This window comes from Dokdonella sp. GW821-FHT11D02 (assembly GCF_058808595.1).
The window spans coordinates 4,235,320-4,292,990 of sequence record NZ_CM179520.1; the positions used below are offsets into that span (position 1 = coordinate 4,235,320).

The window sequence follows — 57,671 nt, forward strand, 5'->3', positions numbered from 1 at the left end:
TGGCCGACGACCGTGCCGCCGTGGCTTGGATGGAAGAACATCTGCGCCCGGGCGGCCTCTTGATCCTGACCGTACCGGCGTACGCATGGTTGTTCAGCGATCACGACCGCATCCTCGGACACTACCGCCGTTATACGCGTCAGCAACTCGTGGCCGCGTTGCCGACCGGCATGACGGTGCTGACGGCGGCCTACTTCACGCACTTCGCGTTTCCGCTGGCAGTGGCCGCGCGCGCCGCGTGGTCGTTCGGCCGGCGCCTGCGCAACTCCCCCGCGGCCAAGCAGCCCTCACCCAAAGGCGGCCTCGCCACGCGCGTGCTCGGCGGACTGCTCGATCTCGAGCTGGCCTTGATCCGCCGCGGCTACCGCCCGCCGTTCGGCTTGTCGGTTTTCGCGGCGGCGAAAAAAGCGGGAGTGGATCGGTCATGAGCGATCGGCAACGTAGATGGCTGACCGCGGCGAGCCTGATCGTCGTCACGACGCTACTGCTGATCTTCGCGTTGAAGTTGCCGCTGTCGCGGCTGGACGTTCCCTATACGTTCTTCGGCGATGCGATCGACAAGCTGGTGCAGATTCAAAACGTGGCCGAGACCGGCTGGCTGTTCCACAACCCGCGCCTGGGCTATCCGTTCGGTTACGACCGTCTGGATTTTCCGCGCTTCGATTCGCTCAACTACGCGATCATGGGGCCGATTGCGGCGCTGACCGGCAGCGCCGGCCTGGCGATGAATCTGTATTTCCTCGCCAGTTTCTACCTGATCGGCGCGGCGGCGCTGTTCGCGTTTCGGCGACTGGGACTGAATACGGGCCCTGCGCTCTTGTGCGCCTTGCTGTTCGCGTTCCTGCCCTATCACCTCTTGCGCGGCGAAGGCCATCTCACCAACGGGACGTATTTCTTCGTTCCGTTCGGCATTCTCGTGCTGATTTGGCTGGCTCGCGGCGAGCTCGATCCAGCTGCACCCGGCGCGCGCCGCCGCTGGTGGCTGGCCTTGGCGACCGCGCTGCTGATGCCGCTGCAGATGCCCTACAACGGCGTCTTCTTCGCGCTGCTTTGCGGCTGCGCCGGCGTGCTGGCGCTGGCGCGACAGCCGCGCTGGCGCAGTCTGTGGCCGGCCTTGGTCTTGGGCGTTGCCGTATCGTGCTCGTTCGTGGCGGAGCAGATTCCGTCTTTGCTGCACAAGGCCGAGGTCGGCGCCAATCTCAACGTCGCCGAGCGTTCGTCATCCGAGGCGGAGCTGTACTCGATGCGACTGAATCAGGTCCTGTTGCCCTTCAGTCTTCATCGCGTAGACGCCATCGCTCAGGCCAAGCAAGGCTTCGATCAGGCGCTGGACATGCCGCAGGCGGAGTATCGCGACCAATACATCGGGGCATTGGGCGTGCTCGGCCTGCTCGCTTTGCTGTGGTCGCTGGCGCGTGTTGCCGTGAACGGCGGCTCGAACGGCACGCCGACCGATCTGGAACGCCACGTCCGTATCGCCGCCTTGCTGGCGATTGCGATTCTGATCCTGGCGCTGTCGAGCGGGCTGTTCACTCTGCTTTCGCACTGGGTCAGTTCGAAGATTCGTGCCGGCAATCGCATCCTTCCTTTTTTCGCGTTCGCTTGTCTGCTCGGCAGCGGCTGGCTGCTGCAGGGATTGCTCGCACGCTTGCGTCATCGCGCAGCGCGCGGAATCGCGCTGGCCGCAATCGGCACGCTCGCGCTGCTCGACGTGACCACGCCGGATTTGTACGTGGCGCGCGCCACGGCGGTTTCCAACTACGATTCCGCCAGTACTTACTTCAAGCAAGTCGAGCAAAGGCTCGGCAGCGATGCCGCCGTATTCCAACTGCCGGCGGTTTGGTATCCGGAGCATCCCTCCGTCGGCGCGATGGGTGACTACGAAGAGTTCAAACCGTATCTGTTCACGCGCAGCTTGAAGTCTTCCTACGGCGTCGCGCACGGCCGCCCCGGTTACTCGTGGGCGAGCACGCTCGAAAGCATGCCGGTGTCCGAGATGATCGCGCAGGCGCATGCCTTGGGTTTCGCCGCGATCCTGCTCGATTCGTCGGCCTACGCCGACGACAAGCTGGCGGCATTGACGGCGGCCTTGCGCAGCGCCCTGCCGCAACCGCCGCTGATCAGCGCGAGTCGCCGCTGGCTGCTGTTTCCGCTGGCGGAATGCTGCGGCTCGGCAGCCGGCGCGCAGACGGTTTGGAATGGCTCCGCTTTCACCTACGTCGCCGACGGCACGCCGCTCAAGTTCGGCAAGGGCGGGCGCGGCGGTTTCTATCGCGCCGGCGGCTGGGACGCGCTCGAGGATTGGGGCGTGTGGTCGCTCGGCAGCGTGGCGCAGTTGCGTATGCGCTTGGCGCCGCAATCCGCTGCCGCTCCGCTGCGGCTGACGCTGGATGCACAAGTTCTGCTCGGGCCGAATACGCCGGCGCGCGATCTGGTGATCGAGGCCAACGGTCGCGCGCTCGGCAACCTGCACTTCGAGCTCGGCAAGGCGCCGCCGTCCTTGCAATTCGATCTGTCCGAAGGGCTGATCGGAGCGGATGGCCTGCTGAATCTGCGCTTCGTCGTTTCGCCGGTGACATCGCCGCGCGCGGCGGGCGTGAGCATCGACGGACGCCCGCTCGGTGTCGGCTTGGTATCGCTGGCGATCGGGCCGGCCGCGGTCGCGGCAACACCGCCGTGACGACAATTCGCGCAGGCGGCGCGCGCCGCACTCCGGTATGAACGTCAAGCGGTTCCTGCGCGGGCTCGGTCTGCTGCTGTGCCTGGCCGCGTTGGCCTGGATCGCCCTGCGCTTCCTGCGTAGCGACGCTCTCTCCATATTGCAGCGTGTGCCGACCGAACCCTGGCGGCTCGGCACGGTGTTGGTGGGCGCGGCCCTCGCCTACGCGTTGACACTCAGCCTGCTCGCGTTCGCATGGTGGCGACTGCTCGCGCGGCAATCGCCACAAGCTCCGCCGCTCGGCTCGACGATGGCAACCTGGAGCGTCAGCCAGTACGGCAAATATCTGCCGGGCAACATCGCCCAGTACGCCCTTCGCCACGCCTGGAGCCGCCGCCATGCGACGCCGCATTCGGTCTTGGGGCTCGCTTCCGTGATCGAAGCGGCTCTGTTGCTTCTGGCCGCTCTGGTATTGACGCTGGGCGCGAGCGCGCAGGGCAAGTCGCTCGCCGGTTTCGATGCGCGCTGGATGCTGGCGCTGCTGCTGGCCGTATTGGTGGCAGGCGCCCTGGCGTTGCGTTGGGCGCGCGGACGCGAGCGCTTCCGCGCGCTGTCGCTGCCGAGCTTGCCGGCGATGACCCTGGTCTCGGTATTCGTCTGCGACATCGTGTTTTTCGCAGCGACCGCCGCAATCCTGTGTCTGCTCGCCCATTTCCTGGGCACAGCAGTCGACTGGCGGCTGATGCTGGCGGCGGGCGCCGCCAGCTGGGCGGCCGGCTTCGTCGTGATCGGCGCACCGGCCGGCTTGGGCGTGCGCGAGGCCGCCTTCGTCGCGCTGGCAGGGCCTGCGCTCGGCGAGGACCGCGCGCTGCTCTTGATCGCCCTATTCCGCCTAATCACGTTTTTCGGTGACACCTTGTTGTTTGCCGCCGGCAGCGTGTGGATGCGCCGTGCAGCGGCAGGTATCCACCGACCGGGAGCGGGCTGAGCGGGTCCGCACGAGCCGCGCCGTGTGGCGATATGGCTGCAACTGAGTGAAGATGCGCATCTTCTTTTACCCGGGAATCTCGACGTGCGTTGGTTGCAGCAACACGCCTTCATCGTCCTTTGCATCGCGTTCACCGTGACCAGCCAGCTTTTGATGCGCTGGCGCGTCGGCGCCGCCGGGCCACTGCCTGACGCGGCGGCCGATCGCGTCGCCTTCATCGGCGGTTTGCTGCTGACGCCGTGGATCTGGGTGGCGATCGGCTGCACCTTCCTCGCCGGCGTCAGCTGGATGCTGGCTTTGACGCGCTTCGAGCTGAGCTACGCGTTCCCGTTCACCGGCATCAGTTTCCTGGTGATCCTGCTCGCCAGCGCGTTCCTGTTCAACGAACACGTCACGGTCGCGCGTGTCGCCGGAACCCTGCTCGTAATGGCCGGCTTGATCGTCGTCGTGCGGTCCTGATCGATGGCGCAGACCACCACCGGCATTCGCGCGATCCTGTCGTCGCCGCGCGCCTACGATTTCACCCAGAACCTGGTCGGTGCCGAGCGCGCGCGCAAGCTTTTGCTGCGCGACTATCTGCGCCCGCAGCCGGGGCAGCGCCTGCTCGACATCGGCTGCGGGACGGCGCGCATCCTGGCGCACCTGCCCGATTCGGTCGCCTACATGGGCGTGGATCTGAGCGAGCGCTACATCCTCGCCGCGCGGCAGGAGTACGGCGACCGCGGGCAATTCGAATGCGTCGATATCGGGCGCGCCGACGCCGAGCGGTTCCGCGGCTTCGATCTCGCCCTGGCGACCGGTCTGCTGCATCACCTCGACGACGACGAAGCGTGTCGGATGCTGGCGATCGCTTCCAATGCGCTACGACCCGGCGGGCGCCTAATCACGATCGATCCCTGTTTCGCCGAAGGCCAGTCCGCGCTCGCCCGCTACGTCATCGAACGCGACCGCGGCCGCAACGTGCGCACGGCTGCCGCCTATCGCGAACTCGCCGACGGTGTGTTCGCCGAGGTCGAGGTCGACGTGCGCTTCGACATGCTGCGTATTCCCTACACTCACGCCGTTCTCCAATGCCGCCGATGAACATCCCTTTCAATCGTCCCTACATGACCGGCAAGGAACTCGGCTACATCGCCGAGGCACATGCGAACGGGCATCTCTCCGGCGACGGCCCCTTCACCAAGCGCTGCCACGCCTGGCTCGAGAAGACCACCGGCGCGCGCAAAGCGCTGCTGACGCACTCGTGCACGGCCGCGTTGGAAATGAGCGCGCTGCTGGCGAACGTGGAAGCGGGCGACGAAGTCATCATGCCCTCGTTCACCTTCGTCTCCACCGCCAATGCGTTCGTCCTGCGCGGCGCGGTGCCGGTGTTCGTCGACATCCGCCCGGATACACTGAACCTCGACGAGACTCTGGTCGAAGCGGCGATCACGCCGCGCACGCGCGCGATCTGCGTGGTCCATTACGCCGGTGTCGGCTGCGAAATGGACGCGATCAACGCGATCGCCGAGCGGCACGGGCTGATCGTCATCGAAGACGCCGCACAAGGCATCCTGTCGGAGTACAAGGGGCGTCCGCTCGGCACGCTCGGCCATCTGGCCGCGCTCAGTTTTCACGAGACGAAGAATCTCATTTCCGGTGAAGGCGGTGCGCTGCTCGTCAACGACGAACGCTATGCCGAGCGCGCCGAAATCATCCGCGAGAAAGGCACCAACCGCTCGCAGTTCTTTCGGGGGCAGGTCGACAAATACACCTGGGTCGACGTCGGCTCGTCGTATCTGCCGGGCGAAATCGTCGCCGCGTTCCTCGCCGCACAGATGGAAGATGCCGAACGCATCACGCAGGAACGGCTCGCCTTGTGGGAAAGCTATCACGCTGCGTTCGCGCCGTTCGAACAGCGTGGCGTTTTGCGCCGGCCGATCATACCGGCGCATTGCCGCCACAATGCGCACATGTACTATTTGCTGCTGCCCGATCTCCAAACCAGAACGCGCTTCATCGCCGCAATGAAGGAGCGCGGCGTGTCGCCGGTATTCCACTACATTCCGCTGCACAGCGCACCAGCGGGTCGAAAATATGCCCGTGCGCACGGAACGCTCGAGGTGACCGACCACGTCAGCGACTGCCTGGTGCGGCTGCCGTTGTGGCTCGACGGCATGGATCAACAGCGCGTCATCGGCGCGGCCGAGGCGCTGTTCCAATGAGCGGGACGGCAGCGCCGCTGATTTCGGTCGTCAGCCCGGTCTATTGCTGCGACGGCTGTCTGCGCGAGTTGTGCGCGCGCTTGACGGCGACGCTGACGCCGATCACGGCGAACTTTGAAATCGTCTTGGTCAACGATGCGAGCCCGGACGGCGCCTGGAACACCATGCGCGAGCTCTGCGCCGGCGATGCACGCATCAAAGCCGTCGCGCTGTCGCGCAACTTCGGCCAGCACTACGCGATCGCCGCCGGCCTGGAGCACGTCAGCGGCGAATGGGTCGTGGTGATGGATTGCGATTTGCAGGACCGACCCGAGGAAATCGCAGCGCTCTACGCGAAGGCGTGCGAAGGTCACGACGTCGTATTTGGCGAACGCGAAGTGCGACAGGATGGCTGGTTCAAACGCAACAGTTCACGCGCCTTCATCGGACTTTTGAATTACCTCAGCGGTGCCGACTACGACTACCGTACCGCGAACTTCGGCATCTTCCATCGCCGCGTGATCGATGCGGTGCGCAGCATGGGCGATTCGTCGAGGTTCTTTCCGGTCATGGTGCGCTGGGCCGGATTCCGAAGAACCTCGATTCCAGTGCAGCACGACGCACGCGGAGAGGGAAGCAGTTCCTACACCTGGCGCCGCTTGATGCGGCTGGGTCTCGACATCGTCCTCTCCAACTCGGACAAGCCTTTGCGCCTGGTCGCGCTGACCGGCATCGTGATCTCGCTCGTCGCTCTCGCGATCACCGCCTACAGTCTGCTGCGCTATCTGCACGGCGACATCGACGTCGCCGGATACACCAGCCTGATCGCCTCGATGTGGCTCTTGGCCGGCATCATGCTGTTCTGCATGGGTGTGATCGGGCTCTACGTCGGCCGCGTGTTCGAAAGCGTGAAGGCGCGGCCCGTCTTCATCGTGCGCGAGCGTATCAATCTGTGAGCGATGCATCCTTGCTCGCCGCGCTGCAGCCCTCGCCGCTGGACAGCGTGCGATTCGGGCGGCGCATCTATCGCGCCGTACTGCAGACGATCGACGCGCCGGCGCTGGCCGAGGCGCTGCGCAGCTTGCGGGTCGACACGCTGATCCTGCGCGTGCCGGCGGCCGCCATCGGCGGCCTCGCAGGTTTGCACACGTTCGGACTGCAGCCGATCGTCGCCGATACGCACGTCGACTACGAGCGCTCGCTCGACGTGCCGATCGATGCGATCGATGTCGCGCCAATGGAAATCTGCGACGTCGCCAAGGCCGATGCCGAGCGCCTGCGTGCAATCGCCAGAGTCGTGTTCGACGGCTATTCCAGCCATTATCTCGCCAATCCGCTGTTGCCCGCGGACGCCGTTGCAGACGGCTACGCGGACTGGGCTGCGCGCTGCGTGCACACGCCGGCGACGCCGACTTGGTTCTTGCGTTCGCGCGGCGAGATCGTGGGATTTTCGTGCTGTCGCGTCGACGGCGGCGAAGCACGCGGCGTACTGAACGGCATTCTGCCGGCCGCTCGAAACGCCGGCCACTATCGCGCCATGTTCCACGGCATGCTCGCGTATTTCCGCATGAACGGCGCGCGCCGGTTCGTCATCGCGACGCAGGTGCACAACATCGCCGTCCAACGCGTCTGGGCCGACGCAGGGCTAAGGCTACGGCTTGCGGAGAATACCGTTCACATCAATTGCTCCTGGCAATGATGCGGCGGCATCGCGCGCAGATTCACCGCTCCATTCCGCTCTGAAGAATCTCATCCGCTGGTTTAGGTACGTGCAGGGGCAGATCGATGGTCGGCTGACCGCGGTCGCCGAACCAGGCGACGCCTTCTTGCACGAGATCGAATCTCAGTTGCCAGTCGCCAGGTTCGAGCCGTGGCAGTACCAGGTTCATGGTAAGCCGCTCGCCCGAGTCCACTCGACCGTAAAGTGGCGTGCGCAGCCAGTCTCGCCGAACCAGATGTCCCAGCGCGTCGAACAAGCTAACTCCGACCGAAAGCGGAAACTTTCCGCCTCCTCCGAGAACATGCGGACCTTCGTTTTGCAGCTCGACCCGGGCGCGACGCGGCGGCTTGAAAGGCCCACCGGCAGGCAGGATTTGGGCGGAAAGCAATCGTGCCGCTGTGGGTGAAATGGGCTCATCGACCTCGGTGCTTTTGGGACTCAGGATGTGCTCGGCGATGTTGTAGTCGTAGACCATGATGCGCAACGCCGCCGCGTCGATGGTGCGCTCGGGCGGGCCCAGGACGGAATCCAATAGACGTAGCTGCGCAGGAGTCGCTTCGAAGTACTCCAAGGCGAGAAACGTCTGCTTCGTCCAATTTCGCGGCTCATACCAATCCAGCGAACGCATTACCGGGAAGACCGCCGGCCGATCCGAGTAGAAGAATATGGGGCTGACGCGCAACGCGTAGTCGGAGACCACCGTGACTGCGCCGGCGTTCCAATAGGTTGCATAGCCCCACTGCAAACCTTCGCGCTTCAGCACCTCCGCGAGTTGCATGGGCTTGGATGGCGGAATATCCCAAAAGCGTGCGGTTCCGAGATCGGCCGCCGGAAGGAAACGCTGCAGCGAGATCGCCACCAGCAACAGGGCCATGACCGACAAGCTGGAAAGTGTCGGTAACTCGAACCGCTCCAGATAGTCCTTCATGCGCAATGCCGCGAGAATCAGCAGCACCGCGATGGCGCCCTGGAAGTACCGGATGGTCCCTCCGTTCACGGCCAGCGGCTCGAAAAAATTGTAGAGAAAGAAAATCGGCACGAATGCGCCGATCAGCGCAACTGCCAGCGCGCGCCGGATCGGATCGGGTTGGCGTCGTATCTTCCATATCTCGCTGACGCCGACCCACGACAGCCAAAACGCGAAGGCCTTGCGGTAGAAGTACAGCGCCTCACCGACGATGGGATTGACTTGGCCACCCTCACGCAGGCCGCCGAGATAGCTCAGCCAGTCCTGCGGGAACCTCAGTAGCGTTTTACCGACATAGGCCCAGCCACCCCAATGCAACGCGGCGGCGCCGTTCAAGGTTTGATATACGGCGAAGTACTTGAGGGATTCGTGCAGCAGCAGTGCAAGGAGGAAGGCTGCGCCGAGAGCAAAGCAGGTGAGTGGATCGTCGATGCCCAGCCAGCGGACGGCCTTCAGCAAGAAGGTTCCTTTCCGGCGCGTCGCACTGCGACCCAACGCTAAGGCGCGGTCGAACAAGTACAGGGGCAGCACCACCATCAAGGCGACCCTGATGGGATTGGAGAAGCTCAGTAGAAAAACGACCAGCCAGAGAGCGACGGCAGGACGCCAGCCGCCACGCTCGCCGAAGCGCGCGCGGCAGATCAACGCTACACCCAAGAAGATCCCCGCATGCCACCAGAAGTACGACGCCTGCGCATACAGCAAATAAAGGAAATCGCGACAGAACCCGGCAACCGACAGCAGGCAGAAAAACAGCACGATGACACGAGGAATCGACAGTACGCGTAACGCGTAGATCGTCGAAGCCAAGACCAGGACGAGCGCAAACGAACTCGCCACCGTGTGAACGTAGTACCCGTTCCGCATCCACAGCATCGCCAGCGCCGCGATCGAGGCGGCGGAAGGCATCATCAAATCGCCGTTGGCGTAGAGCCAATCTTTCGGAAGCAGCGAGCCGCTGCGAACGATCGACTCACCCAGTAGGGTCGCAATCGCGTCGTCGCTGTGGAGAGAGCCGCGGAAGAAATAGAACAGGAACAGGAGCAGAATCGCGAGGGCTGCGAAGAACGCCATCGCGATCGTCGCACGCGAAAAGAATTCGACCCTGGGCCAATCCGACTCGCGATGCATGTAAGAGGCCCAAGATCAGCCGAGAAACCGTCTCGGTCAGCCCAGCGCGTCCGAAAGCTCGGCGCGGAGATCTCGAACGTCTTCCACGCCCACCGAAAGCCGAATCAGCGAATCGCTGATGCCGAGGCGCTTGCGGTTGGCCGGCGGAATCGATGCGTGCGTCATGATTGCCGGATGCTCGATCAAGCTTTCGACGCCGCCGAGCGACTCGGCCAACGCGAACAGGTGGCAGCGCTCGAGCACCTTGCGCGCCTTGCGCAGACCGCCTTTGACCTCGACCGAGACGATGCCGCCGAAGCCGTCCATCTGCTTCTTGGCCAGCGCGTGCTGCGGATGCGACTTTAGCCCCGGGTAGATCACGCGCTCGACCGCCGGATGCTTCTCCAGCCATTGCGCGAGTTCGAGAGCGCCGGCGCAATGCGCGTGCATGCGCAGATGCAGGGTCTTCAATCCGCGCATCGCGAGGAACGAGTCGAACGGACCGGCGACCGAGCCGATCGAGTTGTGCAGGAACGCCATTTGCTCCGCCAGCTGCGCGTCGCCGCCCACGACGGCGACGCCGCCGACGATGTCGGAGTGGCCGTTGAGGTATTTCGTCGCCGAATGCACAACGATGTCGGCACCATGCTCGATCGGCCGCTGCAGCATCGGCGAGCAGAACGTGTTGTCGACCACGAAGATTAAGCCGTGCTTGCGCGCGAACGCACCGATCTTCGCCAGATCGACCAATTTCAGCATCGGATTGGTCGGCGTTTCGGCCCAGATCATGCGTGTATTCGGCTTCAGCGCGGCCTTCAATGCAGCCGCATCGTTGAGGTCGATGAAGGTGAAGTCGAGACCTGCGCTGCGCCGGCGTACGCGTTCGAACAAGCGGTAGCTGCCGCCGTACAGATCGTCCATCGCGATGACGTGGCTGCCCGAATCGAGCAGCTCGAGCACGGTGCCTGCGGCAGCGAGGCCGGAAGCGAACGCATAACCTTGGCGCCCGCCCTCGAGATCGGCGATACAACGCTCGTAAGCCATACGCGTCGGATTCTGCGTGCGCGAGTATTCATAACCCTGATGCACGCCGGGACTCGACTGCACGTACGTCGAAGTCGCGTAGATCGGCGTCATGATCGCACCGGTCGAGGGATCGGGGCTTTGGCCGGCGTGGATGGCGCGGGTGCCCAGAGCGTGAGGCGTCGAAGATTTTTTCACGGACAACGTTCCTTTTGAGACGACAATCGCATCAACGAGGCTCGGCCTCGAATGCGAACAAATAGCAAGCGTCCACGTCATCGGACAAGAGCGCTCCCTCGGCGAATTCGCGCGGCTCGTACTTACCCGATGCCGCTTGAACCGGCAGATGCACCATGCCGACCTTCTTGGTCACACGAAAACCCGCGGCGTCGATCACACGCTCCATCTCGTCGGGCGTGTATTCGTACTTGTGATCGGGATCGATCAGCGAACCCGGGCATTGAATCTTCGTCAGCAAGCGATTGGGTGTGTCGAACACCAGCTTTCCGCCGGGAGCGAGATGCCTACGTATCCAATCGAGCATCGCCGGCAGAGCGTCCGCGTAAATGTGCTCGATCGCCTGGCCCATGAATACGCCGTCGTACAGTCGATCCTGCAACGCGGCCATCTCGGCGACACGCTCGCCGCTGCCGTGGAAATAACTGACTTCGCCCCATTCGAACTGCGCCGAGACGCTTTGGTCGTATTTCGGCTTACCCCAGTACTGCAGATCGGGCGGTCGATCGAGAATGTCGAGTCGACTGGGCCGATAGGGATACCCGAGTTCGATCAGAGCGCCTTCGGGCAACCTCGGACTGCTGCCGCCGATATCCAGAACGCGATCGAAGCGAGGGACTGTTTTGATCCATTCCTGCCGCGATCGATGCTGAATCGCCAATAGGTCGATGCCAAAACGCGACAGATATTCTTCCGATCCGAGAATCGCATTGATGGCGTTTTGCTGGACGAAGCGGCCCGAAGCGATGACGTCTCGCCACGTACGCAATCCATGCGGATCGATTTCTCTTCTCAAAAGAACGAGATATGCCATGCGAACGTACGCTTCCTCTGCGGAAACGCTCGCATGCTGTGCGTGACGAAGAAAACGGCCAAGCCACTCCGCGCTTCGCTGCGCCAATGAACGGCTCATGATTCGCACTTATCAGTCATTGAGGCAACTTCCTTTTTTTGACCGCGAGTTTCCTTCCTATCGCGAACGTTACTGCGGTAGAGATTGCGAGTCGGAATCCGCAGGTACTTAACCCGCCCTCCGCCGCAAGTAGTTCAAAAGATCGATCCGCGTAATCAAGCCGACGAATTTCGCGCCGTCCATCACGATCGCGACGTGACCGGCGTCGAATACGGGCATCAGCGATTCGATCGGCGCTTTCACGTCGAGCACCTGCAGCTTTTCTACCATCGCGGTGGACACCTTGTCCTTGAACTTCGACTCATCGGTGTGCACGTGCAGCAGCAGATCCGATTCGTCGAGGATGCCGACGATCTCGTCGCCGTCCATTACCGGCAGCTGCGAGACGTCGTACAGCTTCATGCGGTTGTAGGCGGTGATCAGTAGCTCGTTCGGCCCGACCACGACGGTGTCGCGGTGCGCGTACGGGCGCAGGATCAGGTCGCGCAGATCGCCGGTCGGCTGGCGGTCGAGGAAGCCGTTGTCCAGCATCCAGTAGTCGTTGTACATCTTCGACAGATACTTGTTGCCGGTGTCGCAGACCAGGGTGACGACGCGCTTGGGCGCGCTCTGCTCGCGACAGTATTTCAATGCAGCGGCGAGCAAAGTGCCGGTCGAGGAGCCGGCGAGCACGCCTTCTTTGCCGAGCAGTTCGCGCGCGGTCAGGAAGCTCTCCTTGTCGCTGATCGCGTAGGCTTTCGTGACGCGCGAAAAATCACTGATGCTGGGCAGGAAATCCTCGCCGATGCCTTCGACCATCCAGCTCGCCGACTTCGTCGACAGCGTGCCTTCGTTGATGTATTGGGCCAGAATCGAGCCGACCGGATCGGCAAGAATGAATTGGGTCTGTGGCGAAACGCGCGCGAAATAACGCGACAGACCGGTCATGGTGCCGGAGGAGCCGCAGCCGAACACGATCGCATCGACCTTGCCTTCGAGTTGTTCGAAGATCTCGGGACCGGTGGTCGATTCGTGCGCAGCGGGATTGTCCGGATTGCCGAATTGATTGATGAAATACGCCCCGGGTGTCTCTTCGGCGATGCGCGCGGCGAGATCCTGGTAATACTCCGGATGGCCTTTGGCGACGTCCGAGCGCGTCAGCACGACTTCGGCGCCCATCGCTTTGAGATTGAAGATTTTCTCGCGGCTCATCTTGTCCGGCACGACCAGGATCAGCCGGTAGCCCTTGGCTTGCGCGACCAGCGCCAGTCCGAGGCCGGTGTTGCCGGCGGTGCCTTCGACCAGAGTTGCGCCGGGTTTGAGCTTGCCGGCCTTCTCCGCGCCTTCGATCATCGACAGCCCGATGCGATCCTTGATCGAGCCGCCGGGGTTCGCGCTTTCGAGCTTCAGAAACAGTTCGCAAACGCCGGCATCGAGGCGTTGCGTCTTGAGCATCGGGGTACGGCCGATCAGCTCGAGAACGCTTTGGTGGATCGTCATGTGGGCTCCGCGGTCGTGGCACCGCGCCGCTATGAGCTGAGCGGCACGCAGTACAAACGCCTCCGGTGGAGACGCCCGCGGATCATAACCGAGTGGAATGGCGCTGTTGACCGTGCCGAACCGGAGGGCTCAGCGATTCGTGAGGCGCCGCCGCGGCATGGGCGGCGCCGAGGCAGGCTTAACGGGTCAGTGCGCGGTGTGCGCGCTTTCCCAAATTTGGGTCAACTTGTCTTTGGCGTGCAGCTTTTCGTACTTCATGTTGCGCAGAGTCGCCTCATCGATCGGCAGCACACCGAGTTCGGCGTCGCGCACCTTGCTGTCGAGCTCTTTGTGGCGGTAATACAGACTGCGAAATTCCGCATCTTTCTGCATCAGCTCCGCCACTTCAGTTTGGTGTTCTTCTAGCATCGCTAACCTCCTCTAGTGCAAAGACCGCTGGCGCAGTGACGCGGCTTTGAACCGCGTCACTGCGCTGCGGGACGAGTACAACGCGATGGCTCCGGAAGAGCCGCCTTCGCCGCAATGGGAACTGCAGGAGTCGACGAGGATCGATCGAATCGATCGGCGGGCGCCACTGCCAGGAAACGTCCGCACGAACGACCCAATCCTCGGCCTGGCCGAGGCGATGAATCTTCTATCGCGGTCGCTGCAGTCATGGGGCTTTTGGCTTTGCCCAAGCGGATGCCGAAAGAATTCCGGGCCACTTGGAAGACAGAAGCTACTCCTTCGCCCAAGACTTGGCAACACGACTTTTGCGATCTATGGAAGTTCCCGCGCAAGCCGTCAGATCGTAAAATTATTGTTCAAAAACAGTAAATTAGCGCCGACATCCCAAGCTTCCGGCGAGCGCGCGGAATCCTTGTCGGGCCTGGCAGCGGGGCATGAGTCCACGCCCCGAAACGAAGATTTCGGGGTCTTCAGAGGCGGCCGAAGCGCGACCTATTGGCCGGACGGATCCGGCACCTTCTTGGGCTTGGGCAACGCCTTGGTCGCGGGTTTCGCTGCCGGCTTCGCCTTCGGTTTGGCCGCCGTATCCGCCTTCGGCGTCTTGCCGCTCAGCGTGGCCTCGAGCTCGGCTTCCTTCCTCGCCAGCGCCGTCGCCTTCGCCTGCGCATCGGCCATGCGTTTGGCTTGCGCCGCCTCGGCACGCGCTGCCTCGGCCGCCTGTGCGGCTTGCGCGCCCTCGGCGCGTGCGGCTTCGGCCTCGCGCATCATGCGCTCGGCCTCTTCGGCGCGAATCTGCGACTGCAGGCGCTGGCGCTCGAGCTCCATGCGCGCCTGTGCCGCGTCGCGGCGCGCGATCGCCAGTTGCAGGCGATCGTTCTCGCGCTGCAATTCCACGCGCTGGCTTTCCAAGTAGTCGGCCTCGGCAGCGGCCTGGGCGGTATCGATGCGACGCTCGACCCAATAGACGAGCTGCTCGCGGTCGCGCCGTCCGGCTTCCTTGAACTGCGCCACGGCGGCGCGCGCGCGATCGAGTTGCGCAGTCGCGCGCTGACCGAGCACGGGATCGGCGGCAAGGCGATCGATGCGATCGCTCAGGCGCTGATATTCGTCGTCGCGGCCGAAGGCGGTGCCGCTGAACGAGATGAGCGCGAAGGTGGCGATGAGCGCCGATGGGAGGAAGCGAAAGCGACGGATCATGGCTGCGCCTCCGGCGAAGCGTGTTCGCTCAGATCGCGGTCGAGATTGCTGTTTTCGCGCTTCAACCGATCGACTTCCTGACGCGCCTTGGCCAGACGCGTCTTGGCGATCGCGAGCTCGCTGTCAGCCTCCGATTCGCGCGCGTATTGCGTCGCTTCGTCGTATTCCTCACGCGCCATCGCGGCCTGAGCCTGATCGTAGCGGCGCCCCGCTGACCGGTACTCGCCGCCGGCGAATTCCGGCGCACCGGCCGAGCGCGCACTGCCGAGTCCGCGCGAAGCGGAATCGAGCAAGCCGACCGGCGGCTTGGTCGGGCTGCAGGCCTGCAAGGCCAAGATCGCCAGCACCCAGGCGAGGGTGTGAAGTTTCCGCATGCTGCATCTCATAAGTCGCGCGCCGGTCCGTGCAAAATTTCCAGTATCGTATTGTGAGAACACCGCGCCGCGCTGGCAATCGGCGCCGATGCGAGTACAGGGGCCGGGCGCTACAGGCAGCGACCGAATGCACGATCCAAACCCAGGCGAAACCACCGATGGATATCGGCTACTTCCTCAAACTGATGGTCGAGAAAGGTGCGTCGGACATGTTCCTGACCACCGGCGCGCCGGTCAACATCAAGGTCGAGGGCAAGCTCTACCCGCTCGGCAATACCGGCATGCCCAACGGCATGGTCAAGAAGATCGCCTACTCGCTGATGGACGAAGGCCAGGTGCCGCAGTTCGAGAAGAACCTCGAGCTCAACATGGCGATCGCGGTGAAAGACGTCGGCCGCTTCCGCATCAACGTGTTCAAGCAGCGCGGCGAAGTCGGCATGGTGATCCGCGCGATCAAGAGCGAGATCCCGACCATCGAGCAACTGCGCCTGCCGGCGCTGTTCAAGAACATCATCATGGAGCCGCGCGGCTTGGTGCTGCTGGTGGGCGCGACTGGTTCGGGCAAGTCGACCACGCTGGCTTCGATGATCGACCACCGCAACACGAACAGCTCGGGTCACATCCTGACCATCGAGGATCCGATCGAGTATCTGTATCGGCACCGCAAGTCGGTGGTGAACCAGCGCGAAGTCGGCCTGGACACGCACAGCTACCACGAGGCTCTCAAGAACGCGATGCGCGAGGCGCCGGACGTCATCATGATCGGCGAAATCCGCGACGCCGACACGATGGAAGCGGCGATCTCGTTCTCCGAAACGGGACATCTGTGTCTTGCAACGCTGCACTCCAACAACGCCGACCAGACGATCGAGCGCATTCTGAACTTCTTCCCGGAATCGGCGCACAAGAACATCCTGATGAACGTCGCGCTGAACCTGAAGGCGGTCATCAGCCAGCGCTTGGTCATGGGCAAGGATGGTCGCCGCCTACCGGCGGTCGAGGTGTTGATCAACACGCCGCACATTCGCGATCTGCTGCGTCGCGGCCAGGTACACGAGGTCAAGGAAGCGATGGATCGCAGCCTGCAGGAAGGCATGCAGACGTTCGATCAGTCGCTGTACACGCTGTACAAGGAAGGCAAGATCGATCTGGATGAGGCGCTCAATCACGCCGATTCGCGTGATGGGCTCGCCCTGAAAGTGCGTCTGGCCGAGGGTGCGGATGTACCGATGCACGAGGTGTTCGATACGTCGTCGTACTAGTGCGATCGTCCTTGATCGCTGCGACCTGATGGGTTTGTGCGCGACGTAACTTGCGTCTTCGGCTGGTCTAGCCGCGGCCATCCATGGCCGCACTTTTGAAGTGATGCAAAAAGCCTTCGTGGTCGTGGCTTGCTCGGCTCGTGCGCCGCGCGGCGCATCTCTTCGTCGCCCGATCTGCCAGCTGTTGCGCTTTCAAAACAGCAAGTAGGTCGAGAGGATGTACTTGTCGTTCGAGCGCGGCGGCAGGCCGGCGTGCTGGAACAGCCAGTACGGCGGGAACATCAGCAGGCGGCCGGCGCGTGCTGCGACCTTGAGGCCGAGATCGCAGAACTCGGTCTCGCCGCCGTCGGCGACGTCGTTGAGATACCAAAGGAAGACGAGATAACGATTCGAGACCGTGTCGATCGAGTCGAAATGCGGCTGGAATTGCTCGTCCGTGCCGGCGCGGTAGCGCTTGATGCGCAAGTCCTCGATGCGCGGCCGCGTCGGCACGGGAATGGTCAGCCGAACCCGCTCGTTATAGAGCGCGAGATGACGGTCGATCTGATGCAGGAAAAAGCCCTTGAAGCCTTCGTCGGCCAGGCGCGAGACGTTCAACTCGGTCCAAGCGCTGTGTTCGAGGCCCGCGCGTACGCCGCGGCCGTTCGGCGTGTGCATATGCGCGGTCTGATCGAACGAGGCGATCAGCTGTGCGCAGAACTCGCGCTCGAGCGCATCGTCGAACCACGCGACGTAGTCGGTCAGCGCTGGCATCGCCGCGCGATTTCCGACTGCGTCGTCACCATGCGTAGCCCCAATGCCGCATGATCGGCTGCAGAATTTCCCGCATCGGCTCTAGCTGACTCTCGTAGCGCCGCCAACGATCGACCGAGCGTGCGTTCGCCGGCTCGATCACCTGCGTATAGCTCGGTGTACTGATGTAACCCTTGTTCCTGGCGTGTTCGGCAAAGCCGAGCATCGGCTCGGAATCCGCCAGACCGAGGAAGTCGCCGACGCGCCTCACGTTGCCGGCGAAATCCGTCACCAAATCCTCGTAGCGCGAGACGAGCACCGCCGGCTGCATCAGCTCGGCGTGGTAGATCCACGAATCCATCGCGGCCACGTAGCTGCGTGCGAGGCGCTCGAGCGTCGAGCACATGACCATGAAGTTCGGCGAACGGAAATGCTGCATGTAGCAGCTGAGCAACACGTCGCAAGGATGGCGCAGCGCGAGAATGATGCGAGCCTGCGGAAACAAGCGCAGGATCATCGGCAGGCGCAGCATGTTCAACGGATTCTTGTCGACCAGACGCTGCCCGGGCGCGAGCGGTACGGTTTTGGCGACGAAGCGCCAGTAGGCGCTGCGCAGCTGCTCGCACTGCGCCGAGGTCAATTCGGCCAGATCGTGCGGGTAGCGCAGGCCGAGCGGCGACAGCAATTCGATGGTGTCGTTGATGTAGACGCGCTCGTCCATCGACTTGAGGCCCGGGTGCGCATCGAGCATCTGCTCGAGCATCGTCGTACCCGAACGCGGGAAACCGACGATGAACACCGGCGACGATTCCAGCATCGGTGCATCGGCATTCGACCACGCGTGAAACTCACGCTCGCCCAGACGAACCGCCGCGGTCGGCAATGCCGTCGTCGCCGGTTCCAGCAACTGCGGAACCAATTGCTCGGCGAGACGCAGCTGGCAGACATGCGCTCGTGCAAACGCATCGATGGCGCCTTGGGCGTCGCCATGCCGGTCGCAAACCTTGCCCAGCGCAAAGTACAGACCGGCGCGGCGATGCTCCGGCTCGGTCAACGGCAGGAGTTGATCGACCAGCGCGCGCATCGTGGCCGGATCGGCTTCGCGCGCGGCGATCGCGATCTGGGCCGCCACGATGTCGCGGCGCAAGGACGTGTCGTGCACCGCTTCGGGTGCAGGCAGTCGACGCAGGTATTCCTGCGCTTCGTCGAGGCGATTGAGCCGCTCGTACAAACACACCAGGGAAGCCAGAACCCGCTTCTCGTCCGGAGTGCGCTGCAACGCCAGCAGCAGCACGCCCTCGCCGTCCGCCCCGTCGCCGAGCAAGGTCAACAGCGTGCCGAGTTCGATCTGTTGTTCATCGACGAGCTCGCTCCAGCTTCTCCACGATCCGATCAGATCCTGCGCCGCGGCGTGATCGCCACACTCATAGCAAGCGCGTGCGCCGTAGAGGCGCGCATCGAGCGAGGTCGGATCGGAGCGCACGGCGGCGAGGAACCGATCGCGCGCAACGGCTACCTTCCCGGCTTCCATCTTGAGAAAGCCGAGGTTGACCAGCACACCGGCGTTTTCGGGCGCCAGCGCCAGCGCGTGCTGATAGGCGGCATCGGCCGGCGCGAATTCGCCGACCTCGCGTAATACGTTGCCGAGATTGTTCCAGTGTTCGAAGACGGCCGGTTGCAATTGCGTCAATCGGCGATACGGTTCGATCGCGGCGGACAGCTTGCCTTGAAAGTGCAGGCTGAGAGCGAGCAAGGTCAATGCACGGACGTCGTCCGGTGAACTCGACAGTTGCGTGCGCGCCAAGTGCTCGACATGGGCGTATTCGCCTGCGCGAAAAAACTCATAGGCCTGAGCGGGAGAGAAAGCGGCGGAAGCGGCGGTCATGCGGCAACGATAGCGCAGAGGCTGCAGATTTGATGCGGCGACCGCGACGGCAATCGGAGCAGAACGATCATCGCGGGCGCATCCTCAAAAAGAAAAGCCGCGCGACTTGCATCGCGCGGCTCCCGAGCAAAGCTCACCCCGATCAGAATCTCACGGTCACACGGCCCCAGAAGTAGCGGCCGATCATTTCCGAATAGTAGGTGCTGACGTCGGTGTTCGAGTTCAGCACGTTGTTCTGATAGAGGATCGGTGGCTTCTTGTCGAACAGGTTGTCGACGCCGACGTCGAAACGCGTCTTCAGCGACGCCAGGTCGTAGCCGAGCTGAAGACTGTGCGTCGTCGAAGCGCCGCGCCGAATCACGACTCCAGGAATCGCGGCATCCGCCGAGAAGTGCTGATCCACCTGTGCGCTGCCGAGCGAGATCGGTCCGATGTAGTGCGCGTACCAGCTGGCATCGAACGCGCCGAGCTTCCAGTTGAGGCCCGCGATCGCTCTCCAGCGCGCGTAGTTGCCGTACTCGTTCCAGTACTTGCCGGCGAGATGGTTGACCAGACCGCCCGAGGAGGTCGTGTTGTCCATGCGCGCCAGATAGGTGCTGTTGAAGCTCAGCGCGAAGGCGCCGAACGTGGTTTCCGGCAGGCGGTACTTCACCGCGAAGTCGACGCCCTTGGCGTCGAAGCGGCCGAGGTTCACGACCGGCTGGCTGATGTAGTCGATCTGACCGGCGCTCGGACCGCTTTCGAAACGATGGATCAGGCTGCAGAACTGTCCGTTGGTGTAGCACGAGTTTGCCGCCACCGACGCGCCGATGTTGGCGATGTAGTCGTTCAGGTACAAACGCCACAAGTCGGCGCTCAGCGACAGGCCTTCGAGCCAGTGCGGATCGTAGACGACACCGAAGTTGAACGACTTGCCGAACTCCGGCCTCAACTTCGGCAGGGTCGGATCGACATTGGCGCGCGCCCAGTTGTTGCCCGATGTCACGCCATTGCTTTGCGAGAGACCACTGCCGGCGAAGCTGCCGTCGGTGGGCACGCCGACGCAGGCCGGGTTGGGCGCGGTCAGGCCGATGCACGGATCGGTGAAGTTCGGTGCGTTGCCACCCGGGCCGGCGAACACGTCGAGCGTGGTCGGCGCGCGGAACAGCTTGGACACGGTGCCGCGCAGCAGCAGGTCTTCCAGCGGCCGCCATTCCAGCGCGACCTTCCAGTTGTTGGTGTTGCCGAACTCGTTGAACTTCGAATAGCGGTCGCCGACGATCAGGTTCAGAGAATGCGCGAACGGCACATCCTTGAGCAGCGGAACCAGCACTTCGATATAGGCTTCCTTGACGTCGAGCGAACCGCTGGTCGGTGAACCGCAGGCCTCTTGCGCGAGGGCGCAGTTCGCGCGGCTGTTGGCGATCGCGAGGCTGTCGACGCGGCTGTCGAGGGCGTCCTTGCGGTAGGAAAGGCCGCCGGCCAGGCTGACCGTGCCGGCCGGCAGACTGAACAACTCGCCGGCGACATCGAAGCGCGCGATCTTCTGGCTGGCCGTGATGCTGCTCTGCGCCGGATTGACCGCCACCGACTGCAGCTGGGAGATCGTCGCCGGATCGGAGATGTTGAAGATGTTGATCGGCGTACAGCCTTCGATCGGATTTGCGGCGGTGCCGCAATGCACCTGACCGTCGCTGCCGAGGAAGGACGGGCCGAGCGCGTTGCGCAGGGCTGGATAGTTCACGTAGCCATAGGTGTCCGTATCCTTGCTGTAGTGGCCGTAGTCGAAACCGAGGTCCCAGGTCCAGCTCGACGAGCCGAACGCGCCTTTGAAGCCGCCGTGGGCGGATTCGTTTTCAGTCGACTGCGACAGGACGCGATTGCCGAGGCTGGTGAAGCGGCTGCGGAAGGAATACGAGTCAGGGCTGAACTCGACGCCGAACGGGTTGTAGTAGTTATCGGCCGAAACCGTGACGCCGTCGTTCTGTGCGTCGAACGGCAACGGCGCGATCTGCGATCGCGAGCGCGTCTTGTTGGCGTAGACCTCCAGATAACCGGTGATCGAATCGGTGATCTTGTAATTGCCGATCGCGAACGCGCCGGTGCGTTCCTGCGGCGTCAGCACCAGATTGCCGATGCGCTGGAAGTTGAACGCATCGTTGTTCGGCCCGGAGCCGACGTAGCAGCGGTAGTCGCCGAGCGAGCCGCCGTGGCCGCCGCGGTTCAAGGTCACCGTGGCGACGTCGCTGCCTTCGTCGGCGCAACCGGGGAACAGCGTCGCGGGAACCTGGATGTAACCGCTCGGCGTGCGACTCGAACCGCCGACGCTGACCGCGCCGCCCGACAGATAGAACGCATCGGCAGCGAAGCCGCGATTCGCGGCGGAAGCGATCTCTTGCTTGTTGTAGTTGACGCCGACGGTCAGGTTACCCTTCTCGCTGGTGTGGCCGAACATCACCGAATAGCCTTGGCGCTGGCCGTCGTCGTGATCGGAGATGCCGTAGTCGGCCTGTACTTCGACGCCCTGGAAATCCTGGCGCAGGATGAAGTTGACCACGCCGCCGATCGCGTCCGAGCCGTACACGGACGAAGCGCCATCGCCGAGCACTTCCATGCGTTCGATCGCACTTGCCGGAATCTGGTTGACGTCGGTGCTGTTGCCCGGAATCTGCATGATCCGGTGGCCATTGATCAGGATCAGCGTGCGTTCGGCGCCGAGACCGCGCAGGTCGATGTAGGTACCGCCGTCGCCGCCGCTGTTGTTGACGCTCGGATTGGAACCGGCGCCGGCGACCGCGGGCAGGTTCTGCAGCAGGTCACCGACGGTCAGTTTGCCGGAACGCTCGATCGCGGCCTTGTCGATCGTCACGACCGGATTGGCGGTCTCGAGATCGACGCGGCGGATGCGCGAACCGGTGACGACGACGGTACCGAGCCTTTGCGTGTCCGGCCCTGAATTCTGCGCGTCCTGCGCGGTGGCCGGCACCGCTTGCGCCGCTACGGCGGCGGAAATTCCGAGGAATAAAGCATTGCGCGCGGGATTGCGGCGAACTACGCGGTGAACGGCCATCGATCTCTCCCAAGAAAGTGAGTGCCTGGGCGGGCGCTCGGCACCAGAAATATTTTTGATCTCAATACTTTGTCGCTGCGAACCAGCGCCGCGGCCCCCGTTGACCGCGGTCGATGGCCCTTAACAGCATTATTACAACAATGAAATTGTGTTGTCGATGATGCGGGGCCGATTTCCGGTCGATGCGCGAGGAAGTTGCGTCCGATGCTTTGTTCAGCTCGCCGTCCTTCCAGGCCGGGGCTTTTCGGCACACGTGTGCACGCTCATTGGGCCAGCTGCCGAAAGTCAAAAAAAAACGGCCCCGTTTCCGGGGCCGTCGAAAGTCCGATCGAAGCGACTGCTTCTTAGAACTTCTGCGTGTAGCGCATGTAGTAGAAGCGACCGATGTCGAAGCCGCCGTAGTACAGGAACTGCGAGTTCGGACCGCTGTACATGATCGGCGGCTGCTTGTTGAACACGTTGTTCGCGCCGAGCGAGATGGTGCCGTTCCACGGTGCCGTCCAGCGGATCTGCGCATCGTGCCACGTCGTCGCGCCGGTGCGGTTCTGCGGCTGAGCGCCCACATCCGGTGCCACGTAGTCGGGCATGTTGCACTCCGGACCGCCCTTCAGGTCGTACGAGCAGCGTTCCTTCATGCCCGAGTAGTAACGCGTGGTCCAGGTCGCACCGAAGTCGCCGAGGTTCCAGTCCAGGGTCAGGTTCGAGCGCAGGCGGGGGAAGCCGCCGAAGCTGTTGCTGACCGACACGGCCGTCTCCGGCTTGTCGTCCGGCTTGGTGTTGTTGAAGCTGACGTAGGTGGTATCCCAGCTCAGGCGGAAGCGACCGAAGGAGAACTCCGGCAGACGGTAGTTGACGCCGAAGTCGTAACCTTCGGTTTCCGTCCAACCCTGGTTGATGCCGGCGATCAGCGCGGTGTTGACCACACCGTTAGCGCCACGCGTGAACAGGCTGGTTGAGCAACGCGACGCCGCCTGGAACACATAGCAGTCCTGCAGGATCTGACTGACCGTGTCGCCCGAGATGACGTTCTTGATGCGGATGTTGTACCAGTCGAGGCTCACGTCCAGACCCTGAATCCAGCTCGGGCTGTAGACGAGACCGGCGGTCTTGCTGGTCGAGGTTTCCGGCGTCAGGTTCGGATTCGAACCGGACACGAACGGCACACCGGTCTGGCACGGCAGATTCCGGCAGGGCGCATTGCCCTGGCCGAGCTGACGGAAGCCCGGCGCGGTCGGGTTCTGGCCGCCGAAGCCCGCGCGACAGCGAGCCTGGACGTCCGGATTGAACGCCGCAGCGCCGCGGGTTTCATCGCAGGGGTCGGAATAGCTCTCGAACGACTGGCTGGTGCCGCCGTAGAGGTCGCCGATGGTCGGAGCGCGGAAGCCCTGCGCGTAGTTGGCGCGGACCAGCAGGTCTTCGATCGGACGCCAGGTCAGGCTGAACTTGCCGTTGGTCGTGTTGCCGAACGTCGAGTAATCCGAGTAACGGCCCGCGACGTTGAACGACAGTTCCTTCGCCAGCATCACATCCTTCAGCACCGGTACGTCGACTTCGAGGTAGTACTCGTCGACCGAGTAGCTGCCCTTGGTCATGGTGCCGGCGAGGTCGGTGGACTGACCCGCTTGCTTGGACGCGTCCGGCTCGAAACGGCCCGACTCCTGACGATGCTCGTAACCCGTCGCGACGCTCAGATCGCCAGCCGGCAGCGAGAACAGCGAACCGGTCAGGTTGGCGCTGTAATCGACCGTCTTGGTGCGACCGGTGTCGTGGTAGAACGGGAACATGAATTCCTGCAGGGTCTTGTTGCCCGTCAGCGAATCCGGGGCGACCGTGCCGGCGGAATAGAACGGGTTCCACGGTACGCATTGGCCGGGGCCGGAACCGTACTGGACCGGAGCAGCAGCGGTGCCGCACTCGACGCGCTTGGTCAGCGGGTTGTAGAACGAAGCGCCGAGGGCTTGCGCCATCGCCGGCAGGCTGCCGTCACCATGACCCGTCTTCAACAGGTCGTTGGTGTTGACGAAGCCGCCGACGTCCCAGTTCCAACTGCGACCGGCGATCTCGAAGGTGCCTTCCAAGGTGCCCGAGAAACGATAGGTCTGTAGGTCGCTGCGCGTGACGCGCGGCACTTCCCAGGTACGACGGACGAAGTAGATGCTGCGACCTTCTCCTTCCGGCATGTGCTGATTGCCGAACGGGTTGTAGTAGCTGTCCGCAGACAGCTCCTGATCGAAAGACAAGCTCTGATACGGATAGCCGGCGACCTGCTGCGTGGTCGAGCGCTTGTTGTACAACGCATCGGCCGAGAACTTGATGTTGTCGGTGATGTTGTACTCACCCGCGACGAACAGCGAATGGCGTTCGACGCCGGTGGAACCCATCATCGACTGGTTCGAGTTGCTGAGGTCGGTGACGCCGCCGGCCGAGTTGGTGCCGTGGAAATCGTTCGGACCGCCGTTCTGACCGGCGTTGAACGGGTTGCCACCCGGATTGAGGGTACACAGAGCGAACGGCGAGTTCTCCACTCCCGGACAGCCGTTGGGCAGCGTGAAGCCACCCCACTGCGACACCGGCGTCCACGCATCATTGGGGTGACGCGGACCCTGCGGGTACGCACTGTAGGGACGATTGCGCGCCCAGGTCGGATCTTCCTTCGAGTACTCGGCCGCGACCGTGATCGAGCTGCGCTCGTTGTGCGAGCCAAGCGTCATGCTGTAGGTCTGCTTGGTGCCGTCGCCGTCGTCGTACTGACCGAGGTAGGCGCTGGCTTCCATACCGTCGTAATTGCGACGCGTGATGATGTTGACCACGCCCGCGATCGCGTCGGAGCCGTAGATCGCCGAAGCGCCGTCTTTCAGCACTTCCATGCGCTCAATGGCGGCGACCGGAACCTGCGAGAGATCCTGGAAACCACCGCTGGTCGCACCAAGGCGCTTGCCGTTCAACAGGATCAGCGTGCGGTTGGCGCCGAGGTTGCGCAGATCGATGTAGTAGCCGCCGACGTTTTCGCCGGAAGCCAAGACGCTCGAACGGCTGATCGCCGGCGAACCCGCTTCGGTCAGGTTCGACAGGATGTCGACGACCGAGTTGTAGCCCTGCTTCTCAATGGCGGCGCGGTCCAGCACCAGGATCGGCTGGGCGGTTTCGACGTCCGCCTTGCGGATGCGCGAACCCGTCACCGTGACGGTTTCCAGCGACTGCGTTTCACCTTGCGGATCTTGCGCGAAGGCCGGGGCCGCGGTCAGGGCAACCGCCGCTGCGGTACCCGTATACAACGCATAGCGCACGGCTTTGAAAAGCTCGTTGCTCGATAAATTCATTTCACTCTCCAACGTCAGAGTTGTGTCACAGCTCGGGACATGTGCTCTCCCATCCTGGGAACGACCAAAACGGTCCACCAAAACCCTCGGCAGTTGCCGATACTAACAAGATTCTTACGACTTGGGAATCCCTGAGCGCAGGCTTAACGCCCCGGTAAATAACCGTAAGTTCAATAACTTACGAACTTTCATCTGAAACCGGTTCGAGCGCGCGAAGCCAGCGCCGCGCGCTTTGACGGCAGCTTTTGTTAACTCGGATGCACGGTAGTTATGCGGGAAGAGGGCTTGCAAACCTCGACTCGAAGCCGCAGTCGTGGCGCCCTGAAGCATTACAAGGGAGATTCAAAGCGCTGGGATCGCGCGCCTACCGCAGAGGCAGGCCAAGCGAGGGGAAGCTCGTCAGAGATCCTGCCGATACTGGATGTATGGCGTGCGGTTCTGCTGGCCGTCCGCGTCGCGCGGAGTGTTGAGCGGAGCGTTGAGGATGTTCTGCGTACCGACGCTGAGTTCGCCGCTCCACGGCGTGCGCCAGGACACGCCGAGATCGAGCGTGGTCCAACGCTTGCCAGCGAACATCGGATCGTCGCTGCGCAATACGTGACCGACGATCGCCCCGCGCAGCGAACCGGCACCCAGCCCCAAACTCAGCGAGAGCTGGTCGAGATCGATACCCGGGAGCCCGGCCTGTCCCAACGCAGAAAGACGGCCGCGCCCGTAGCTGGCGGCCACATCGAGGGCCGGCCCATCTTCGAACTGCCAGCGGCCGCGAGCGTAGAGAGAAGCCTCCGATTCCAGGCCGTAGGAATTCAGCGAGTTCGGCAAAGTGAGCACCGGAACCACGCCGTTTCCGAGCGAAAGCTGCCCAAAAGCCGGACCACTACTCTGCGATTGCAGCCAAGACAAACCGTAGGAAAGGTCCATCGCACCATCCGGCGTGGTCCATCCCAGGCCGAGTGCACCGGTCAGCGAATTGCGCGCCCACGGCGTCGTCGCCGCTGCATTGCAATCGGCGGCGGTACAGGTCACCGACGGTGCAGCGAGGTACTGCCCGAACGTCGCTTCGGCATGAAATCCATTATTGAGCTGCCAGCTGAGGCCACCGCCGCTGACTGTCGAACTGCCGGCGAGATGCCAGCTGGACGGTCCCACATAACCAGGCGTGCGCTCGATCGGCGAATGATTCCAGTCGCGCGGCAATGCGACGACTGCCAGCAATTGTCCATTGGAGCCGGACCAGATCGGCACGACCGGAGCGCCTTGCGCCAGGGAGGTCGACGAACCGTCGAGCGCAAGCAGCTCATCCACGAGCGGTGTCTTGCTCGGTACCGGCGCCAACGACGGCAGAGATTGCGCCGTTCCCATGAGCGGGAACAGCGACATCAACAGCCATTGGGCGAGACGGAGTTTCATCGCAACCGGTACCGGACCATTCCTCGCGAGCGCGCAAGAGAGAGTGCGCGTGACTGGCAGAGTTCCCAGACTTTGGACTGGGTGGAGTATAGCGCGATTTACGAAATACTAACAGAACTCGCCGGTCTGATATTGCGAAATTTCGCGTCACAGCTCACGGAAACGAAGCGCGGCGCTCGATCCGGAATCCACATCAGCACCGACAGGCGGCCCGGCCGACGAGGACGGCACAATCACCGCGCCTCCACATGGGTCATCAGTCATACGTAAATTCATCCTGCAGACCTATGCCGAGCCTTCGCAGCCGCCGCATACTCGGATGGTTTTCCGTTCACGGCTCTTGGGGATTTTCCGCATGACGAACTTGCCTTGCCGGACTGCGCTCGCCGCAGCCCTCGTTCTTGCTTTGAGCGCCGGCGCTTCCGCCGCGCCTTCCGCTTCCAGCGTCGTCGCCGCACAGCCTTCGATCGACGCGCTCGATGCCGCTCGCGCCAATACGAATGTGATCATTTTACAGACCGGCATCTTCGATCCGGCCGCGCAACAGGTCGAAGTCAGCGCGGTAGGCGCCGCCGCCGACGCACCGTCGGCGTACGCGATCGTGCAGTTCAAACCGGGTCAACTGCGCGCGCACAAGGCGCTCGCAGCGCGCGGTGTGCAGTTCCTCGGTTACGTGCCCAACAACGCGTACTACGCCAGACTCAACGGCGTCACCCTCGCCGAGTTGTCGCGCGATCCCGCCGTGCGCTGGGCCGGCCCGTTGCGTCCTGCGATGAAGCTCGATCCGCAGCTTTGGCGCGCACAACGTCTGAGCTCCAAAGCCCTGCAGGCGGACGGTCGCTACGAGATCATCGTCAACGCATTCGCCGGCGTCTCCTCGGCGCAGATGGCAGCGGCTCTGCGCAAGCGGGCGCCGAATGTCGAGATCACCCTGCGTAGCGAGCGCGCCGATGCGCCGCCCTACGTACGCGCCGCGGTATCCGCGGACGAACTCGACGCGCTGCTGCTCGCGGCGACGGAAATCGACGGCGTCGTCAGCGTCGCTCCATGGTTCCCGACCACGACCGCCAATGCTGGCGGCATCGCCGCGTTGCAAGGCAATCTCACCGGCGCCTGCGCCGGCAGCGGTCCGATCTGCGGACCGGCACCGATGTTCGATCACGGCATCACCGGCGGCGGACAGATCGTCGCCATCGCCGATTCGGGCACGACGGTGAATGCCGGCTGGTTCACCACCTTGGACAAGGGCAGCGGTCCGCACACCGAAGTCACCTTCGCTGAGAACCCGCCGCCGGTGCTGCCGAACATCGGCACGCTGTATCCGGACAACAAGATTCTCGCCTACTGGACCCAGCCCGGCGGCCCGACCGACTACGACTACGTTTCCGGCCATGGCACGCACACCACCGGCACCCTCGTCGGCGACGCCTCGGGCACCTTCGGCGCCAACACGTTCATGCCCTCGACGCCGCTCCTGCCCAATCACGACTTGGCCGACGGCATGGCGCCGAACGCGCAGCTGCTGATGCAGGACGTTGGTCCCAATGACCCGCGATCCGTCATCGCAGCGGACTTCGCCGGCACGCTCGAGCAAGCACATCGTGCCGGCGCACGCGTGCACAGCGACAGCTGGGGCGGTCCGACCTCGGGCGTGTATTCCGACCAGGACGCCGCAGCCGACACCGCGATGCGCAAGCGCGAAGACCTGCTCGTCGTCATCGCAGCCGGCAACGACCAGGCTGGTGCGCGCGCCGTAGGCTCGCCCGGCAATTCGAAGAACGCCGTCACCGTCGCTGCGCTCGGTCATGCCGGCAGTCTGGTCAAAGCCAGCTTCTCCAACGCCGGCCCCACCGCCGACGGTCGCATGAAGCCGGACATCGCCGCGCCGGGCAGCAGCACGATATCGGCCAAGAACAGTAGCATTCCGGTGAACTCGACGCCGACGCTGCCGGAAACCCGCCCCGATTCGGGCACCTCGATGGCCACCCCGACCGTGGCCGGCAACGCCGTGCTGCTGCGCCAGTTCTTCACCGACGGCTTCTATCCGCGCGGTGAGAAGAAGGCCGCGGACGTGTTCAATCCGACCGGCTCGATCCTCAAAGCGTTGCTGTTGAACGGCACCACTCCGGCGACGACGCCGTCGGCATTCCCCAACACCGGCACCGGCTGGGGACGGCCGTACCTCGACAGCTCGCTGTGGTTCAAGAACACGATGCCCAACGGCGACGACAGCCGCCGCCTGCGCCTGTTCGAGCGCACCAACGAAGCGGGCCTGGAAACCGGCGACGTGCACGAGTACACCATAGCCAACGTCGCGCCCGGCATCGAGTTCCGCGCCACGTTGACCTGGTTCGATCCGGCCGCCGTGCCCAACGCGGCAGTGTCGCTGATCAACAACCTCGATCTCGAAGTCGTCGCACCGGACGGTCAGACCTATCTCGGCAACCGCTTCAGCGGCGGCGTCTCCGTCACCGGCGGCACGGCGGACGCGAAGGACACGGTCGAACAAGTGCGCTTCACCGCGCCGGCTGCGGGCAGCTACACCCTACGCGTGAAAGCAACGGCGGTGCCGGGCGACGGCAGCGTCGGCAGCGATCGCCAGGGTTATGCGCTCGCGGTGTCGGGCGGTTTCGGTCTGCCCGACACGACCGCCTTGCCGGCGCCGACCGGCCTCGCTGTAACCAGCAACGACACCACCGGCGTCAAGATCGGATTCACCCTCGCGAGCGGCGCGCAGGGCGCGCAGCTGTATCGCGCGGACGGCACCTGCGCGAGTGCGCAGGCCGGTGACTTCCATCTGGTCGCCTCCGGTGCCACAGCTCCGTTGACCGACGACGTCACCATCGGCGGCTTCCAGTACGCCTACAAGGTGCGCGGCATCGCCAACGACGTCGAGGGCGAAGCGTCGACGTGCATCGACGTCGTCTCGCAGGACGACTGCACCTTGGCACCGACGTTCGACGTCAGCTCGGTCATCGCCGACGGCGCCAACGCGAGCTGTAGCGTGAACCTGCAATGGAGCGCCGCGCAGAGCGCCTGCCCTGCGGCGCAGACGGTCACCTACAAGATCGAACGCGATACCGATCCGTACTTCGGCAACGCGCAAACGCTAAGCCCGGCGGAAACCGGCACCACGTTCGCCGACAACGGAGTGAGCAACGGTACGCCTTACTTCTACCGCATCACCGCAAGCGACGCGGCCGGCAATACCACCGTCGCGCGCACCGCGAACGCGACGCCGAGCGGCGCCAACGGCCCGGACCCCGCCGCTTTTCTCGACGACGTCGACACGCACAGCTACATGGAGATGCAAGCACCCTGGCAGATCACCAACACGACCGCCAGCGCCGGCAGCTTCAGCTATCGCAGCGCGCGTGATGGGGAGCCCTATGGAGCCAGTGTCTGCGCCAGCATCCAGACGCCGCCGCTGACGATCGCCGCCGGCGCGACCGGGCTCGCGTTCAAGGCGAAGTACGACCTCGAGCACGAATGGGACGGCGTGGTGATGGAGATCTCGACCGACGGCGGCACGACGTGGAACGACCTGCCGCCCACCGGCGGCTATCCGAGCTCCTTCGCGCAGACCGAAAGCAGCACGCCGGGCATTCCGGCGAATGCCTGCGGCTATCGCGCAACGCACGGCGCGTTCAACGGCGTCACCACGGCGCAGTCGAACGAAGATCCCGGCAACGGCACCGCCACCGCGGTGTTCAAGCCGTTCGCGACCGATCTGTCGGCCTACGTCGGCCAGACCGTGCAGATCCGCTGGGTGCTCGCGACCGATCCGCTGTCGGCGTTCGACGGGTTCTCGCTGGACGAGGTACACATCGGCGACGCCGGCCCGATCGATGTGATCTTCGCCAACGGCTTCGAAGAAGCAGCCAGCGGCGACGACCACATGTGCCATTGAGGAAGACGGCTGCGGCGGCTTGCGCGCCGTAGCCGGAATCGCGAACAAGGCAACGGCGCGGACTTCCGCGCCGTTGTCGTTTCGGCGCCTGCGCGCGGAAGCCACAGCGGGCAATTGAGGCGTTTCGGGGGCGAGCGCATACTCGCAGAGCTGCGCCATGGGGCCAGCCCAAACCTGGGGAGAAATCATGTCCGCCTTGCCGTCGCGCACCGCTCTGGCCGTCGCGCTTGCCCTCGTATTCGGGGCTTCGTCTACACACGCCGCACCTACTACGATCGCGGCTGCGCAACCGTCGCCGGAGGCGATCGAGTCGGCGCGCGCCAACCCCGGGCAGCTGATCTTGCAGTCGGGAATTTTCGATCCTGCGACCGAACAGCTGGAGTGGTCGAGAGTCGGCGCGGCGGCAGCAGGACCGACAACCTACGCGATCGTGCAATTTGAGGCCGGTCGCTTGAGCGAGCGCAAAGCCCTTATCGCTGCCGGCGTGCAATTTCTCGGCTACGTACCGAACAATGCTTACTACGTGCGCTTGAACGGCGCTCGCCTCGATCAATTGAAAGCGCACCCCGGCGTGCGCTGGGCCGGTCCTTTGCAGCCGGCGATGAAGCTCGATCCGCAGCTGTGGACGGCCCGACGCCTCGATTCGACGGCGCGCCAGGAGAGCGGCCGCTACCAGATCGTCGTGCACGCGTTCGCCGGCGTGTCCTCGGCCAATGTCGCCGACGCGCTGCGCAAAGCCGTGCCCGGCGTGAACATCACGCGCCGCAGCGAACGCGCGGAAGCCGCGCCCTATGTACGCGCCGAGGTCGATGCGGCGAATCTCGATGCACTGCTGCGCGGAGCGAGCGCGATCGAAGGCGTCAGCTACATCGAGCCGTGGCTGCAGCCGCGCACGACGAATTCCGGCGCGGTCGGCGCGATCCAAGGCAACGCGACCGGCGCCTGCGCCGGCAGCGGCGCCGTGTGCGGACCGGCCCCGCTATGGGATCACGGCTTGTTCGGCAGCGGCCAGATCGTCGCGATCTCCGATACGGGCACGGATGCGAACGAGGCCTGGTTTACCACGCTCGACAAAGGCAGCGGTCCGCACACCGAAGTGACCTTGGCCGACGATCCGCCGCCGGTGCCCCCGGCGGTCGGCCAGCTCCACCCCGACAACAAGATTCTCGCCTACTGGGTGCAACCAGACGCGACCGCCTACGACAACAACAATCGCTGTCCCGGCTCGCCTTCCACCTCGGTCTGGCACGGCACGCACACCAGCGGCACCTTGGTCGGCGACGCGGCCGGCACGTTCGGCGCGAACACCTTCCTCGCCGCCACACCGAGCCTCGCTAATCACGACCTTGCCGACGGCATGGCGCCGAACGCGCAGCTGATCCAGCAGGACATCGGCAACGACACCACCGGCTGCCTGGAGATCGTCGATTTCGGCGGCACCCTGCAGCAGGCGCTGGCGGGCGGCGCGCGCATTCACAGCGACAGCTGGGGTGCACCGACGGGAGGCGTCTACGGCGGCAACGACGTGGTCGTCGATTACGAGACGAACAAACTCGAAGACTTGCTGGTCGTCATCTCCGCCGGCAACAGCGGTTCCGGCGCTCGCACGATCGGCTCACCCGGCAACTCGAAGAACGCGCTGACCGTCGGTGCGCTGAACCATGCCGGCTCCAATACGATCATCGGATTCTCCAGCCGCGGCCCGACCGCGGACGGGCGCTTCAAGCCCGACATCATGGCGCCGGGCGTGGCCACCGTTTCGGCATCCGGCGACTCCAACACCAACGCGACGATCGAGCCACCGGTCAGCAAGCCCTTGGATGGAACGTCGATGGCGGCGCCCACCGTCGCCGGCAATGCCGTGCTGATGCGCCAGTTCTTCGTCGACGGCTTCTATCCGCGCGGCGTAAAGACCGCAGCCGACGCGTACAACCCGAGCGGCATGGCGATGAAGGCGTTCCTGCTCAACGGCACCAGCCTGCCGCAGCCGACCAACTGGCCGAACAACAACTACGGCTGGGGTCGCGCCTGGCTCGACGGCAACCTTTGGTTCAAGAATACGATGCCCGGCGGCGACGACAGCCGCCGCACGCGTCTGTTCGAACGACCCAACGCCGCCGGCGTGCAAACCGGCGATGTCGACGAATACGCGATCGACAACGTCGCTGCTGGCATCGAGTTCCGCGTGACCTTGACCTGGTTCGATCCGGAGGGAAGTCCGGGCGCCGCCTCCTCCTTGGTCAACAACCTCGATCTCGAAGTCGTCGGCCCCGACAGCACCACGTATCTCGGCAACCGCATCACCGCCGCTGTCTCGGTACCGGGCGGCAGCGCGGATGCGATCAACACGGTCGAACAAGTCCGCCTGACCGCTCCGGCGGCCGGGCGCTACACGGTGCGCGTCAAAGGCACCCAGGTGCCGGGCAACGGCCGTGAGGAGACCGATCGCCAGGGCTACGCCGTAGCCGTGTCGGGCGCGTTCGGCTTGCCCGATCCGACGCCGCTGCCGGCACCGACCCAGCTCAGCGTGGCGGGTAACGACACGAGCGGCATCTCGATCGGCTTCACCGCACCGTCCGGCGCGCAAGGCTTCCAGCTCTACCGCGCCAACGGTACCTGCGCCAGCGCCGCTCCTGGCGACTTCCGTCTGGTCGCGACCGGCGCCGCCTCGCCGTTGCTCGACAGCCGCCTGCAGGGCAGCTACAGCTACGCCTACAAGGTGCGCGGCGTGCAGAACGACGTCGAGGGCGAGGTCTCGGGCTGCGTCGATGCGCTGTCACTCGCCGCCTGCACCTTGCAGCCGCTGTGGTCGTCCAAAGTGCTGACTGCGGATGGCGCAGACGCCAGCTGCAGCGTGAGCCTGAATTGGTCCGGAGCCGCAACCACCTGTCCGCTGGCAACCACCATCCGCTACCAGCTCGAACGCGATTCCGATCCCTACTTCGGCAATCCGCAGGTCCTGGCGGGCGATCTCGCCGTGACGACCTACGTCGATACGTCGGTCGTCAACGGCACCCCTTACCACTACCGCGTCACCGCCAAGGACGATCTCGGCAACGTGTCGTTCCCGACCGAAGTTGCCAGCGTCTCGCCGAGCGGCACCGACGGACCCGATCCGGCCAGCTTCGTCGACGACGTCGATACGCACACTTATCTCGTCCGCGAAACGCCGTGGCGCATCACCGACACCGCGGCCAGCAACGGCACGTTGAGCTATCACAGTGCCGGCGACAACATTTCCTACCCGTCCAGCGCCTGCGCCAGTATCGAAACCCCGGCGCTCACCCTGCCGGCCGGAGCCAGCCTCAGCTACAAGGCGCAGTACGACCTCGAAAATCAGTGGGACGGCGTGGTCACGGAAATCTCGACCGACGGCGGTACCAACTGGACCGACCTGCCGCCGACCGGCGGCTATCCGAGCAGCTTCGCGCAGACGCAGGGCAACGGCTGCGATTTCCCGAGCACGCGCAGTGCGTTCACCGGTGTCAGCACGGCGACCAATCCGGCCGACCCCGGCAACGGCACCGCGACGCCGGTGTTCCGCGCGTTCGGTTCGGATCTCGCCTCCTACGCCGGTCAAACCGTAAAGATTCGCTGGCGCCTCTCCAGCGACACCAACACCGAGTTCGGCGGCTTCTGGCTGGATGAAGTCAACATCGGCAATGGTGGTCCGGCCGACGTGATCTTCCGCAACGGCTTCGAAGAGGCCGCCGGCGGCGACTACGTCTGCCACTGAGACGACGAGTACCCGCCGCCGTGACGGCGGGCTAAGCTGCAAGACATCGGCGCGGACCTCCGCGCCGATGTCGTTTCGGAAACCGACCCCATGTCCGTCACCCGCTCCGTTCCGCGCCGCATCCTGCGCTGGCTGCTGCTGGCCTTCGCGCTGTGGATCGCCACCAGTTTGCTCGCGGTGCTGGCCTTGCGGTTCGTGCCGCCGCTCACCTCGGCCGTCATGCTCGAGGATTGGATCGGCGCACAATTCGCCGGCGAGCGCGACTTCTCCCTGCACTATCGCTGGACGCCGTGGACGCGCGTGTCGGCCGCGCTGCCGATCGCGCTGGTCGCCGCCGAGGATCAGAAATTCCCGAGCCATCACGGCTTCGATTTCGACGCGATCCAGGACGCGCTGGCCGAAGCGGAAGAAGGCGAGCGCCTGCGCGGCGCCAGCACGATCAGCCAGCAAGTCGCCAAGAATCTGTTCCTCTGGAGCGGCCGCAGCTTCGTGCGCAAGGGCCTGGAAGCCTATTTCACCGTGCTGATCGAAACGCTGTGGCCTAAGCGGCGCATCCTCGAGGTGTATCTGAACATCGCCGAGTTCGGTCGCGGCGTTTACGGCGCCACCGCCGCCGCGGAGCGCTATTTCCATCTCGCGCCTTCACAGCTGGACGCGCGCCAAGCGGCATTGCTCGCGGCCGTGCTGCCCAATCCGACGCGCTATCAGGTCGAGCGGCCCTCGCCTTACGTGCTGCGCCGCGCGGCTTGGATCCAACGCCAGGTGAATCAGCTCGGCGGTGCCGCCTATTTACCGCGCTGAACACGCAGCCATGCGATTTCGCGCGTCACCGCGGTCGGCTAGCATGCGTCGGTTTCCGTCGTGGATACCGTCATGCCCAAGCTCACCGTCATCGTGCCCGCCTATAACGAGAGCGAAGGCTTGCGCGAGTTCCATGCGCGCCTGGCCGCCGTGCTCGACCAGCTCGATCTCGACACCGAAGTGCTCTACGTCGACGACGGCAGCCGCGACGACACCTATGCGGTCATGTGTGCCCTGCGCAGCGCGGATACGCGCGTATCGACGCTGAAACTGTCGCGCAATTTCGGCAAGGAGCTGGCCCTGACCGCAGGCCTCGACTACGCCGAAGCCGATGCCGCGGTCGTCATCGACGCCGATCTGCAAGACCCACCGGAACTGATCCCGACCTTCGTGCAGCATTGGCGCGAAGGTTACGACGTCGTCTACGGCACGCGCGCCTCGCGCGCCGGCGAAACCGGCTTCAAGAAATTCACCGCTTCGGGTTTCTACCGCGTGATGGGGCGGCTCTCGGCCACGCCGATCCCGCGCGATACCGGCGATTTCCGCCTGCTCTCGCGCCGTGCGCTGGACGCGCTCAAGCAGGTGCGCGAACGCCAGCGCTTCATGAAAGGCTTGTTCACTTGGGTCGGCTTCCGCCAGCTCTCGGTCGTCTACCACCGCGACCCGCGCTACGCCGGCGAAACGAAGTGGAACTACTGGAAGCTGTGGAACTTCGCGATCGAAGGCATCACTTCGTTCTCCGGCGCGCCGCTGAAGCTGGCGACGTATTTCGGGCTGGTCACTGCGGTGGTCGCGTTCGTGTTCGGCCTGTGGGTACTCGCCAAGGCGCTCTGGCTCGGCGACCCGGTGCGCGGCTATCCCTCGCTGATGGTGGTGGTGCTGTTCCTCGGCGGCGCGCAGCTGATGGCGCTCGGCGTGATCGGCGAATACCTCGGCCGCCTCTACGTCGAATCCAAGCAACGGCCGCTGTATCTGATCGACGAGTACTACCCGCCCGCCGCCGCGCCGCCTGCAGGCCCTCGCTGAGCCGCGTGCTGCGCGGCGGCGAGCCTCGCCCGCGGCACGGCGCTACACTCGCGCGGCGGCGCAAAGCCGCGCTCCGTCGGAGGGACGCATGCTGCAGGTCAAGCATCTACTCACGGAAAAGGGTCGCGACGTTTTTGCCGTCGGCCCGGACGAGCCGGTTCTGAACGCGATCCGCGTCATGGCGGACCGCTATATCGGCGCCCTCTTGGTGATGCGCGGAGAGGAGCTGGTCGGCATCGTTTCCGAGCGTGATTACGCGCGCAAGGTCATCCTCAAGGGTCGCCATTCGGACGACACGCCGGTCAGCGACATCATGTCGCCGAACGTGCTGACGGTCGGCCCGGAAGACACCATCGAAACCTGCATGCGCCTGTGCACCGACCGCCGCGTACGTCATCTCCCGGTGGTCGACAACCGCAAGGTCGTCGGCGTCGTCTCGATCGGCGACTTGGTCAAGGCGATGCTCAGTGAGCAGAGCGAGCAGATCGAGCAGTTGCAGCGCTACATCGCCGGATGAGGATTATCCGCACCCAGCCTTTCTGGGTGAGGGATTTGCAGTCGTGCGTTGTTTTTGTCGCTGCTTCGGTCCTGATCTCTGCGGTCTTCGCCGCGACGCAAGCGGCCAACGTACAGCCGGGACCGCTACCCTTCGATAGCAGGCAGGTTGCGCTCACGGAAGCTGTCGTTCTTCTCGTCTGGATAAGAGCACATCCTGATCGTCAAGTCGGAATCGTCTTAGCAGCGCTCGGACTCATCCACTCGCTTTCAGGGATATCCTGCGCGGTGTTTTGGTCCTCTCATTCAGTGCTGGATGCTGTGTCGATCGATCCGTCGATTTCGATCTTCTTCAACGGGGCGACCGCGATCGGCTACGCTTTTTTGCTTTGCGGAGTTGGTAGCTACGTCTGGGGTGTATTGGCTGGAGCGCCCCCGGTGCGACCGCGGTGGCGAAGCGGGCGCTTCACCGTCGAATCGGAAACGCCGGACCACGTACTGCAAGTCGACTCCGCGCATTCACAAAATTCGCGTTAGACACAGCAGCGGAACGCGTTATTTACTTGCGATCAACTATGCGGCGTCAGGCTGCCTCTCCGGCCGCGCCGCATCGAACGCCGGCAGCGACAAGCAATACTCGTCGATGCGCCGAATCGCCGGGAACGGCGCGAGATCGACCCCGAACCGCTTCGCGTTGTAGACCTGCGGTATCAAACACGCATCCGCGATGGTCGGCGTATCGCCGTGGCAGCACAGCCCGGTTGCCGGATCGCCGGCGAGCAGCGCTTCGAACGCGCGGAGCCCCTCTACGATCCAATGACGCATCCAATCTTCGCGCGCTTGTTGAGTCGCGCTGAACTGGCGTTCGACGTACTGCATCACGCGCAGATTGTTGAGCGGATGCACGTCGCAGGCGACCAGCAGCGCAAGCGAACGCACACGCGCACGGGCGAATGCGTCGTCCGGCAGCAGCTTGGGCGCTTGCGCAGAACCGGTCTCCTCTAAGTATTCGAGGATCGCCAGCGACTGACGTATTAGCTTCGTGCCGTGCGCGAGTACCGGTACGGCTTCCATCGGATTGAGCGCATGGTGCTCGGCGCTGTGCTGCTCGCCGCCGTTCTTGACCAGATGCACCGGTTTTTGCGTGTAAGCCACGCCCTTCAGATTCAGACCGATGCGCACGCGATAGCAAGCGCTCGAACGCCAATAGTCGTACAGCGTGACGTCGGCGCTCATCGACTCAGACCGCCTGCTTCGTCACGACCTGTTCGATCGCACCGAACACGCTGTGGTCAGCCGCATCCGTAATCTCGATACGAACGGTGTCGCCGAACTTGAGGAACGGCGTCGACGGCTTGCCGTCGCGCAAGGTTTCAACAGTGCGCTGCTCGGCCAGGCAGGAAGCGCCCTTGGAGGTGTCTTCGTTGGCGATCGTGCCGGAACCGACGATCGTGCCGGCCGACAGCGGCCGCGACTTCGCCGCGTGCGCGACCAGCTGCGCGAAGCTGAATTGCATGTCGACGCCGCATTCGGCCGCGCCGAACCATTGGCCATTGATCCAGGTGCGCATCGGCAGGTGCAGCTTGTTCTCTTGCCAAGCCTCACCGAGTTCGTCCGGCGTGACGAACACCGGCGACAGCGCCGACCGCGGCTTGGATTGCAGAAAGCCGAAACCTTTAGCCAGTTCGCCCGGGATCAAGTTGCGCAGGGAGACATCGTTGACGAGACCGATCAGCTGGATGTGCGCCGCCGCGTTCGCGGCCGACACGCCCATCGGCACGTCGTCGGTGATGACGACGACTTCGGCTTCGAGATCGATGCCCCACTCTTCGCTCGCCGCGAGGATCGGATCGCGCGGGCCATAGAAGCCGGCGCTGGTCGCCTGATACATCAACGGATCGACGTAGAACGTCTCCGGCACCTCGGCGCCACGCGCGCGGCGCACGCGTTCGACGTGTGGCAGATAGGCGCTGCCGTCGACGAACTCGTAGGCGCGCGGCAGCGGCGCGGCCAGCGCGGCCGGATCGAGCGCGAAGGCGCCGTCGGCGCGGCCTTGGTTCAGCGTTTCCGACAACGCGTTCAGACGCGGCGCCGCGTTCGACCAGTCTTCCAGCGCCTGCTGCAAGGTCGGCGCGATCGCACTGGCGCGCACGGCCTGCTTGAGGTCGCGGCTGACCACGATCAGCGTACCGTCGCGGCCGCCTTCCTTCAGGGAACCGAGTTTCATGCTTCTTCCTTCATGCGGGAAACCATTGCGCCAGGTCGAACGACGGCGGGCGAGCCGGTGTGCTCGCTCAGCCGCCGGAGAATCTTTTGCGCAGACCGCGCCAACAGTCCTGATAATCGGCCTGGCGTTGCGGCGCGTCGAGCGCCTGTCGCGTCGGATGGATCACCGCGCGCGTCTCGAACATGAAGGCCATCGTATCGACGATGTGGTCCGGCTTGCCGGTATCCGAGGCGCTGGCCTTGTCGAAGCTCGCCGCATCCGGGCCGTGGCCGCTCATGCAGTTGTGCAGACTGCCGCCACCCGGCACGAACCCACCGGCTTTGGCGTCATAGGCCCCATGCACCAGACCCATGTACTCGCTGGCGACGTTGCGATGGAACCACGGCGGCCGGAACGTGTCTTCGGCGACCAGCCAGCGCGGCGGGAAGATCACGAAGTCCATGTTCGCCACGCCCGGCGTGTCCGACGGCGAGGTCAGCACGGTAAAGATCGACGGATCGGGATGGTCGTAACTGATCGAGCCGATCGTGTTGAAGCGGCGCAGGTCGTAGCGGTACGGCGCGTAGTTGCCGTGCCAGCCGACGACGTCGAGCGGCGAATGGTCGATCGGCGCCGACCACAGCGCGCCCTGGAATTTCGCGATCAGCTCGAACTCGCCGTCGAGGTCCTCGTAGGCGGCATGCGGCGCCTCGAAATCGCGCGCATTCGCCAGACCGTTCGAACCGATCGGACCAAGGTCGGGCAAACGCAAGAGCGCGCCGAAATTTTCCGCCACGTAACCACGCGCCTCGCCGTCGAGCAGCTCGACGCGAAAACGCACGCCACGCGGAATCAGCGCGATCTGCTGCGGCTCGACCTCGAGCACGCCGAGTTCGGTCGACAGGCGCAGGCGCCCCTGCTGCGGCACGATCAAGAGCTCGCCGTCGGCATCGTAGAAGTAGCGGCCCTGCATCGAGCGATTGGCGGTGTAGACATGGATGCCGATGCCGGTCTGAGCCGCCGCGCTGCCGTTGCCTGCGACGGTGTACAAGCCTTCGACGAAATCGGTCGGCGCCTGCGGCAGCGGGAACGGGTCCCAGCGCAGCTGGTTGGGCGAAGCGGGAACTTCCTCGAAACGATTGTGCAAGCGCTCCTGCACGAACGGCCGGAACGTCCCGTGTACGGCGGCCGGACGAATGCGATACAGCCAGCTGCGGCGATTGGAGTGGCGCGGCGCGGTGAACGCAGTGCCCGACAGCTGTTCGGCGTACAAGCCGTGCGCGACCCGCTGCGGCGAATTGCGCCCTTGCGGCAGCGTGCCCGCTACGGCCTCGGTCGCGAACTCGTTGCCGAAACCGGTTTGATATCCGTGCGCGACCATCGTCGGTTCTCCGCCTTACAGCACGCCGCGCTTCATCTGGTCGCGCTCGATCGACTCGAACAGCGCCTGGAAGTTGCCTTCGCCGAAACCCTCGTTGCCCTTGCGCTGGATGATCTCGAAGAAGATCGGGCCGATGCTGTTCTGGGTGAAGATCTGCAGCAGCTTGCGCTGCTTGGTTTCCTGATCGGCGTCGATCAGGATCTTGTTCTTGGCCAGCCGCGCCACGTCCTCGCCGTGGTTGGGTACGCGCACGTCGATGACTTCGAAGTAGGTGTCGGGCGTGTCGAGGAACTCGACGCCGGTCGCGCGCATCGCCTCGACCGTCTCGTAGATGTTATCGGTGAAGCAGGCGATGTGCTGGATGCCTTCACCGTGATACGCGTCGAGATACTCGTTGATCTGCGACTTCGGATCGCTCGATTCGTTGAGCGGGATGCGCACGATGCCGTCCGGCGCGGTCATCGCCTTGGACACCAGACCGGTCTTGGCGCCCTTGATGTCGAAGTAGCGGATCTCGCGGAAGTTGAACAGGCGCTCGTAGTAATCGGACCACTTCTGCATGTTGCCGAAGTAGAGGTTGTGCGTCAGGTGATCGATGAAGGTCAGACCGAAGCCGGCCGGATTCGGATCGGCGCCGGCGATCGGTTCGTAGTCGCCGTCGTAGATGCTGCCGCCCTCGCCGTAACGGTCGACCAGGTAGAGCATGCAATCGCCGATGCCTTTCACGACGGGCGCGGCGACCGCTTTGCTTGCGGCCTTGTGATCGATCGCCTCGCCGCCGTTGCCGAGCACCGTCTGCAGCACCTCGGCGGCAGGCTTCTTGAAGCGGATCGCGAAACCGCAGGCGCAGGGACCGTGCTGGGCGGCGAAGTCGGCGGCGAACGAGTCGGCGTCTTCGTTGACGAGGAAATTCACGCCGCCTTGGCGATAGACCGTGATAGCTCGCGACTTGTGCTTGAGAACCGCAGTGAAGCCCATGCGCTTGAACAACGCATGCAGTTCCTGGCCGCGGCCGGCGGGCGCCGCGAACTCGACGAACTCGAAGCCGTCGATACCCATCGGGTTTTCGAACGTGGTGACCTGCATGCCGAGATTGGGCTGGGCGTTCATGGCGACATCGACTCCTGGGAGACCCGCGCAAGCAGGCCATTGCTCGGAAGCGCGGCCACGGACGGCCGCTGCTTGATTCTGGCGATCACGGACGATCGCGCAAATTATGGTTACAATTGAAACCATTTTCAAGGCGCAGTGCCGCATGACCGACCACACCCCGCTCGAGCTCGAACGCTTCCTGCCTTACCGGCTATCGATCCTGTCCAACCGCATCAGCCAGGCGATTGCGCGCGAGTACCAGCAGCGTTTCGACCTGACCATGACGGAGTGGCGCGTGATCGCGGTATTGGCGCGCTTCGATGGCGCCGGGCTGTCCGCGCGCGAGGTGGCCGAGCGCACCGAGATGGACAAGGTTGCGGTCAGCCGCGCGCTGGCGCGCCTGGTCGCCGCCAAGCGCGTCGCGCGGCGCACGCACGACGGCGACAAGCGCCGCTCGGTACTGCTGCTGTCGGCCAAGGGCTGGAAGATCCACGACGTCGTCGCGCCGCTCGCGCGCGAACACGAGCGCGCGCTGCTGGCGCGGCTCGACGCCGACGAGCGCCGCGTGCTGCAGCGCATCCTCGACAAGTTGGCGCCGGTATGAGGAGCCGGGATTGGAGATTGGGGATTCGGGATTCGTAGAGAAAATTCGATCCGCGCCGTGCTTCCCGCTCTAAACCAATCCCTAATCTCCAATCTCGGCTTCACCGCACTCCGTGCATCAGCCGGTTGATCAGCGGTCCGATCACGAACAACAGCACGCCGGCGCCGACCAGGGCCCAGAAGCCGAAGGTATAGCCGCTGAGCGCGGACTCGACCGTCATGCCGCCCTCGCCGCTGACGTGGCCGGCGAAGATGCCCGACAGGTTGTTGCCGATGCCGGTGGAAAGGAACCAGCCGCCCATGCCGAAGCCGACCAGGCGCAGCGGCGCGAGTTTGGTCACCATCGACAGGCCGATCGGCGACAGGCACAGCTCGCCCACCGACTGGATCACGTAAACCATGAACAAGGTCCAGAACGGGATCTTTCCGGTGCTGCTGACCAAGCTCGACAGCGCGAACATCAACAGCAGGAAGGCGAGGCCGTTGAAGATCAGGCCGAGGCCGAACTTGCGCGGGATCGACGGCTCCGCGTTGCGCCGCCCCATCCAGACCCAGATGACGGCGATCAGCGGCGCCAGCGCGATGATCGCGAGCGAGTTGACCGACTGGAACCAAGCGTTGGGGAAGGTCCAGTCGCCGAATTCGCGGTTGACGATCTTGTCGGCGAGGAAGGTGAAGGAACTGCCGGCCTGCTCGAAGAACATCCAGAACAACACGTTGAAGGCGAAGATGATCAGCATCGCGATCGTCTTGTCGCGCTGCACCGCGCCCTCGCGAATACCTTCGATCATCAGCAAGACGCACAAGCCGACGAACATGATGCCGAGGATCACCGCCAAGGTATCGGCACCCATCGCGAGCAGACCGTACATGACCGGAATCGCAGCAAGGACGCCGACCAGCACGTACAGAACCCGCGCCTTCGAAGCGCCGCCTTGCGGCGGCCGGCCGATACCCTCGAGCTGGCGGCGACCGAACCAGAACCAGACCAAGCTCAGCAGCATGCCGACGCCCGAGGCGATGAACACCATCTTGTAAGCCGGCATCACCGAGGTGCCGAACACTTGTTCGGCGAGGATGCCGGTCAGGATCGGCGACAGAAAACCGCCGAGATTGATGCCCATGTAGAAGATGGTGAAACCGGCGTCGCGACGACCGTCGCCGACGCCGTACAGCTTGCCGACCATGGTCGAGATGTTCGGCTTGAACAAGCCGTTGCCGCAGATGATGGTGGCGAGACCGAGTTCGAACAGATGTTGCTCGGGCAGCGCGATCATGAAGAGACCAGCCGACATCACCACCGCGCCGAGCAGGATCGAGCGCTGGTAGCCGAGTACACGGTCGGCGATGTAGCCGCCGAAGATCGCGCTGGCGTAGACCAGAGCCAGATACGCGCCGTAAGTGCGATTCGCCGGCGCCTCGCCGCTCGGGTCGCCGCCGTGGAACTGCGCCACGATGTATAGCACCAAGGCCCAGCGGATGCCGTAGAACGCGAAGCGCTCCCAGAATTCCGTCATGAACAGCATCCACAGCGGGCGCGGATGCCCCATCTTCTGCGGGAAATTCGGTGGCGCGGTGGCGTCGGCGGCGGTGGTGGACATGGGCTCCCTGTGCATCGGCAGTGAACAAACCGGCCACGTGTAACCGCTGGCAGCGGCAAGGTCAAACCGCAGCGCAATATTTACGAGAGAGCGCGGCATCCCGCCGCACGACCACAAACGAACGTTCGAATCGATCAGCTACCGATTTCGGTGCGCACGTCGAGCAGTTCCGGGAAGAAGGTCAACTCCAGCGCCTTTTTCAGGAAAGCGACGCCGGACGAGCCGCCGGTGCCGCGGCGATACCCGATGATGCGCTCGACCGTCTTCATATGACGGAAACGCCAGAGCTGGAAACTCTCTTCGATGTCGACCAGCTGCTCGCACAGATGGTATTCGGGCCAGAACTCGTTGGCGTTCTCGTAGATGCGCTTGAAGACGGGCACCAGTTCGGCAACGCGTTCGTGCGGCCGGGTCACGTCACGCTCCAGGCAGGCGGCCGGAATCGCATGTCCGCGCCGCGCCAGATAGCGCAGGAACTCGTCGTACAGGCTCGGCGCTTCCAACTGCGCGCGCAGCTCCGCCTGCGCGGCCGGGTCGTAGTCGAACACCTTCAACATGCCGGCATTCTTGTTGCCAAGCAGGAACTCGATCGTGCGGTACTGCAGCGACTGGAAACCCGACGACGGCCCCAGCACCGGCCGGAACTGCATGTACTCGGTCGGCGTCAGCGTCTCCAGCACGGCCCATTGTTCGAACAACTGGCGCTGCACCTGCTTGACGCGCGCGAGAATCTTCAGCGTGGCGTTGACGTCGTCGAGGCGCAGCCGCTCGATCGCCGCGCGCAACTCGTGCACCAGGAGCTTCATCCACAGCTCGGCGACCTGATGCTGCACGATGAACAACATTTCGTCGTGCAGCGGCGGATCGCTGAGCGGTTTCTGCGCCGACAACAGCGTATCCAGTTGCAGATAGCCGCCGTAGGTCGTGCGCTCGCGCAGGTCGGTTTCGATCCCGCTCTCGAGCGGCCGCAGGTTGGTCGGTTCGTTCATCGCGATGCCGCTGAATGGAAGCTTGCAGTGTAGCGCGCACGCCCTCATGCAATGTTGCGTAGGGCCTTGCGAAGCACGCCGCGAGTTGGCTACCGTTCCGGCCCCCGCCAGCCGAACGACGGCGTCATCGCCGCGGCCCGCCTCGAACCGCCAGCCATTCGGCCACGTATCTAGAAATGCGCCTCGCGCGCTGCTGCTCCGGAGGTTTCTTGTCCACCGCCGCCACCTTCGAAATCGAGTTCCTGCAATACCTCGACGCCGACGGCAAGCTCGTCCGCGACGACTTGCCGGCGATCGCTCGCGACGTCCGCCAACTGGTCGAGCTCTACAAGCTGATGCTGTTCACGCGCACCTTCGATGCGAAGGCCGTCGCACTTCAGCGCACCGGTAAGCTCGGCACCTACGCTTCCTGTCTCGGCCACGAAGCGGCACACGTCGCCATCGGCAGCGCGATGCAGGAAGACGACGTGTTCGCGCCGATGTATCGCGAGTACGGCGCGCAGTTTTATCGCGGCGTGAAGCCGCGCGAAGTGCTGCTGTACTGGGGCGGCGACGAGCGCGGCAACGATTTCTCCGGCCCCGCGCACGATTTCGCCTGGTGCGTGCCGATCGCCACACAATGCCTGCACGCGGCCGGCGCCGCGCTCGCCTTCAAGACGCGCAAGGAACCGCGGGTCGCGGTCAGCGTGGTCGGCGACGGCGGTTCGTCGAAGGGCGATTTCTACGGCGCGATCAACGTCGCCGGCGCGATGACGCTGCCGCTGGTGGCGGTGATCGTCAACAACCAGTGGGCGATTTCGGTGCCGCGTTCGGCGCAGACCGGCGCCAAGACCTTGGCGCAAAAAGGCATCGCCGCCGGCCTCGAATGTCTGCAGGTCGACGGCAACGACCTGATCGCGATGCGCGCCGCGATGGACTACGCGATCAAGCGCGCACGCCACGGCCACGGCGGCATGGTGATCGAGGCCGTCACCTATCGCCTGTCCGACCACACCACCGCCGACGATGCACGCCGCTACCGCGGCGAAGCCGAGGTCAAGGACGCCTGGAATCGCGAACCGATGCGGCGCATCAAGAACTATCTGATGTCGCTGAACGCCTGGACCGAACAGGAAGAAGAAACCTGGAAGGCCGAGTGCGCGGCGAAGGTCGACATCGAGGTCAACGCGTACCTGGAAACCAAATCGCAACCGGCTGAGGCGATCTTCGACTACACCTACGCCGAGCTGCCGGCCGACCTCGCCGCACAACGCGCCGCCGTGCTCGCGGCGGAACAACGGCACGGCTGATGCGCGTGCGCGACGCCCGCCGCGAGGAAGCCGCGACCGTCGCCGCGCTCGGCGCGCGCACGTATCGCGACCATTACGCGGCCTTGTGGCGCGCGAACGAACTCGATGCCTGGCTCGCGCGCCAATTCGATCTCGACGCGATCCGTACCGACATCGAGTCCGACCGCGCGCGCTATCTGCTCGCCGACGTCGACCGCCGCGACGTCGGCTACGCCAAGCTGATCTGGGATCGCCCGATTCCGATCGGCGCGGAACGCGGCGCAGAATTGCAGAAGATCTACTTCCTCGCCGGCGACGTCGGCCGCGGCCACGGCCGCGTGCTGATCGAGGCCTGCGCCGACCGCGCCGGCGCGCGCGGCGAGACGTGCCTGTGGCTCGACGTGCTCAAGAGCAACGAGCGCGCACGGCACGTGTACGAGCGCTGCGGATTTTCGATCGTCGGCGAACGCGACTATCCGCGCGAGAACGAACCCTTGCCGATGTGGGTGATGCATCGCCCGCTCGGCGCATCCGACAGGTAGGACCATGGCACAAATCACACTCATCGAGGCCGTCACCCAGGCGCTCGCCTACGAAATGCGCACCGACCCCAGCGTGGTCGTGCTCGGCGAAGACGTCGGCGTCAACGGCGGCGTGTTCCGCGCGACGCAAGGCCTGCAGGAGAAATTCGGCGCCGCCCGTGTGATCGACACGCCGCTCGACGAAGCCACCATCGCCGGCCTCACCGTCGGCCTCGCCGCCCAAGGCATGAAGCCGATCGCGGAAGCGCAATTTGAAGGCTTCATCTATCCGATGATGGAACACATCGCCTGTCACGCCGCGCGCATGCGTACGCGCACACGCGGACGCCTGAGCTGTCCGGCCGTGTTCCGCGCACCGTGGGGCGGCGGCATCCGCGCACCGGAGCATCATTCCGAAGCGAACGAAGCGCTGTTCACCAATATTCCAGGCTTGCGCGTGGTGCTGCCGTCGTCGCCGGGCCGTGCATACGGACTCTTGCTCGCCGCGATCCGCGACCCGGACCCGGTCATGTTCTTCGAGCCTAAGCGCATCTACCGTCAGTACAAGGAAGAAGTACCCGACGACGGCGAAGCGCTGCCGCTCGACGTCTGCTTCGTGCTGCGCGACGGCAGCGACGTGACCCTGGTCAGCTGGGGCGCGCAGGTGAAAGAGACGCTGGAAGCCGCCGACGCGCTGGCCGAGCAAGGCGTCAGCGCGGAAGTGATCGACGTCGCCACCTTGACTCCGCTCGACTTCGACACGATCCACGAATCGGTGAAGAAGACCGGCCGCTGCGTGATCGTGCACGAAGCGCCGCGCACTGCCGGCTTCGGCGCCGAGATCGCCGCGCGCCTCGCCGACGAAGCTATTTACGATCTGCTCGCGCCGGTCGAGCGCGTGACCGGTTACGACACGCACATCCCGCTGTATCGTCTCGAGATGAAATATCTGCCGAGCGTCGAGCGCATCGTCGCGGCAGCGCAGCGCACGCTGGCGGCGGGTTGAAATTGGGGGAGTGCCCATGCAAACGATCGCGAACGTTCTTGTCGGACTGGTCGCCCTGCTGCACCTGTATTTCCTCGTGCTCGAAATGTTCCTCTGGACCACGCCTTACGGACGGCGCGTGTTCGCGCTCACTCCGGAGTTCGCGCAGGCGTCGAAGGCGCTCGCCGCGAATCAGGGTTTGTACAACGGCTTTCTCGCCGCCGGCCTGCTCTGGGGGCTGATCGAAGGCGGCGCAGGTTTCCACATCAAGTTGTTCTTTCTTTCTTGCGTGATCGTCGCCGGCGTGTACGGCGCTTGGACGGTGAGCCGCAAGATTCTCTACGTGCAGGCGCTGCCGGCGATCGCCGCGCTGGTGTTGCTGCATTTCCACTGACGCCGCCGCGCTAGGACCCGACGCCATGGCCGATATCAAGACTTTTCATCTTCCCGACCTCGGCGAAGGCCTGCCCGACGCGACCATCGTCGAGTGGCTGGTCGCCGAAGGCGCGACCGTCAAGCTGGACGAACCCTTGGTGTCGATGGAGACCGCTAAGGCGGTGGTCGAAGTGCCTTCGCCTTACTCGGGCAAGCTGACCAAGCTGCACGGCGGTGCCGGCGACGTGATCGCGACGGGCGCGGCGCTGGCCGAGTTCGAGCTCGATCCGAACCTGCCGCAGCGTTCGGAAGCCGAATCGACCGGTCATCATCACGCGCCGCCGCCGAAAGCGGCCGCCGCGCCGAAGGGCGCCGGCAGCGAAGCGCCCGATCGCGCCGGCGTGGTCGCCTCCGACGAAGGTGGCGAGATCGCCGCCGGCGATGCCTCGCAGCGCGAGGACGAAGGCACCGTGGTCGGTGCGATGGAATCGAGCGGCCGCGTACACGCCGAGCGTGCGAGCGAGGTCGGCGGCGTGAAGGCGGTGCCGGCAGTGCGGGCACTGGCGAAGAAGCTCGGCGTCGACCTGAGCCGTGTGCGCGCCAGCGGCGCCGAAGGCGCCGTCACGCTGAAGGACGTCAAGGACGCTGCCGCCGCCGGTACCGCCAAGCTCGGCGCCGCGCCTGCAGCGGCACCTGCGCGCGCCGCGGCACCGACGGCGACGACGGCCACGCCCACGCAGACTCCCGCCGTGCGCCGCGACAACGAGCGCACGACGGTGTCCGCCGCCGGCAAACCGATGCGCACCACGCCGCCCACGGTCAGCGCCAGCGGCCAACCGGAACAACTCAAAGGCGTGCGCCGCAACATGGCGCGCGTGATGGCCGCCGCGCATGCGCAGGTCGTGCCGACCACGCTGTGCGACGACGCCGATATCCACGCCTGGTTGCCGGGCAGCGACGTCACCGTGCGCTTGATCCGTGCGCTGGTGCGCGCGTGCAAGGCGGTGCCGGCGTTGAACGCGTGGTTCGACGGCGACAACCTCACCCGCACCCTGCATCCGCAAGTCGACATCGGCATCGCGGTCGACACCGACGACGGTTTGTTCGTGCCGGCGCTGCGCAATGCCGACGTGCTCGACGCGGCCGGCTTGCGCGCAGCAGTCAACCGTTTGCGCACGCAGGTCGAGGAACGCTCGATCCCGGCCGACGAACTCAAGGGCTACACCATCTCGCTGTCGAACTTCGGCGTGTTCGCCGGCCGCTACGCGACGCCGGTGGTGGTGCCGCCCTGCGTCGCGATCGTCGCCGCCGGCAAGGGCCGCCACCAGATGACGCCGGTGATGGGCGGCTTCGAATCGCACCGTGTGATTCCGTTGTCGGTGACGTTCGACCATCGCGCCGCCACCGGCGGCGAGGCGGCACGCTTCCTCAAGGCGATGCTCGACGACCTCGCGCTCGCGACCTGAGCCGCTGCGCGCGATACGGCCATTGTCGGCACGATCGCGCCGCGCGCGCGGCAGAGACGGGCAGCTCGAGATCGCAAGAAGCGGCGAATGATCGCCGCGCGGATTTTCCTGCACCCCGGAGTAGCGCAATCATGCATCGCAGCCGCCTGAGCAATCTCGTGATCGACTGCCAAGTCGACGACCTCGCCTCTGCCACCCGCTTCTGGAGCCGTGCGCTCGGCAAGGACGTCACCTCGTTCGACGAGGACGGCGACGGCAAGTACGCCAAGCTGGAGACAGCGGCGGATGAACCGCAGATCCTGCTGCAGAAAGTCGAACATGCTTCGCGCGTGCATCTGGACATCGAAACCGACGATCTGGATGCCGAAGTCGAGCGGCTCGAAGCACTCGGCGCCAAGCGCATCAAGTTCGTGAACGGACGCTGGTGGGTAATGGAGGCACCGAGCGGGCATCGATTCTGTGTCGTGCACCGGCAACGCGAATCGTTCGGACCGCATTTGAACGAGTGGCCCGACTGAAGTTCTTCACGCAATCGGAGCGGCGTCTCGCTCGTCCATGAAGAATGCGGCTGCGGACGAGTGCGAGCAGATTCAGCGGAGACCTCGATCCGTCAGCTGACGCAATCCAATCAAATCGTGCGGCCGATCGCACGCAAAAAAGAAGGGCCTCTTGCGAGGCCCTTCGTGTCAGCCGATCAGTGAATCAGCGCGCGCGTTTGTGCGCGCCCCGGCCGGGATGCGACTGCGGCCGTGCCACACCCACCGGCGCGGCACAATCGAGGGTGACGTCGTCGATGATCGCACTCGCGTTCTCGCCGTTCGCCGCCGGCGAGGACCAGTCGAACTTCACCGTATGCGATTGGCCGTCCAGATACGTGGCCGGAACCTCCAGCGAACGCACCGTGTACTCGGTCTCGCCGCTGCCCGGCGCCACGGTGGACACCTCGGTATCGTCGATGCTGATGGTCAGCGAAGCACCCGGGTCGCCGGCGATCTGGTTCATCATCCAGTAGTTCAGGAAGCGCGGCTGTCCGCTCGGCAACACCACGCTCTGACTGACCAGAGCGGTGTTCTGCTCCTGGTAGCCGCCGAACCAAACGAACCAGTCGCCCGTATGCGCGGTGATGGTGCCGTTGTCATCGCAACCCGCGTCGCACAGCGGCGAACCGGCGATGCTTTCGTCGACCGTCCAGGGCGCAGTCGGATTGGTGCCCGGACCGGTCTCTTCGAAGCTCGTGTCGGCGAACAGCTGCGCCGGTTCGCAAGTACCGGTATCGGAGCCTTCGAAGCCGTCCTTGAAGATCGTATCGTCGGCCGTGACGGTGAAGGTGACCGGCACCGCGACCACGGCCGTGGCCGGATCGTTGCTGTGCACGCAGAGGTTAGTGGTGTACTCGCCCGCCGCGAGCGAAGCCGAATCGAACGCGATCGCGACCTCGGCATCAGCGGCGCCGGCGGCTACGGTGCCGTTGGCCGGCGTCGCGCTCAGCCACTGCGTGGTGGCCGGCGTGGTGCATGCGGCGTCGTCGGAGGTGTCGATGTTCCAGGTCAGATCGGCGCTGCCGGTGTTGCCGACCGCGAGCGAAGCGCTGGCGGTGCCGCCGGCTTCGGCGGTGGCTTCGAGCGGCGTGGTGTCGACGTCGACGACCGGAGCGTTGCTGACGGTCGGCACCGTGACCGCGTACGTGCAGCTGGTGTTACCGCCTTGGTTGCCGGCGTTGTACGCAGCACCGATCGCATCGATCTGCGCCTGCGGATAGCCGAGCGCCGCGGCGGCGTCGATGATCGCCTGCGCTGCGTCTTTCTGGTTGGTGCTGCCGCCGGTCATCGACAGACCCTTGAAATAGGCCTTGTCGAAGATCTTGGCGCCATCGGTCGGTTCGAGCGCCTGGATCGCACCGCGAGCGACCAGATTGCACGAAGACCAGTATTGCCCCGGCGTATGCCCGCCACCCGGACTGCTGCCGATGTTGGGATAGGCATGGTTCAACTGGTAGTTCAGGATGCGGCCGGCCCAGAACGGATTGTGGCCGTCCCAGCTGAAGACCCAGCTGTAGGCGGCGTCGGTCGGCGTCCATTGATTGGGGAAGTCGCGGCTGTAGGAGCCGGCGGTGAAGTCGCCGAAACCTTCCGACAAGCCTTGTACGGTCGACAGATGCCCACCGGTAATCCAATCGTGGATGCCATGGCCGAGCTCATGGATGATCACGTCGGCATCTTGCGCATCGTCGACGCCGCCCTGGCCGAACGCCAGAATTTCCGTGCTCGGGACGTAGTGCGAGTTGTCGTCACCGCTCAAACCGTGCGGGTCGACCTTGACTCCTCCGGCATGGCGCAACGGCAGTGCCGGAATGCCGAGCGTCTCGTTGACGTACTTCAGATACGTCGAGATGTGGTAGTAGACCATCACCGCATCGAACGTCATCGCGCTGCGCGTGACCGAGAAATCGGTGCTCGGCTGCGACGGGCAGGCCGCGTCGGCGGGCGCCTCGATGTTGGCGCAGACGATGTAGGGACCCGACAGCTCGTAGTTGGCGCCGTTTTGGGTGATGTTCTCGAGCGTCACCGGTACCAGGGCGGCCGTCAGATCCGCCGTGTCGGCATTGTTACCGTCGACGTAAGTGCCGCCGTAGGCGACCTTCTTGTACGACAGCGGATCGGGCGTCCAAATGGTGCCGTTGCCGGTGGCGTTGAGGGCCTTGTCTTCGGCACGCAGTACTTCACCGGTTTGCGCATCGACCAGCACTTCCCAATCGCCGTGGGACGTGTCCGGACCGGCGGCGGCGCGCACGCGCCATACCACGCGGCTGCCGGAGGACGTCGCAAACACCATGCGCTCCGGCTTCATCGCGCTCGGCGCCGGTGCGCCGAGATAGCGCTGCGCGATCGTCGCGGCTTCGGCGGCCGCACTGGCGCTCGCCGTCGTGTTCGCGCCGGCGGCCGGGCCGACATTGGCGACCAGCGAGTTGGCGACGTGGATGATCTGGCCGTTCGGCTTCACGCTGACGGCGATGTCGCTGCCGTAAACGCGCAGGCCGTCCTGCATCTGGGTGAAACGAACGACCGAGAACTCGCGCCCTGCGCGCAGAGTCGTACGCGCGAGCGTGGTCGCGTCCGCTTTGGCGAGGCCGAACTGCTCGACGCGGCTGGCGAGGTATTCGCGTGCCATCGCTTCGGGCGTGGAAACGCGCGCGGTGAACTGCGGACGGTACAGAGAAATCGCAGCGCCGCTGACCGAGTAGCGGCCTTCGGCGCGCTCGATACCGGCTTCCGGCGCTTGCACGCCGCGGGTCAAGGAAACGCCGGCGCGCGGCGAGTCAGTAAGAGCGGATACTTGTGAGGTAAACCCCAATGCAGCAGCGACGGCGGCGGGAAGGACGGCCGCACGAATCCAACTTGGCATGATCATGTTTCCCCATAAAAGAATGACGAATTTCCAACGTATTTCGCCAGCCATGCTCCGAATGGCCAGGTGCGCCGAATTAGGCTGCGAGCCTCGGCGCACTCCCGAGCATATCGCAAGAATTCCTGCAAACACCCGCAACCGGAGTCGTGTATAGTGCGCGACCTTTCATCCATCCATCCGTATTGAAGGATATTTGCCGCGATGAGCAATTACCTGTTCACCTCCGAATCGGTGTCCGAAGGTCATCCCGACAAGGTCGCCGACCAGATTTCTGACGCTGTGCTCGATGCGATCCTCGCGCAGGACAAGCGCGCGCGCGTCGCCTGCGAGACGATGGTGAAGACCGGCGTCGCGATCGTCGCCGGTGAGATCACCACCAGCGCCTGGATCGACCTCGAAGCCCTCACGCGCAAGGTCATCCTCGACATCGGCTACAACAGCTCCGACGTCGGCTTCGACGGCGCCACCTGCGGCGTGCTCAATCTGATCGGCAAGCAGTCGCCCGACATCAACCAGGGCGTCGACCGCAAGAACCCCGAAGACCAGGGCGCCGGCGACCAGGGCCTGATGTTCGGCTACGCGACCAACGAAACCGACAGCTTCATGCCGGCCGCGATCCATCTCTCGCACCGCCTCGTCGAACAGCAGGCGAAGGTGCGCAAGAAGAAGAATTCGCCGCTGCCGTGGCTGCGCCCGGACGCCAAGAGCCAGGTCACGCTGCGCTACGAGAACGGCAAGGCCAGCGCGATCGACGCGGTGGTGCTGTCGACCCAGCACGATCCGTCGGTCAAGCAGAAGGATCTGGTCGAAGCCGTGCGCGAGCACATCTTGAAGCCGGTGCTGCCGGCCAAGTGGCTGCACAAGGGCACCAAGTACCACATCAATCCGACCGGCAAGTTCGTCATCGGCGGCCCGGTCGGCGACTGCGGCCTGACCGGCCGCAAGATCATCGTCGACACCTACGGCGGCTGGGCCCGCCACGGCGGCGGCGCGTTCTCGGGCAAGGATCCGTCCAAGGTCGACCGTTCGGCCGCGTATGCCGCGCGCTACGTCGCCAAGAACATCGTCGCCGCCGGCATTGCCGACCGCTGCGAAGTGCAGGTGTCCTACGCGATCGGCGTCGCTCACCCGACCTCAATCTCGGTGACCACCTTCGGCACCGGCAAGATCAGCGACGACAAGATCGAAAAGCTGATCCGCAACCACTTCGATCTGCGTCCGTACGGCATCATCAAGATGCTCGACCTGGTGCATCCGATGTACCAGGCGACCGCGAGCTACGGCCACTTCGGCCGCACGCCGGTGCAGCTGAAGGACGCCAACGGCGGCAGCTACACCGCGTTCTCGTGGGAGAAGACCGACAAGGCCGCCGAGCTGCGCAAGGCCGCCGGCCTGAAGTAAGGGCGAGCTGGACCAGCAAAAAAAAAACGGGCCGCGTGAGCGGCCCGTTTTTATCGCGCCGATCGACGGACTCGACCATCCGGCGGGCGCGCAGAATCAGCGGCGCAGCGTGGCGCCGGCGCGCGAGCCCGGCACGAGCGGGATCGAGCGCGCGCCCGCGAGCGGCTGCCGACGCAGCGCCGGCGCGGTCTCGAAACCGTCGGCGAAGATCCGCTCGGTGATCACCGATTCTTCGACCAGAACGAAGATGTCGGTCTTGTTGTTGGTGTCGCTCGGGTCGATGTCGCTCGCATCCGACTCGAATGCCATCGACAAGCCCGATGCGTTGACCGCCAGCGAGTAGCCCGAAGCCTTGTTGCCGGGCTGACCGCTCGAGTTGACGCTGAACAGCTCGGGGGCGCCCGCGCCCGGAACGAACAAGAACGTCTGCGGATACCGACCTGAGCCGCTCCAGTTGTAGAGGCAGCTGAGCGTCACGCTGCCGAGGTTGGAAATGGCGGACACGTTGCAGCTGTCGTAGTCGCTGGCGGGAATGGCCGCGGCACGCGGGATCGCGATCAGAGTCTGCGTCTGCCGGTCGCGCAGGTAGACGCCGCTGTTGCTTTCCGTGTCGACGCCGTCGGCGTAGCCGAGGCCGCCGTAACCGCGGTTCTGGAAGGTGGCGAAACGGCCATTGGGCGAGATCGCCGGTCGGTAGCTGAACGCGCTCGATCCCGCAGGAGCCGATGCGCTGCGGCTGATCAGCTCGATGGTATTGGCCTGCAGATTGCGCACGTAAGCTTGTCCGCCGGTCGCGCCGGGCACCATGGCGCTGCTGCAGGTCATGCTGAGGTAGCGGCCGTCAGCCGACAGCGCGTGCGGCACGAACTGGCACGCACCGCCGCCGGCCGGGCTGTCGACAGACGCGCCGCTTGCCTGCCCGTCGCCGCTGCCGGCCGGACTGCCGTCGGAGCGCACCGAGGCCATCTCGACGGCACCCGTCTGCATGTCCTTGACGAAGATCTGCGTGCCGGTGCCGGCTGCGACGAAGTTCGGCGCGGCGGTATCGAACGCAACGTACCGGCCATCGGCTGAGATGGCGACGAAGTTGTCGTTGGTGCCGCCGCTGGCCGGCTGGCCGCTCGCGTCCGCGCTGGCGGTTTCCAGCGCGCCGGTCTGACGATCCTTGCGCGCGACCTGCCAGCCTGGGCCGAGCTGCGCGTTGCTGTAGGTCAGGAAGGCGACGTAGCGCCCGTCCCCCGAGACCGCCGGGCTTTCTCCTCGAAAGACCGTGCCGGCGCTGGTGCTCGAGACGATCTCGACCACACCGGTGTCGAGATCGACGGCAATGGCCTTGGTGCCGTTGTAGGTGCCGCTCGCCCAATTGCTCGCATCGCTGGAAAACACGACGGTTCGGCCGTCGGCGGAGACATCGACGGCAGTCGAATTGCCGTTCGGCTCGGCATCGGCGGGCTTGAGCCGGCCGTACAGAAATTCCGCTTGCGCGGGTGTCGAAACGCCGACGGCGGCGACCAGGAGCAGCGAAAGTGCGAGCGGGCGGACGAAAAGGGCGGACGGCATGACAGGCTCCGAATAAGGGTTCGGCAGCCTTCTACGCAGTTTCGTGGCGAATCCCTGAACGTCGCGGTTCGCAGACCTCTGTGCAGCGAAAGCGGAGCCGCAACCTCGGTGGCAGCTCCGCCTTGACGCTCCGCTGGCGACCGCTATTCGATCAAGACAGCGCCGGCGCTCCGCCTTGCAAACCCTCCAAGTACTCGGCGACTGCAAGGCAACGCGGATTGTTGGTCACCTCGGCCGATACGCGCGCCCAGCCGGAGGGCGTGTTGTCGTGTTCGGGGTCGCGCGCCTGCACATCGGCTCCGGCCTCGACCAGCAGCGTCGCCAGCGCCAGGTCACCGTTCCAGGCGGCCGAGTGCAGCGCGGTGCCTTGCGAGCCGATCTGCGAACGCGCATTCGGATCGGCGCCGCGCTCGAGCAGCCAGCGCGCCAGTTCGCGATGGCCGAAATCGACCGCGCCGAGCAGCAGCGTCGGATCGCGCGCGAGCTCGGGTCGAGCGGCGAGCAGCGTCGCCAGCCGCTCGCGGTCGCCGAGCCGCGCATAGTCCTCCGGCCGCGCGCTGAAACCCCGTGCGAGCAGATGGCGCAAGAGCGGCTGGCCGCTCGTGCCCAGCCGGCTGATCGCCTCGATCGGCGTGGCGCCCCAGCGGTCGGGCTGTTCGGCGGAAACGCCCAGTTCGAGCAGACGATCGAGCGCGAACGGCGTGCGCGCCAGCGCTAGCAGCGAGCCTCCGTTCGGCGCGTACGTCGGCAGCGCCGAAGCGCCTTCGCGCAGCAACCGTTCGACACGCGCGTCGTCGCCCAGCAACAGGGCTTCGGTCAAGCCCACGCGCGCGCCGCGCGCTAGCAGAATCTTCTGCATCTCGGCCTGGCGCTGGTAGATCGCCAGCATCAGCGGCGACCAGTGCATATAGCCTTCGTTGCGTCCGTCGACGTCCGCAGCGGCGGCCAGCAGCAGGTCGAACGCCTCGCGGCGGCCGCCCTCAACCGCCAGGTGCAGCGCCTGCAGCCGGCCACCCCAGTACGGATGGGGTCCGATCGCGTCGACCAGCGCCGGGCTGGCTTGCAGCATCGCGCGAATCTCCTCGATGCGGCCGGCGCCGACGGCGCGCAGAAACTGCGCGACGCGCGGTTCGTCGAGCGCGTCCGCCGCCGCAACGGAAGCACGACGCATGTCTTCGACCTGCGCAATCAGCGCACGCCAGCTCGGAAAACCGTATTCCCGCGCCAGTTGGTGCTGCGCCTGGGCGAGCTTCGTGGCGGGTTGAGTGAGGCGCAGGCTGCGCAGTTTCTGCTTAGCGCTCTTGCGCAGCCAATCGGGATGAGGACGCGGGGGGAGCGTCTGAGTCATGCAACACCTTCCTTTCCTGATGCCCGGCGTCCGCGAACGGGCAGAAAGGAGGTCTGCATTGTCGACATCGCAGGTGGGTTCAACCCTTTTCGCGGACCGAGGGTCGCCCGTACGACCCGCCCGAACCGTAGCAATGGCGTCGGATCGGCGTCAACCGGCGTTCTCGATGCTTGCATCGACAGTTCGAAAACGCGCCGCGCGGCGCGGTCGCCGTTCATATCGCTCCATCGCGAACAAGCGATATAATGGCGGTCTCCGCCCGCCAAGGGGCGCTGCGACCGTCAGCCGAACGCGGGTTTCCCCGCGGCTCCGCCTGTGACGGCCAGGCTTGGCAGGCTCTCCGCTCCAACTGCGCCCGCTCCAACGGAGTGCCCACCATGAATGCTGTCATCAAGAACCCGCCCGCGCACGACTACAAGGTGCGCGACCTCGCCCTGGCCGACTGGGGCCGCAAGGAAATCGACATCGCCGAGCACGAAATGCCGGGCCTGATGTCGATCCGCAAGAAGTACGCCGCCGCGCAGTCGCTCAAGGGCGTGCGCGTGAC

The 57,671-nt window shown here is 64.7% G+C and carries 44 protein-coding genes and 1 riboswitch (2 of these 45 only partly in view); of the genes, 23 read left to right on the plus strand and 21 right to left on the minus strand.

Going from position 1 to position 57,671, the window contains the following annotated elements; translation table 11 throughout:
- The 8 genes from AC3QL3_RS17990 to AC3QL3_RS18025 form a co-directional block, all read left to right on the plus strand.
- Positions 1-428: the 3' portion of a class I SAM-dependent methyltransferase gene (locus AC3QL3_RS17990; protein ID WP_492895470.1), read on the plus strand. 322 nt of this gene lie to the left of the window's left edge; the window shows 428 of its 750 coding nt (coding positions 323-750); its start codon lies off the left edge, out of view; its stop codon occupies positions 426-428.
- Entirely contained in the window at positions 425-2,680 is a 2,256-nt protein-coding gene (locus tag AC3QL3_RS17995) for a DUF6311 domain-containing protein (RefSeq protein ID WP_492895471.1), read from the plus strand. The genes AC3QL3_RS17990 and AC3QL3_RS17995 overlap by 4 nt, the downstream gene beginning before the upstream one ends.
- Positions 2,681-2,717: 37 nt before the next feature.
- A complete protein-coding gene (locus AC3QL3_RS18000) occupies positions 2,718-3,647 on the plus strand; it encodes a lysylphosphatidylglycerol synthase domain-containing protein (protein WP_492895472.1) in 930 nt (309 codons plus the stop codon).
- 84 nt (positions 3,648-3,731) lie between these two features.
- Positions 3,732-4,106 (plus strand): DMT family transporter, encoded by a 375-nt coding sequence (locus AC3QL3_RS18005; protein ID WP_492895473.1) that lies wholly within the window; start codon positions 3,732-3,734, stop codon positions 4,104-4,106.
- 3 nt (positions 4,107-4,109) lie between these two features.
- Positions 4,110-4,730, plus strand: a complete 621-nt coding sequence (locus AC3QL3_RS18010) for a class I SAM-dependent methyltransferase (RefSeq protein ID WP_492895474.1) — start codon at positions 4,110-4,112, stop codon at positions 4,728-4,730.
- Positions 4,727-5,851, plus strand: coding sequence for a dTDP-4-amino-4,6-dideoxygalactose transaminase (rffA, locus tag AC3QL3_RS18015; protein ID WP_492895475.1), 1,125 nt, complete (start codon positions 4,727-4,729; stop codon positions 5,849-5,851). The genes AC3QL3_RS18010 and rffA overlap by 4 nt, the downstream gene beginning before the upstream one ends.
- A complete protein-coding gene (locus AC3QL3_RS18020) occupies positions 5,848-6,786 on the plus strand; it encodes a glycosyltransferase family 2 protein (RefSeq protein WP_492895476.1) in 939 nt (312 codons plus the stop codon). Before rffA ends, AC3QL3_RS18020 begins: the two co-directional genes overlap by 4 nt.
- Entirely contained in the window at positions 6,783-7,529 is a 747-nt protein-coding gene (locus AC3QL3_RS18025) for a GNAT family N-acetyltransferase (protein WP_492895477.1), read from the plus strand. The genes AC3QL3_RS18020 and AC3QL3_RS18025 overlap by 4 nt, the downstream gene beginning before the upstream one ends.
- Positions 7,530-7,551: 22 nt before the next feature.
- Here the strand turns inward: AC3QL3_RS18025 and AC3QL3_RS18030 are convergent, their stop codons facing one another.
- The 7 genes from AC3QL3_RS18030 to AC3QL3_RS18060 form a co-directional block, all read right to left on the minus strand.
- Entirely contained in the window at positions 7,552-9,591 is a 2,040-nt protein-coding gene (locus AC3QL3_RS18030; protein WP_492895478.1) for a hypothetical protein, read from the minus strand.
- Between the two features lie 93 nt (positions 9,592-9,684).
- On the minus strand, positions 9,685-10,764 hold the full coding sequence (locus AC3QL3_RS18035; protein ID WP_492898979.1) for a trans-sulfuration enzyme family protein: 1,080 nt from the start codon (positions 10,762-10,764) through the stop codon (positions 9,685-9,687).
- A gap of 115 nt (positions 10,765-10,879) precedes the next feature.
- Entirely contained in the window at positions 10,880-11,800 is a 921-nt protein-coding gene (locus AC3QL3_RS18040; RefSeq protein WP_492895479.1) for a methyltransferase domain-containing protein, read from the minus strand.
- Between the two features lie 108 nt (positions 11,801-11,908).
- The gene (locus AC3QL3_RS18045; protein ID WP_492895480.1) at positions 11,909-13,279 is read right to left on the minus strand and encodes a pyridoxal-phosphate dependent enzyme; all 1,371 of its coding nucleotides are present in this window, start codon (positions 13,277-13,279) and stop codon (positions 11,909-11,911) included.
- A 186-nt stretch (positions 13,280-13,465) separates the two neighbouring features.
- Positions 13,466-13,687: an HP1242/YdcH family protein gene (locus AC3QL3_RS18050; protein ID WP_492895482.1), complete on the minus strand. Its 222-nt coding sequence runs from the start codon at positions 13,685-13,687 to the stop codon at positions 13,466-13,468.
- A 531-nt stretch (positions 13,688-14,218) separates the two neighbouring features.
- Positions 14,219-14,923: a hypothetical protein gene (locus tag AC3QL3_RS18055; protein ID WP_492895483.1), complete on the minus strand. Its 705-nt coding sequence runs from the start codon at positions 14,921-14,923 to the stop codon at positions 14,219-14,221.
- Entirely contained in the window at positions 14,920-15,297 is a 378-nt protein-coding gene (locus AC3QL3_RS18060) for a DUF4398 domain-containing protein (protein ID WP_492895484.1), read from the minus strand. Before AC3QL3_RS18060 ends, AC3QL3_RS18055 begins: the two co-directional genes overlap by 4 nt.
- 158 nt (positions 15,298-15,455) lie before the next feature.
- On the opposite strand from AC3QL3_RS18060, the gene AC3QL3_RS18065 reads away from it, so the two are divergent.
- A complete protein-coding gene (locus AC3QL3_RS18065) occupies positions 15,456-16,559 on the plus strand; it encodes a PilT/PilU family type 4a pilus ATPase (RefSeq protein ID WP_492895485.1) in 1,104 nt (367 codons plus the stop codon).
- A 192-nt stretch (positions 16,560-16,751) separates the two neighbouring features.
- Here AC3QL3_RS18065 and AC3QL3_RS18070 read toward each other — a convergent pair whose 3' ends face one another.
- The 5 genes from AC3QL3_RS18070 to AC3QL3_RS18090 form a co-directional block, all read right to left on the minus strand.
- Complete coding sequence (locus AC3QL3_RS18070) at positions 16,752-17,312, minus strand: 2OG-Fe(II) oxygenase (protein ID WP_492895486.1); 561 nt, start codon at positions 17,310-17,312, stop codon at positions 16,752-16,754.
- Between the two features lie 25 nt (positions 17,313-17,337).
- Entirely contained in the window at positions 17,338-19,176 is a 1,839-nt protein-coding gene (locus AC3QL3_RS18075; RefSeq protein ID WP_492895487.1) for a tetratricopeptide repeat-containing sulfotransferase family protein, read from the minus strand.
- A 142-nt stretch (positions 19,177-19,318) separates the two neighbouring features.
- The gene (locus tag AC3QL3_RS18080) at positions 19,319-22,225 is read right to left on the minus strand and encodes a TonB-dependent receptor plug domain-containing protein (protein ID WP_492895488.1); all 2,907 of its coding nucleotides are present in this window, start codon (positions 22,223-22,225) and stop codon (positions 19,319-19,321) included.
- Between the two features lie 344 nt (positions 22,226-22,569).
- Positions 22,570-25,545, minus strand: a complete 2,976-nt coding sequence (locus AC3QL3_RS18085; protein WP_492895489.1) for a TonB-dependent receptor plug domain-containing protein — start codon at positions 25,543-25,545, stop codon at positions 22,570-22,572.
- 399 nt (positions 25,546-25,944) lie between these two features.
- The gene (locus AC3QL3_RS18090) at positions 25,945-26,955 is read right to left on the minus strand and encodes a hypothetical protein (RefSeq protein WP_492895490.1); all 1,011 of its coding nucleotides are present in this window, start codon (positions 26,953-26,955) and stop codon (positions 25,945-25,947) included.
- A gap of 355 nt (positions 26,956-27,310) precedes the next feature.
- Here AC3QL3_RS18090 and AC3QL3_RS18095 point away from each other — a divergent pair, with 355 nt between their 5' ends.
- The 5 genes from AC3QL3_RS18095 to AC3QL3_RS18115 all read left to right on the plus strand — a co-directional run bounded on the left by AC3QL3_RS18095 (position 27,311) and on the right by AC3QL3_RS18115 (position 36,945).
- Entirely contained in the window at positions 27,311-30,865 is a 3,555-nt protein-coding gene (locus AC3QL3_RS18095; RefSeq protein WP_492895491.1) for a S8 family serine peptidase, read from the plus strand.
- Positions 30,866-31,052: 187 nt separating this feature from the next.
- A complete protein-coding gene (locus AC3QL3_RS18100) occupies positions 31,053-34,601 on the plus strand; it encodes a S8 family serine peptidase (protein ID WP_492895492.1) in 3,549 nt (1,182 codons plus the stop codon).
- Between the two features lie 90 nt (positions 34,602-34,691).
- Positions 34,692-35,402, plus strand: a complete 711-nt coding sequence (gene mtgA / locus AC3QL3_RS18105; protein ID WP_492895493.1) for a monofunctional biosynthetic peptidoglycan transglycosylase — start codon at positions 34,692-34,694, stop codon at positions 35,400-35,402.
- Between the two features lie 72 nt (positions 35,403-35,474).
- On the plus strand, positions 35,475-36,428 hold the full coding sequence (locus tag AC3QL3_RS18110) for a glycosyltransferase family 2 protein (RefSeq protein WP_492895494.1): 954 nt from the start codon (positions 35,475-35,477) through the stop codon (positions 36,426-36,428).
- An 88-nt stretch (positions 36,429-36,516) separates the two neighbouring features.
- Positions 36,517-36,945 carry a CBS domain-containing protein gene (locus AC3QL3_RS18115; protein ID WP_492895495.1) on the plus strand — a complete coding sequence of 143 codons (429 nt, stop codon included), beginning with the start codon at positions 36,517-36,519 and terminating at the stop codon, positions 36,943-36,945.
- Positions 36,946-37,496: 551 nt separating this feature from the next.
- On the opposite strand, the gene maiA is transcribed toward AC3QL3_RS18115, so the two are convergent.
- From maiA to hppD, 4 genes are all read right to left on the minus strand, one after another.
- On the minus strand, positions 37,497-38,159 hold the full coding sequence (gene maiA / locus AC3QL3_RS18120) for a maleylacetoacetate isomerase (RefSeq protein WP_492895496.1): 663 nt from the start codon (positions 38,157-38,159) through the stop codon (positions 37,497-37,499).
- Positions 38,160-38,163: 4 nt separating this feature from the next.
- Positions 38,164-39,150: a fumarylacetoacetate hydrolase family protein gene (locus AC3QL3_RS18125; protein WP_492895497.1), complete on the minus strand. Its 987-nt coding sequence runs from the start codon at positions 39,148-39,150 to the stop codon at positions 38,164-38,166.
- 67 nt (positions 39,151-39,217) lie between these two features.
- Positions 39,218-40,510: a homogentisate 1,2-dioxygenase gene (gene hmgA / locus AC3QL3_RS18130; RefSeq protein WP_492895498.1), complete on the minus strand. Its 1,293-nt coding sequence runs from the start codon at positions 40,508-40,510 to the stop codon at positions 39,218-39,220.
- A 15-nt stretch (positions 40,511-40,525) separates the two neighbouring features.
- A complete protein-coding gene (gene hppD, locus AC3QL3_RS18135; protein ID WP_492898981.1) occupies positions 40,526-41,596 on the minus strand; it encodes a 4-hydroxyphenylpyruvate dioxygenase in 1,071 nt (356 codons plus the stop codon).
- Between the two features lie 169 nt (positions 41,597-41,765).
- Here hppD and AC3QL3_RS18140 point away from each other — a divergent pair, with 169 nt between their 5' ends.
- On the plus strand, positions 41,766-42,206 hold the full coding sequence (locus AC3QL3_RS18140) for a MarR family winged helix-turn-helix transcriptional regulator (RefSeq protein ID WP_492895499.1): 441 nt from the start codon (positions 41,766-41,768) through the stop codon (positions 42,204-42,206).
- Positions 42,207-42,306: 100 nt separating this feature from the next.
- Here AC3QL3_RS18140 and AC3QL3_RS18145 read toward each other — a convergent pair whose 3' ends face one another.
- Together AC3QL3_RS18145 and AC3QL3_RS18150 are read right to left on the minus strand one after the other, a co-directional pair.
- The gene (locus AC3QL3_RS18145) at positions 42,307-43,806 is read right to left on the minus strand and encodes a peptide MFS transporter (protein WP_492895500.1); all 1,500 of its coding nucleotides are present in this window, start codon (positions 43,804-43,806) and stop codon (positions 42,307-42,309) included.
- A 134-nt stretch (positions 43,807-43,940) separates the two neighbouring features.
- The gene (locus AC3QL3_RS18150; RefSeq protein ID WP_492895501.1) at positions 43,941-44,795 is read right to left on the minus strand and encodes a tryptophan 2,3-dioxygenase; all 855 of its coding nucleotides are present in this window, start codon (positions 44,793-44,795) and stop codon (positions 43,941-43,943) included.
- Between the two features lie 209 nt (positions 44,796-45,004).
- Here AC3QL3_RS18150 and pdhA point away from each other — a divergent pair, with 209 nt between their 5' ends.
- The 6 genes from pdhA (at position 45,005) to AC3QL3_RS18180 (ending at position 49,928) form a co-directional block, all read left to right on the plus strand.
- Positions 45,005-46,084, plus strand: coding sequence for a pyruvate dehydrogenase (acetyl-transferring) E1 component subunit alpha (gene pdhA / locus AC3QL3_RS18155; protein WP_492895502.1), 1,080 nt, complete (start codon positions 45,005-45,007; stop codon positions 46,082-46,084).
- Between the two features lie 5 nt (positions 46,085-46,089).
- Complete coding sequence (locus AC3QL3_RS18160) at positions 46,090-46,605, plus strand: GNAT family N-acetyltransferase (protein WP_492895503.1); 516 nt, start codon at positions 46,090-46,092, stop codon at positions 46,603-46,605.
- A gap of 4 nt (positions 46,606-46,609) precedes the next feature.
- A complete protein-coding gene (locus AC3QL3_RS18165; RefSeq protein WP_492895504.1) occupies positions 46,610-47,590 on the plus strand; it encodes an alpha-ketoacid dehydrogenase subunit beta in 981 nt (326 codons plus the stop codon).
- A gap of 16 nt (positions 47,591-47,606) precedes the next feature.
- Positions 47,607-47,963 (plus strand): DUF1304 domain-containing protein, encoded by a 357-nt coding sequence (locus AC3QL3_RS18170; RefSeq protein ID WP_492895506.1) that lies wholly within the window; start codon positions 47,607-47,609, stop codon positions 47,961-47,963.
- Positions 47,964-47,988: 25 nt separating this feature from the next.
- Positions 47,989-49,410 carry a dihydrolipoamide acetyltransferase family protein gene (locus AC3QL3_RS18175; protein ID WP_492895507.1) on the plus strand — a complete coding sequence of 474 codons (1,422 nt, stop codon included), beginning with the start codon at positions 47,989-47,991 and terminating at the stop codon, positions 49,408-49,410.
- Positions 49,411-49,541: 131 nt separating this feature from the next.
- Positions 49,542-49,928 (plus strand): VOC family protein, encoded by a 387-nt coding sequence (locus AC3QL3_RS18180; protein WP_492895508.1) that lies wholly within the window; start codon positions 49,542-49,544, stop codon positions 49,926-49,928.
- Between the two features lie 184 nt (positions 49,929-50,112).
- Here AC3QL3_RS18180 and AC3QL3_RS18185 read toward each other — a convergent pair whose 3' ends face one another.
- Positions 50,113-52,704 carry a BACON domain-containing protein gene (locus AC3QL3_RS18185; protein ID WP_492895509.1) on the minus strand — a complete coding sequence of 864 codons (2,592 nt, stop codon included), beginning with the start codon at positions 52,702-52,704 and terminating at the stop codon, positions 50,113-50,115.
- Positions 52,705-53,016: 312 nt separating this feature from the next.
- On the opposite strand from AC3QL3_RS18185, the gene metK reads away from it, so the two are divergent.
- On the plus strand, positions 53,017-54,216 hold the full coding sequence (gene metK / locus AC3QL3_RS18190; protein WP_492895510.1) for a methionine adenosyltransferase: 1,200 nt from the start codon (positions 53,017-53,019) through the stop codon (positions 54,214-54,216).
- A gap of 96 nt (positions 54,217-54,312) precedes the next feature.
- On the opposite strand, the gene AC3QL3_RS18195 is transcribed toward metK, so the two are convergent.
- Together AC3QL3_RS18195 and AC3QL3_RS18200 are read right to left on the minus strand one after the other, a co-directional pair.
- Positions 54,313-55,776, minus strand: a complete 1,464-nt coding sequence (locus tag AC3QL3_RS18195; protein ID WP_492895511.1) for a TolB family protein — start codon at positions 55,774-55,776, stop codon at positions 54,313-54,315.
- A gap of 151 nt (positions 55,777-55,927) precedes the next feature.
- Positions 55,928-57,124, minus strand: coding sequence for an ankyrin repeat domain-containing protein (locus AC3QL3_RS18200; RefSeq protein ID WP_492895512.1), 1,197 nt, complete (start codon positions 57,122-57,124; stop codon positions 55,928-55,930).
- 258 nt (positions 57,125-57,382) lie between these two features.
- A riboswitch (S-adenosyl-L-homocysteine riboswitch) is annotated at positions 57,383-57,488 on the plus strand.
- A gap of 13 nt (positions 57,489-57,501) precedes the next feature.
- Here AC3QL3_RS18200 and ahcY point away from each other — a divergent pair.
- Positions 57,502-57,671 carry the 5' end (the start) of an adenosylhomocysteinase gene (gene ahcY / locus AC3QL3_RS18205; RefSeq protein WP_492895513.1) on the plus strand. Its footprint extends 1,258 nt past the window's final position, so 170 of the gene's 1,428 nt are visible here — the first part of the coding sequence; its start codon is at positions 57,502-57,504; the stop codon falls past the right edge of the window.

Excerpts from the sequence above, each read along its gene's own strand:
- AC3QL3_RS17995 (WP_492895471.1), top strand. The coding sequence starts at position 425 with ATGAGCGATCGGCAACGTAGATGGCTGACCGCGGCGAGCCTGATCGTC.
- AC3QL3_RS18000 (WP_492895472.1), top strand. The coding sequence starts at position 2,718 with ATGAACGTCAAGCGGTTCCTGCGCGGGCTCGGTCTGCTGCTGTGCCTG.
- AC3QL3_RS18010 (WP_492895474.1), top strand. The coding sequence starts at position 4,110 with ATGGCGCAGACCACCACCGGCATTCGCGCGATCCTGTCGTCGCCGCGC.
- rffA (WP_492895475.1), top strand. The coding sequence starts at position 4,727 with ATGAACATCCCTTTCAATCGTCCCTACATGACCGGCAAGGAACTCGGC.
- AC3QL3_RS18020 (WP_492895476.1), top strand. The coding sequence starts at position 5,848 with ATGAGCGGGACGGCAGCGCCGCTGATTTCGGTCGTCAGCCCGGTCTAT.
- AC3QL3_RS18030 (WP_492895478.1), bottom strand. The coding sequence starts at position 9,591 with ATGGCGTTCTTCGCAGCCCTCGCGATTCTGCTCCTGTTCCTGTTCTAT.
- AC3QL3_RS18035 (WP_492898979.1), bottom strand. The coding sequence starts at position 10,764 with ATGACGCCGATCTACGCGACTTCGACGTACGTGCAGTCGAGTCCCGGC.
- AC3QL3_RS18040 (WP_492895479.1), bottom strand. The coding sequence starts at position 11,800 with ATGAGCCGTTCATTGGCGCAGCGAAGCGCGGAGTGGCTTGGCCGTTTT.
- AC3QL3_RS18045 (WP_492895480.1), bottom strand. The coding sequence starts at position 13,279 with ATGACGATCCACCAAAGCGTTCTCGAGCTGATCGGCCGTACCCCGATG.
- AC3QL3_RS18050 (WP_492895482.1), bottom strand. The coding sequence starts at position 13,687 with ATGCTAGAAGAACACCAAACTGAAGTGGCGGAGCTGATGCAGAAAGAT.
- AC3QL3_RS18055 (WP_492895483.1), bottom strand. The coding sequence starts at position 14,923 with ATGATCCGTCGCTTTCGCTTCCTCCCATCGGCGCTCATCGCCACCTTC.
- AC3QL3_RS18060 (WP_492895484.1), bottom strand. The coding sequence starts at position 15,297 with ATGCGGAAACTTCACACCCTCGCCTGGGTGCTGGCGATCTTGGCCTTG.
- AC3QL3_RS18065 (WP_492895485.1), top strand. The coding sequence starts at position 15,456 with ATGGATATCGGCTACTTCCTCAAACTGATGGTCGAGAAAGGTGCGTCG.
- AC3QL3_RS18070 (WP_492895486.1), bottom strand. The coding sequence starts at position 17,312 with ATGCCAGCGCTGACCGACTACGTCGCGTGGTTCGACGATGCGCTCGAG.
- AC3QL3_RS18075 (WP_492895487.1), bottom strand. The coding sequence starts at position 19,176 with ATGACCGCCGCTTCCGCCGCTTTCTCTCCCGCTCAGGCCTATGAGTTT.
- AC3QL3_RS18080 (WP_492895488.1), bottom strand. The coding sequence starts at position 22,225 with ATGGCCGTTCACCGCGTAGTTCGCCGCAATCCCGCGCGCAATGCTTTA.
- AC3QL3_RS18085 (WP_492895489.1), bottom strand. The coding sequence starts at position 25,545 with ATGAATTTATCGAGCAACGAGCTTTTCAAAGCCGTGCGCTATGCGTTG.
- AC3QL3_RS18090 (WP_492895490.1), bottom strand. The coding sequence starts at position 26,955 with ATGAAACTCCGTCTCGCCCAATGGCTGTTGATGTCGCTGTTCCCGCTC.
- AC3QL3_RS18095 (WP_492895491.1), top strand. The coding sequence starts at position 27,311 with ATGACGAACTTGCCTTGCCGGACTGCGCTCGCCGCAGCCCTCGTTCTT.
- AC3QL3_RS18100 (WP_492895492.1), top strand. The coding sequence starts at position 31,053 with ATGTCCGCCTTGCCGTCGCGCACCGCTCTGGCCGTCGCGCTTGCCCTC.
- mtgA (WP_492895493.1), top strand. The coding sequence starts at position 34,692 with ATGTCCGTCACCCGCTCCGTTCCGCGCCGCATCCTGCGCTGGCTGCTG.
- AC3QL3_RS18110 (WP_492895494.1), top strand. The coding sequence starts at position 35,475 with ATGCCCAAGCTCACCGTCATCGTGCCCGCCTATAACGAGAGCGAAGGC.
- AC3QL3_RS18115 (WP_492895495.1), top strand. The coding sequence starts at position 36,517 with ATGCTGCAGGTCAAGCATCTACTCACGGAAAAGGGTCGCGACGTTTTT.
- maiA (WP_492895496.1), bottom strand. The coding sequence starts at position 38,159 with ATGAGCGCCGACGTCACGCTGTACGACTATTGGCGTTCGAGCGCTTGC.
- AC3QL3_RS18125 (WP_492895497.1), bottom strand. The coding sequence starts at position 39,150 with ATGAAACTCGGTTCCCTGAAGGAAGGCGGCCGCGACGGTACGCTGATC.
- hmgA (WP_492895498.1), bottom strand. The coding sequence starts at position 40,510 with ATGGTCGCGCACGGATATCAAACCGGTTTCGGCAACGAGTTCGCGACC.
- hppD (WP_492898981.1), bottom strand. The coding sequence starts at position 41,596 with ATGCAGGTCACCACGTTCGAAAACCCGATGGGTATCGACGGCTTCGAG.
- AC3QL3_RS18140 (WP_492895499.1), top strand. The coding sequence starts at position 41,766 with ATGACCGACCACACCCCGCTCGAGCTCGAACGCTTCCTGCCTTACCGG.
- AC3QL3_RS18145 (WP_492895500.1), bottom strand. The coding sequence starts at position 43,806 with ATGTCCACCACCGCCGCCGACGCCACCGCGCCACCGAATTTCCCGCAG.
- AC3QL3_RS18150 (WP_492895501.1), bottom strand. The coding sequence starts at position 44,795 with ATGAACGAACCGACCAACCTGCGGCCGCTCGAGAGCGGGATCGAAACC.
- AC3QL3_RS18165 (WP_492895504.1), top strand. The coding sequence starts at position 46,610 with ATGGCACAAATCACACTCATCGAGGCCGTCACCCAGGCGCTCGCCTAC.
- AC3QL3_RS18170 (WP_492895506.1), top strand. The coding sequence starts at position 47,607 with ATGCAAACGATCGCGAACGTTCTTGTCGGACTGGTCGCCCTGCTGCAC.
- AC3QL3_RS18175 (WP_492895507.1), top strand. The coding sequence starts at position 47,989 with ATGGCCGATATCAAGACTTTTCATCTTCCCGACCTCGGCGAAGGCCTG.
- AC3QL3_RS18180 (WP_492895508.1), top strand. The coding sequence starts at position 49,542 with ATGCATCGCAGCCGCCTGAGCAATCTCGTGATCGACTGCCAAGTCGAC.
- metK (WP_492895510.1), top strand. The coding sequence starts at position 53,017 with ATGAGCAATTACCTGTTCACCTCCGAATCGGTGTCCGAAGGTCATCCC.
- AC3QL3_RS18195 (WP_492895511.1), bottom strand. The coding sequence starts at position 55,776 with ATGCCGTCCGCCCTTTTCGTCCGCCCGCTCGCACTTTCGCTGCTCCTG.
- AC3QL3_RS18200 (WP_492895512.1), bottom strand. The coding sequence starts at position 57,124 with ATGACTCAGACGCTCCCCCCGCGTCCTCATCCCGATTGGCTGCGCAAG.